Source organism: Rhodococcus sp. NPDC055024, assembly GCF_053608585.1.
This window is the reverse complement of record NZ_JBSGVT010000008.1, coordinates 113,170-169,095: the sequence shown is the minus strand read 5'-3', so window position 1 is coordinate 169,095 and position 55,926 is coordinate 113,170. Positions and strand designations below refer to the sequence as shown.

Annotated in this window: 57 protein-coding genes (2 of these 57 cut by a window edge); 42 read left to right on the top strand and 15 right to left on the bottom strand. The window is 59.7% G+C overall.

Annotation, left to right across the window (positions count from 1 at the left end):
• Positions 1-17: the beginning of a hypothetical protein gene (locus ACWF6P_RS18315; protein WP_378548304.1), read on the bottom strand. Its footprint begins 142 nt before the window's first position; only the first 17 of its 159 coding nucleotides appear in the window; it begins with the start codon at positions 15-17; the stop codon falls past the left edge of the window.
• A 358-nt stretch (positions 18-375) separates the two neighbouring features.
• Between ACWF6P_RS18315 and ACWF6P_RS18310 the strand changes: the two genes are divergently transcribed.
• Positions 376-678 (top strand): MerR family transcriptional regulator, encoded by a 303-nt coding sequence (locus tag ACWF6P_RS18310; protein ID WP_378448631.1) that lies wholly within the window; start codon positions 376-378, stop codon positions 676-678.
• On the opposite strand, the gene ACWF6P_RS18305 is transcribed toward ACWF6P_RS18310, so the two are convergent.
• The 4 genes from ACWF6P_RS18305 to ACWF6P_RS18290 form a co-directional block, all read right to left on the bottom strand.
• Positions 650-1,066 carry a hypothetical protein gene (locus ACWF6P_RS18305; RefSeq protein WP_452621944.1) on the bottom strand — a complete coding sequence of 139 codons (417 nt, stop codon included), beginning with the start codon at positions 1,064-1,066 and terminating at the stop codon, positions 650-652. The genes ACWF6P_RS18310 and ACWF6P_RS18305 overlap by 29 nt on opposite strands.
• Before the next feature lie 137 nt (positions 1,067-1,203).
• Entirely contained in the window at positions 1,204-2,706 is a 1,503-nt protein-coding gene (locus ACWF6P_RS18300) for an alpha,alpha-trehalose-phosphate synthase (UDP-forming) (RefSeq protein WP_378535905.1), read from the bottom strand.
• A complete protein-coding gene (locus tag ACWF6P_RS18295) occupies positions 2,703-3,122 on the bottom strand; it encodes an STAS domain-containing protein (RefSeq protein ID WP_452621943.1) in 420 nt (139 codons plus the stop codon). The genes ACWF6P_RS18300 and ACWF6P_RS18295 overlap by 4 nt, the downstream gene beginning before the upstream one ends.
• A 276-nt stretch (positions 3,123-3,398) precedes the next feature.
• Positions 3,399-3,557, bottom strand: coding sequence for a PI-type proteinase (locus tag ACWF6P_RS18290; RefSeq protein ID WP_452621942.1), 159 nt, complete (start codon positions 3,555-3,557; stop codon positions 3,399-3,401).
• Positions 3,558-3,709: 152 nt separating this feature from the next.
• Here ACWF6P_RS18290 and ACWF6P_RS18285 point away from each other — a divergent pair, with 152 nt between their 5' ends.
• Positions 3,710-3,958: a hypothetical protein gene (locus ACWF6P_RS18285; RefSeq protein ID WP_007726566.1), complete on the top strand. Its 249-nt coding sequence runs from the start codon at positions 3,710-3,712 to the stop codon at positions 3,956-3,958.
• 18 nt (positions 3,959-3,976) lie between these two features.
• Here ACWF6P_RS18285 and ACWF6P_RS18280 read toward each other — a convergent pair whose 3' ends face one another.
• Genes ACWF6P_RS18280 through ACWF6P_RS18270 form a run of 3 tightly spaced genes read right to left on the bottom strand, consistent with a single transcriptional unit; the run spans position 3,977 to position 5,229 of the window.
• Positions 3,977-4,126, bottom strand: a complete 150-nt coding sequence (locus tag ACWF6P_RS18280; protein ID WP_452621941.1) for a hypothetical protein — start codon at positions 4,124-4,126, stop codon at positions 3,977-3,979.
• 36 nt (positions 4,127-4,162) lie between these two features.
• Complete coding sequence (locus ACWF6P_RS18275) at positions 4,163-4,654, bottom strand: hypothetical protein (RefSeq protein ID WP_452621940.1); 492 nt, start codon at positions 4,652-4,654, stop codon at positions 4,163-4,165.
• Complete coding sequence (locus ACWF6P_RS18270; protein ID WP_452621939.1) at positions 4,651-5,229, bottom strand: RNA polymerase sigma factor; 579 nt, start codon at positions 5,227-5,229, stop codon at positions 4,651-4,653. The genes ACWF6P_RS18275 and ACWF6P_RS18270 overlap by 4 nt, the downstream gene beginning before the upstream one ends.
• Before the next feature lie 185 nt (positions 5,230-5,414).
• Between ACWF6P_RS18270 and ACWF6P_RS18265 the strand changes: the two genes are divergently transcribed.
• From ACWF6P_RS18265 to ACWF6P_RS18220, 10 genes are all read left to right on the top strand, one after another.
• Positions 5,415-5,879 (top strand): Asp23/Gls24 family envelope stress response protein, encoded by a 465-nt coding sequence (locus tag ACWF6P_RS18265; RefSeq protein ID WP_378635405.1) that lies wholly within the window; start codon positions 5,415-5,417, stop codon positions 5,877-5,879.
• Positions 5,876-6,160 carry an Asp23/Gls24 family envelope stress response protein gene (locus ACWF6P_RS18260; protein WP_378448622.1) on the top strand — a complete coding sequence of 95 codons (285 nt, stop codon included), beginning with the start codon at positions 5,876-5,878 and terminating at the stop codon, positions 6,158-6,160. The genes ACWF6P_RS18265 and ACWF6P_RS18260 overlap by 4 nt, the downstream gene beginning before the upstream one ends.
• Entirely contained in the window at positions 6,153-6,419 is a 267-nt protein-coding gene (locus ACWF6P_RS18255) for a hypothetical protein (protein WP_452621938.1), read from the top strand. Before ACWF6P_RS18260 ends, ACWF6P_RS18255 begins: the two co-directional genes overlap by 8 nt.
• Positions 6,420-6,457: 38 nt before the next feature.
• Positions 6,458-6,637, top strand: coding sequence for a hypothetical protein (locus ACWF6P_RS18250; RefSeq protein ID WP_230816399.1), 180 nt, complete (start codon positions 6,458-6,460; stop codon positions 6,635-6,637).
• Positions 6,630-7,019 (top strand): Asp23/Gls24 family envelope stress response protein, encoded by a 390-nt coding sequence (locus tag ACWF6P_RS18245; RefSeq protein WP_452621937.1) that lies wholly within the window; start codon positions 6,630-6,632, stop codon positions 7,017-7,019. The genes ACWF6P_RS18250 and ACWF6P_RS18245 overlap by 8 nt, the downstream gene beginning before the upstream one ends.
• Positions 7,016-7,585, top strand: a complete 570-nt coding sequence (locus tag ACWF6P_RS18240) for a DUF6286 domain-containing protein (protein WP_452621936.1) — start codon at positions 7,016-7,018, stop codon at positions 7,583-7,585. Before ACWF6P_RS18245 ends, ACWF6P_RS18240 begins: the two co-directional genes overlap by 4 nt.
• On the top strand, positions 7,582-8,166 hold the full coding sequence (locus tag ACWF6P_RS18235) for a hypothetical protein (protein ID WP_452621935.1): 585 nt from the start codon (positions 7,582-7,584) through the stop codon (positions 8,164-8,166). The genes ACWF6P_RS18240 and ACWF6P_RS18235 overlap by 4 nt, the downstream gene beginning before the upstream one ends.
• Positions 8,167-8,230: 64 nt before the next feature.
• Entirely contained in the window at positions 8,231-8,353 is a 123-nt protein-coding gene (locus tag ACWF6P_RS18230; protein WP_378548328.1) for a hypothetical protein, read from the top strand.
• A gap of 219 nt (positions 8,354-8,572) precedes the next feature.
• Entirely contained in the window at positions 8,573-8,836 is a 264-nt protein-coding gene (locus ACWF6P_RS18225) for a GlsB/YeaQ/YmgE family stress response membrane protein (RefSeq protein ID WP_378448617.1), read from the top strand.
• Between the two features lie 80 nt (positions 8,837-8,916).
• The gene (locus tag ACWF6P_RS18220) at positions 8,917-9,114 is read left to right on the top strand and encodes a CsbD family protein (RefSeq protein WP_378448616.1); all 198 of its coding nucleotides are present in this window, start codon (positions 8,917-8,919) and stop codon (positions 9,112-9,114) included.
• 34 nt (positions 9,115-9,148) lie between these two features.
• Here ACWF6P_RS18220 and ACWF6P_RS18215 read toward each other — a convergent pair whose 3' ends face one another.
• Entirely contained in the window at positions 9,149-9,871 is a 723-nt protein-coding gene (locus ACWF6P_RS18215) for a hypothetical protein (RefSeq protein WP_452621934.1), read from the bottom strand.
• Positions 9,872-10,176: 305 nt separating this feature from the next.
• Here ACWF6P_RS18215 and ACWF6P_RS18210 point away from each other — a divergent pair, with 305 nt between their 5' ends.
• The 4 genes from ACWF6P_RS18210 to ACWF6P_RS18195 all read left to right on the top strand — a co-directional run bounded on the left by ACWF6P_RS18210 (position 10,177) and on the right by ACWF6P_RS18195 (position 16,560).
• Positions 10,177-12,138, top strand: coding sequence for a hypothetical protein (locus ACWF6P_RS18210; protein ID WP_452621933.1), 1,962 nt, complete (start codon positions 10,177-10,179; stop codon positions 12,136-12,138).
• Positions 12,135-13,868, top strand: a complete 1,734-nt coding sequence (locus tag ACWF6P_RS18205) for an ArnT family glycosyltransferase (RefSeq protein WP_452621932.1) — start codon at positions 12,135-12,137, stop codon at positions 13,866-13,868. Before ACWF6P_RS18210 ends, ACWF6P_RS18205 begins: the two co-directional genes overlap by 4 nt.
• A 46-nt stretch (positions 13,869-13,914) precedes the next feature.
• Entirely contained in the window at positions 13,915-15,063 is a 1,149-nt protein-coding gene (locus ACWF6P_RS18200) for a beta-mannosidase (RefSeq protein WP_452621931.1), read from the top strand.
• 573 nt (positions 15,064-15,636) lie between these two features.
• On the top strand, positions 15,637-16,560 hold the full coding sequence (locus ACWF6P_RS18195; protein ID WP_378448611.1) for a UTP--glucose-1-phosphate uridylyltransferase: 924 nt from the start codon (positions 15,637-15,639) through the stop codon (positions 16,558-16,560).
• A 155-nt stretch (positions 16,561-16,715) separates the two neighbouring features.
• Here ACWF6P_RS18195 and ACWF6P_RS18190 read toward each other — a convergent pair whose 3' ends face one another.
• Complete coding sequence (locus tag ACWF6P_RS18190; RefSeq protein ID WP_452621930.1) at positions 16,716-17,123, bottom strand: helix-turn-helix domain-containing protein; 408 nt, start codon at positions 17,121-17,123, stop codon at positions 16,716-16,718.
• Between the two features lie 435 nt (positions 17,124-17,558).
• Between ACWF6P_RS18190 and ACWF6P_RS18185 the strand changes: the two genes are divergently transcribed.
• On the top strand, positions 17,559-18,647 hold the full coding sequence (locus tag ACWF6P_RS18185; RefSeq protein WP_452621929.1) for an O-antigen ligase family protein: 1,089 nt from the start codon (positions 17,559-17,561) through the stop codon (positions 18,645-18,647).
• Positions 18,648-18,649: 2 nt separating this feature from the next.
• Here ACWF6P_RS18185 and ACWF6P_RS18180 read toward each other — a convergent pair whose 3' ends face one another.
• Both ACWF6P_RS18180 and ACWF6P_RS18175 read right to left on the bottom strand, forming a co-directional pair.
• The gene (locus tag ACWF6P_RS18180) at positions 18,650-20,101 is read right to left on the bottom strand and encodes a glycosyltransferase (protein ID WP_452621928.1); all 1,452 of its coding nucleotides are present in this window, start codon (positions 20,099-20,101) and stop codon (positions 18,650-18,652) included.
• On the bottom strand, positions 20,095-21,561 hold the full coding sequence (locus ACWF6P_RS18175) for a hypothetical protein (protein ID WP_378448607.1): 1,467 nt from the start codon (positions 21,559-21,561) through the stop codon (positions 20,095-20,097). Before ACWF6P_RS18175 ends, ACWF6P_RS18180 begins: the two co-directional genes overlap by 7 nt.
• Before the next feature lie 858 nt (positions 21,562-22,419).
• Between ACWF6P_RS18175 and ACWF6P_RS18170 the strand changes: the two genes are divergently transcribed.
• The 11 genes from ACWF6P_RS18170 (at position 22,420) to ACWF6P_RS18120 (ending at position 35,533) form a co-directional block, all read left to right on the top strand.
• A complete protein-coding gene (locus ACWF6P_RS18170; RefSeq protein ID WP_452621927.1) occupies positions 22,420-23,940 on the top strand; it encodes a sugar transferase in 1,521 nt (506 codons plus the stop codon).
• Positions 23,941-24,033: 93 nt separating this feature from the next.
• The gene (locus tag ACWF6P_RS18165; protein ID WP_452621926.1) at positions 24,034-25,209 is read left to right on the top strand and encodes a glycosyltransferase; all 1,176 of its coding nucleotides are present in this window, start codon (positions 24,034-24,036) and stop codon (positions 25,207-25,209) included.
• A complete protein-coding gene (locus ACWF6P_RS18160; RefSeq protein WP_378448604.1) occupies positions 25,182-25,763 on the top strand; it encodes an acyltransferase in 582 nt (193 codons plus the stop codon). The genes ACWF6P_RS18165 and ACWF6P_RS18160 overlap by 28 nt, the downstream gene beginning before the upstream one ends.
• 17 nt (positions 25,764-25,780) lie before the next feature.
• Complete coding sequence (locus ACWF6P_RS18155) at positions 25,781-27,070, top strand: WcaI family glycosyltransferase (protein ID WP_452621925.1); 1,290 nt, start codon at positions 25,781-25,783, stop codon at positions 27,068-27,070.
• Positions 27,067-27,606 carry a DapH/DapD/GlmU-related protein gene (locus tag ACWF6P_RS18150; RefSeq protein ID WP_452621924.1) on the top strand — a complete coding sequence of 180 codons (540 nt, stop codon included), beginning with the start codon at positions 27,067-27,069 and terminating at the stop codon, positions 27,604-27,606. Before ACWF6P_RS18155 ends, ACWF6P_RS18150 begins: the two co-directional genes overlap by 4 nt.
• Before the next feature lie 70 nt (positions 27,607-27,676).
• Positions 27,677-28,888 (top strand): oligosaccharide flippase family protein, encoded by a 1,212-nt coding sequence (locus tag ACWF6P_RS18145; RefSeq protein ID WP_452621923.1) that lies wholly within the window; start codon positions 27,677-27,679, stop codon positions 28,886-28,888.
• On the top strand, positions 28,881-29,945 hold the full coding sequence (locus tag ACWF6P_RS18140) for a polysaccharide pyruvyl transferase family protein (protein WP_452621922.1): 1,065 nt from the start codon (positions 28,881-28,883) through the stop codon (positions 29,943-29,945). The genes ACWF6P_RS18145 and ACWF6P_RS18140 overlap by 8 nt, the downstream gene beginning before the upstream one ends.
• 100 nt (positions 29,946-30,045) lie before the next feature.
• Positions 30,046-31,077 carry a GDP-mannose 4,6-dehydratase gene (gene gmd / locus ACWF6P_RS18135; protein WP_230816379.1) on the top strand — a complete coding sequence of 344 codons (1,032 nt, stop codon included), beginning with the start codon at positions 30,046-30,048 and terminating at the stop codon, positions 31,075-31,077.
• Positions 31,074-32,042, top strand: a complete 969-nt coding sequence (locus tag ACWF6P_RS18130) for a GDP-L-fucose synthase family protein (protein WP_452621921.1) — start codon at positions 31,074-31,076, stop codon at positions 32,040-32,042. Before gmd (ACWF6P_RS18135) ends, ACWF6P_RS18130 begins: the two co-directional genes overlap by 4 nt.
• Before the next feature lie 52 nt (positions 32,043-32,094).
• Positions 32,095-33,420: a UDP-glucose dehydrogenase family protein gene (locus tag ACWF6P_RS18125; protein WP_378448598.1), complete on the top strand. Its 1,326-nt coding sequence runs from the start codon at positions 32,095-32,097 to the stop codon at positions 33,418-33,420.
• Positions 33,421-34,114: 694 nt separating this feature from the next.
• Positions 34,115-35,533 (top strand): polysaccharide biosynthesis tyrosine autokinase, encoded by a 1,419-nt coding sequence (locus tag ACWF6P_RS18120; protein WP_452621920.1) that lies wholly within the window; start codon positions 34,115-34,117, stop codon positions 35,531-35,533.
• Positions 35,534-35,956: 423 nt separating this feature from the next.
• On the opposite strand, the gene ACWF6P_RS18115 is transcribed toward ACWF6P_RS18120, so the two are convergent.
• Positions 35,957-36,460, bottom strand: coding sequence for a hypothetical protein (locus ACWF6P_RS18115; RefSeq protein ID WP_452621919.1), 504 nt, complete (start codon positions 36,458-36,460; stop codon positions 35,957-35,959).
• 975 nt (positions 36,461-37,435) lie between these two features.
• Between ACWF6P_RS18115 and ACWF6P_RS18110 the strand changes: the two genes are divergently transcribed.
• From ACWF6P_RS18110 to ACWF6P_RS18060, 11 genes are all read left to right on the top strand, one after another.
• Positions 37,436-38,959 carry a sugar transferase gene (locus ACWF6P_RS18110; protein ID WP_452621918.1) on the top strand — a complete coding sequence of 508 codons (1,524 nt, stop codon included), beginning with the start codon at positions 37,436-37,438 and terminating at the stop codon, positions 38,957-38,959.
• Positions 38,946-40,271, top strand: coding sequence for an O-antigen ligase family protein (locus ACWF6P_RS18105; protein WP_452621917.1), 1,326 nt, complete (start codon positions 38,946-38,948; stop codon positions 40,269-40,271). The genes ACWF6P_RS18110 and ACWF6P_RS18105 overlap by 14 nt, the downstream gene beginning before the upstream one ends.
• 1 nt (position 40,272) lies before the next feature.
• On the top strand, positions 40,273-41,484 hold the full coding sequence (locus ACWF6P_RS18100) for a glycosyltransferase family 4 protein (protein ID WP_452621916.1): 1,212 nt from the start codon (positions 40,273-40,275) through the stop codon (positions 41,482-41,484).
• A complete protein-coding gene (locus ACWF6P_RS18095) occupies positions 41,481-42,692 on the top strand; it encodes a hypothetical protein (RefSeq protein ID WP_452621915.1) in 1,212 nt (403 codons plus the stop codon). Before ACWF6P_RS18100 ends, ACWF6P_RS18095 begins: the two co-directional genes overlap by 4 nt.
• Entirely contained in the window at positions 42,689-43,585 is an 897-nt protein-coding gene (locus ACWF6P_RS18090; RefSeq protein WP_452621914.1) for a glycosyltransferase family 2 protein, read from the top strand. The genes ACWF6P_RS18095 and ACWF6P_RS18090 overlap by 4 nt, the downstream gene beginning before the upstream one ends.
• Complete coding sequence (locus tag ACWF6P_RS18085; protein ID WP_452621913.1) at positions 43,582-44,748, top strand: glycosyltransferase family 4 protein; 1,167 nt, start codon at positions 43,582-43,584, stop codon at positions 44,746-44,748. The genes ACWF6P_RS18090 and ACWF6P_RS18085 overlap by 4 nt, the downstream gene beginning before the upstream one ends.
• 5 nt (positions 44,749-44,753) lie before the next feature.
• Positions 44,754-45,554 carry a WecB/TagA/CpsF family glycosyltransferase gene (locus tag ACWF6P_RS18080; protein WP_452621912.1) on the top strand — a complete coding sequence of 267 codons (801 nt, stop codon included), beginning with the start codon at positions 44,754-44,756 and terminating at the stop codon, positions 45,552-45,554.
• A 97-nt stretch (positions 45,555-45,651) separates the two neighbouring features.
• Complete coding sequence (gmd, locus tag ACWF6P_RS18075) at positions 45,652-46,683, top strand: GDP-mannose 4,6-dehydratase (protein ID WP_452621911.1); 1,032 nt, start codon at positions 45,652-45,654, stop codon at positions 46,681-46,683.
• On the top strand, positions 46,680-47,648 hold the full coding sequence (locus ACWF6P_RS18070; RefSeq protein ID WP_452621910.1) for a GDP-L-fucose synthase family protein: 969 nt from the start codon (positions 46,680-46,682) through the stop codon (positions 47,646-47,648). The genes gmd (ACWF6P_RS18075) and ACWF6P_RS18070 overlap by 4 nt, the downstream gene beginning before the upstream one ends.
• Positions 47,649-47,701: 53 nt before the next feature.
• A complete protein-coding gene (locus ACWF6P_RS18065) occupies positions 47,702-49,027 on the top strand; it encodes a UDP-glucose dehydrogenase family protein (RefSeq protein WP_452621909.1) in 1,326 nt (441 codons plus the stop codon).
• Positions 49,028-49,157: 130 nt separating this feature from the next.
• On the top strand, positions 49,158-50,582 hold the full coding sequence (locus ACWF6P_RS18060) for a polysaccharide biosynthesis tyrosine autokinase (protein WP_452621908.1): 1,425 nt from the start codon (positions 49,158-49,160) through the stop codon (positions 50,580-50,582).
• Here ACWF6P_RS18060 and ACWF6P_RS18055 read toward each other — a convergent pair.
• Positions 50,554-51,078: an arsenate reductase/protein-tyrosine-phosphatase family protein gene (locus ACWF6P_RS18055; RefSeq protein ID WP_452621907.1), complete on the bottom strand. Its 525-nt coding sequence runs from the start codon at positions 51,076-51,078 to the stop codon at positions 50,554-50,556. The two genes, ACWF6P_RS18060 and ACWF6P_RS18055, sit on opposite strands and share 29 nt — an antisense overlap.
• Positions 51,079-51,186: 108 nt before the next feature.
• Here ACWF6P_RS18055 and ACWF6P_RS18050 point away from each other — a divergent pair, with 108 nt between their 5' ends.
• The 3 genes from ACWF6P_RS18050 (at position 51,187) to ACWF6P_RS18040 (ending at position 55,612) form a co-directional block, all read left to right on the top strand.
• Positions 51,187-52,506 (top strand): UDP-glucose dehydrogenase family protein, encoded by a 1,320-nt coding sequence (locus ACWF6P_RS18050; RefSeq protein WP_452621906.1) that lies wholly within the window; start codon positions 51,187-51,189, stop codon positions 52,504-52,506.
• Between the two features lie 149 nt (positions 52,507-52,655).
• Complete coding sequence (locus ACWF6P_RS18045; RefSeq protein ID WP_452621905.1) at positions 52,656-54,335, top strand: Hsp70 family protein; 1,680 nt, start codon at positions 52,656-52,658, stop codon at positions 54,333-54,335.
• A 443-nt stretch (positions 54,336-54,778) separates the two neighbouring features.
• The gene (locus ACWF6P_RS18040) at positions 54,779-55,612 is read left to right on the top strand and encodes a glycosyltransferase family 2 protein (RefSeq protein WP_452621904.1); all 834 of its coding nucleotides are present in this window, start codon (positions 54,779-54,781) and stop codon (positions 55,610-55,612) included.
• Between the two features lie 18 nt (positions 55,613-55,630).
• On the opposite strand, the gene ACWF6P_RS18035 is transcribed toward ACWF6P_RS18040, so the two are convergent.
• Positions 55,631-55,926, bottom strand: partial view of a DUF998 domain-containing protein gene (locus tag ACWF6P_RS18035; protein WP_452621903.1) — the 3' portion only. It continues 391 nt past the right edge of the window; the window shows 296 of its 687 coding nt (coding positions 392-687); its start codon lies off the right edge, out of view; it ends in the stop codon at positions 55,631-55,633.

Genomic DNA, 55,926 nt, shown 5'->3' with positions numbered 1-55,926 from the left:
ATGTCGATCGTCGTCATCTTGCTCCCGGTGAAGAGTGTGCCGTGAGGGAGTCAGCTGAACCACCAACTCCGACGTCTGGGTGTTCTACAGCTTCGAGTGCCGGTTATGGCGCTTTCAGGTGCTACAAAATCTATATCAGCCGATGTAGATAATTGGCAAGGTAGCGTCGTTCGAACTGTAGAAGCAAGCTGTGTGCCGCTTCCCATCGAAAACGCTCCTCACCTGCGCGTACACACTCTATTTGCTTCTCATTTTTTGCCGCAAGTGGTCCTGGACACCTTTGAATCTATGTCGCCCGCGTCAGATTCACTGCGTGATGGTGCTAAGGTCGGATGACGCCGACGAAGGCAGCCGACACCGAACTAGGAGGTTCCAGTGACGTCGGAATCTCAGACCCGGGCGCTGCGTGGCGTGTACGGGATCTCAGTGATGTCAGAACTGTCCGGAGTAGGACCTCAAACGCTGCGCCTCTACGAGCGAAGGGGCCTGCTCACACCGACGCGAACGGATGGCGGTACGCGCCGGTACAGCGAGGCTGATCTGGATACGCTCGGACGAATCACCGCGCTGATCGACGACGGAGTCAATCTTGTCGGAATCCGTTTGATCTTGTCTCTCGAAGCCGAGAATGCCGTTCTGGCGGCTCGGATCAGTCAGTTGACTGCGGAAGCCGGCTAGCTTCCGTGGGGTGCGACGGTGCGTCGGTGCGGGCAGGGTCGCCGAAATCCGCATCTGCGACGATCTTGTTGCCGGCACGTTCGATCTGCTCCAGCGCTGTATCGAGGGCATCGACCAGCCATTGATGCGACGCCTCTGCGAGCAGTTGATCGGGAGTGTCGGTCAGTTCGGACTGAAAGAATCTCACCAGCCACAAGTCGCCCAGATCAGGCTGATCTGAAAGCCCGGCAACGGTATTGGTGGCGAGCAGGTATCGGTTGTACTCAAGATCAACACGAATCGCATACTCGCCGAACAGATTCACCACATTGGCCGGCCGATGAGTGGCGGCGGCGAGCGCAATGAGAGCGTCGTTGTAGGTCTCGGAGTACTTCATCGTGAGGGGCATGGTCGGCCTGTCTTTCTGGGCCGATGCAGCATTGCACGGCTATGGCGAGGAGATCAGTTCGCAGCCGCTGCTTGACGATGAACTGAAACCAATCCTAGCTCGAGTATCTGCTCACCCTTGACTCAAGCCCGCGATGGTCAGTTGTTGCGCGCGAAGTCGGACTCACGCTCCGTGACGAACTGATCTTCCGGGCGCGGTTCAGTCGGGGCAAGGGCGGTCAGGAACGATTCGGCCCACTGATGCACGTCGTGCGACATGACCTGGCGATGCAGGGCAGCCATGCGGTGACGGCCCTCTTTCGGATCCTGATGAACAGCGGTCAGGATCGTATTCTTCACGCCGTCCAGATCATGCGGGTTGACCAGATATGACTGTCGTAGTTCCATTGCAGCGCCGGTGAACTCGCTGAGAACCAGAGCGCCGCCGAGGTCACCGCGGCACGCTACGTACTCTTTGGCCACGAGATTCATCCCGTCGCGCATCGGCGTCACGAGCATGACGTCGGCAGCGACGAACAGCGCGATCAGTTCTTCTCGGTCGACCGGCTGGTACAGGTAGTGAACGACGGGGCGGCCGATCTGACTGTGGTCGCCGTTGATTCGACCCACCTGTTCCTCGATGACGCTGCGTAGATCGATATAGTGCTGCACGCGTTCACGACTGGGCGTAGCGAGCTGCACCATTGTGTACTTCTCCGGGTCCAAGCGGCCCTCGTCGAGAAGTTCCTTCAGTGCCTGCAGCCGCAGGTCGATGCCTTTGGTGTAGTCGAGGCGATCGACTCCCAGAAGGATCTTCTCGGGATTGCCGAGCTCTTCCTTCAATTCGCGTGCTCGGCGCAACACCGATTCGCTCTTCGACTGGCGCTCGAGCTCGGCGGAATCGACGGAGATGGGAAATGCTCCCACCTTGACGACGCGAGAATCGAAATCGACATGCCCCAGCGCACTTCGCACACCGACGCCCGCTGTTGTCGTCTTCAAGCCGAGTAGTTTGCGGGCCAAGAACAGGAAATTGTTTGCGCCACCGGGTAAGTGGAAGCCGATCAGGTCGGCACCCAGCATCCCCTTGACGATCTCCTTGCGCCACGGAAGCTGCATGAAGAGCTCGACCGGAGGAAAAGGAATGTGAAGGAAGAACCCGATAGTCAGGTCCGGCCGCAGCTCACGCAGCATCGCCGGCACGAGTTGCAATTGGTAGTCCTGCACCCAGACAGTAGCTCCGTCGGCGGCGCAACGCGCGGTTTCCTCGGCGAACCGCTGGTTGACCGCGACGTATGTGTGCCACCACGACCGCTCGAACGTCGGAGCCACCAGAACATCGTGGTAGAGCGGCCACAACGTGTCGTTGGAGAACCCCTCGTAGTACTCGGCGAGGTCCTGAGAGGTCAGTTCGACGGGAAATAGGCGGAGGCCGTCCACAACTATTGGATCGACCTTCTCGTTTGCGACGCCCGGCCAGCCGACCCAAGCGCCGTCTCGCTGCCGCAGGATGGGTTCGAGCGCGGTGACGAGCCCGCCCGGACTTCGCTTCCAGTTCTTGCCACCGTCGTCGTCGGCTGCAGTGTCGTCGATTTCCAGATCGACGGGCAGTCGGTTGGCGACAACGACGAATTCGGAAAGCCTTTCGAGATCGTTACTCACGCCGACATCGGCTCCGCCAGGGTCTCGTCCATGATGGCGGCAGCGGACAGGTACGTGACCGCCTCGGCCACAGAGTCGGTGAACACGATGTCGGCATCCAGCTTCAACAGGGACAGCGGGCGCCTGACAGGGTGCGCTGCGATCAGTGTCCACGGGACGCCGAGCCTTCGAGCCTTGGCCGACAGAGTTTCGATGATGGAAAGACCTCCGACGGAGATGAACTGGACGTCCGAGCAGTCGACTACGAACGGGTGACGCTCGCTGATCAGATCATCGACGCACGCAGCAAAATCAGCTCGGGATTGGATGTCGATCTCGCCGCTGACCACCAGTGACTGAATGTTTTCCGCAGACGTGACGGTGAAAATCGGGGGACTTTCGGCACGCTCATCTGTAGTTCTCGAAAACTCGTTCATCGAAACTCCTGACGGATTGCTCGAAACGGTTCGTTCGAATCGGTCTGGTTCGAAACGGCCTAGTTCGAAACGGTTTCTTGCGAAACCGGGGAAACGGCACGGGAAGCAACACGCGAACCGTGCACGTCTTCAACGGCTGGGTGCTCAACCGTGCTGAGTGCCTACCCTACCGCATCACGAAACCGCAGGTGAAAAGCGTTAGATCCGTGAGGATTTCAAGGTCCCGTGAGCGCGTGCTCACGGGACCTTGGTCCCGATGATTCAGTTCGGGCGAGATCAGTCGGTGTCGGTCGCCGGACCGGTCGTTGTGGCGCCACCCTCGTCGGCCCACGTGCGCTCGCCCGACGGATCGGTCTGAACGTCCTTGTGCGCGGTGCCGGTGGTCTGCGGCTCGTCCGTCTGATCAGTGTGGTCGGTGGGATTCTGTTCGCTCATGGTGTCTGCGTTCCCTTCGGGAAGTAGTTGTTCATGTACTCGTCGTTTCCTGCTCACCCGCGAGGGGTACTCAATAGGAGGTAGTGCGTCAGGTCGAATCGACAACCAGCGAAGTCAGCTGTCACCGAAGCAGGAGATTTCACGTGAACCATATGACCGTGACGACCGAACACCTGCGTGCACTACTTGGCAGCGGCCCCCATTCGGAATTGGTAGCGGTCGGGGGCGAGATCGAGATCTACGTCCCCGATGAAGAAGGGTTCGGCCTCGAGGGTATCTCGCTTGTGACTCGCGAGCAGTTGGCTGAACGCCTGCCTTCCTCGCCCGACAACCCCGACGAAGGCGAACTGCGTATCGCTGCAGAATCGTTGAGCGAGATGATCGCCGAACTCGGCGGCTGAGTTCGGCAGCAGCCCACTTCAGATCTGCGGGATCGGATCCGGGGGATACGGGTTCGGTGGCGTCGGAGTGGGCGGCACGGGCGGCGGATTCAGCGGATCGGGTGGTGTCGGCGCGGGTGAACCCGGGTCGGGAACAGGTCCCGGAGCCGGAGGTGGGTGAGTGGTCATGCGTGCCGGGTTCCCAAACACGTGCTGAACAAACACCTAGTGTTCGGGAAGGCTTTTGGTGTTTCCCCCGGCAGGTAAATATTCCACGATGTCGGTCACGGCGATGTGGACGCTCTCTGCAGAGACCGGTGGTTCCATATTGCCGAGGATCATGTGAACGACATCGACGACCGTGAATCGCACCCGATCCGACAGCTCGGCCAGATCGACTCCGTAGGGCGCAGCCAGTTCGATACGTAGTGAACGTATTTCGTGGCCGTCGACAAAGAATTCGATGATGCTCGGTGAGCAGTGGTGTCGAGAACGTATCTCTGCGGCGAGGTGGGTGCGGAGGACATGATCGCTTACCGACACCGTGCCTAGACGCGGACCCTCGGACGCGTGCGCGTTCAGTGGCCAGCCCGATGCCGAGGTCGATCGGAGCGCCCGGATCACCTTGTCGCTGATTCGATCCCAGCCTGGCTCCGGGGCATTTCGCAGGACCTCGGATGCGTGCGCCATCAATGCGTCGGTTCGTGATTCGATCATCGCCACCTCGTCATTCGTTCACTCAGGTTAGCCCGTGCACGATGGTGATGCCCACGCACCGCATCCGGAGTGAGTCTTAGAATCTTTCCGATTTGAACGAACGTGAGCATCTCCACCTCTCGCAGCGTCCAGGCCGCACGCTGGCGATAAGGCAATTCCCCCAACGCTTCCTCCAGCGCCTCCAGGAAGGCGGAGTTCGAGGTCGAGTCGAATGGACCGGCCTCGGCAGACGGTACAAGAGAGTCGAGCAGTTTGTCGTCGATCGGTTGAGCTCTCTTGATTCGGTAGCTGTCCACGATCTTTCGTGAACAGATCGCGAAAAGCCATGTTCGCATGGATGATTCACCGCGAAACGATTCGAGTTGACGCCATGCGGCCACGAAGGTGTCCTGGACTACCTCGAGAATGTCGCCTTCGTCCGCGAGCATTCGACGTGCATAGCGGTGGAGCGCTGGTCCGTAGTGGTGCACCAGTGACTCGAATGCTTCTCGGTCGCCGAGTATCGCAGCGTCCACTGTCGCGGTGTCCAAGCCGTCAGGCGCTTCCGTGAGCCCCTGTGTGTGCGGTAACGCCACAGTCGCTCCTCTCGCAGAAATGCGGAAACTCGGCTGCGTTCGAAAGTTGTTCGTCCGGCCGGGGCGTTGAATGTTACGGACCGTAACTAATAAACGTCAGTGATGCACGTCACTCGAATCAGACATTCGGTTTTAGCTTCGAGTCACGACTACACAGGTAGATCGATCAACAGGAGGAGATGACAATGGTCAGCACGCAGGTTGCGACAGCATCTACGAAGGATGTTGCATCATCGAACGACTCGGCTCTGGTGAGCTCGCAAGGAAAGACGTCGATCGCCGACACCGTTGTCTCGAAGATTGCCGGAATCGCCACCAGAGAGGTGAGCGGGGTGTACGACGTCGGCGGCGGAGCATCCCGGGTGGTCGGTGCACTGCGCGAGCGGATTCCCGGCGCAAGTGTCAACCACTCCCAGGGCGTCTCGGTCGAGGTCGGCGAAAAGCAAGCAGCGGTGGACATCGACATCGTGGCCGAGTACGGCGTATCTCTTGCAGACCTGGCCACCGGCATTCGCCGCAACGTCATCGCAGCGCTCGAACGGATGACAGGTCTCGAGGTGACCGAGGTGAACATCACGGTTCACGACGTCCACCTCGACGAAGGCAGTGACGACGAAACAGGCGAGCCCAAGACCACACGGGTGCAGTGAGTTCCGAAATCGCTGACACCGTCGCTGAGGCCGTGACGGCTGTACCTGGCGTCGCATCGCTTCATGCCGGAATGTTCGGCGAGGTCGGCACCTACCTTCCCGGTCGTCGCGTCGTCGGCGTGCGGGTGACGGAGTCGTCGACCGACGTCCACGTCTGCATCTTCGCCGACGCCGCCGTTCGTGAGACCGCTTTACGTATCCGCCAAGCCATTTCGGGACTCGTTTCCGGCCCCGTGAACGTGACGGTGGAAGACGTAGTAGGCCGCCCGCACAATGCCTGAGCGTTCTCGTGGTACTAAACCTGATCGCCGTTCTGCACGAAGAGCGGCGATCAGGAAGCACCACCCCGATGCAGGGGGATCAGCCGATGCGCTCAATCGAGCGCTCGAACGCATCGACCGGGACTTCGCATCCCCGATCGATGTGGGTGTCCGTACGACGCTGCGCGGCACGATGCGGCAGATAGTCAAACCCGTTCGGGCCCAGTACAGCCGGGTGCGCGCTCGGCTGCCGGGTGCCAAGACCTATACCGAGATCTGACCCGCACATTTGAACGTCATCCACAACGGAGGATTCACATGACCACCTCGACTGTCGGCCTTCTGGCAGGACTACTTCTCGGAGTCGCAGCTGCTGCAGGCGGTTTCACCGGATTCCTCATCGCGCTGGTCCTCGGCGTGGTCGGTTACCTGGTCGGTGGCCAGCGTGATGGTGAGTTCGACCTCGGTGTGATGCTGAAGGGTCGCGGTCGTGGCTGACACAGCTCTGCCGGAGTCTGTGCTTGGCGAGCCGGGCGAACGCGGAACGCTGACGATTCGAGACAGAGTCGCGCAGAAGCTGGTGCTCGAGGCGACTCGCGGAACGCCGGGGGTGCGTCAGCACGCCGGTGGCATGGACAAACTGACCGGGCGCGAATTGCCGAGGGCACGAGTGCTGGTGTCCGGCAGGCGGGTACGAGCCAAGGTGGACATCGCGATCGAGTGGCCCGGATCCTTGTCGGTCATCGGCACCGCGGTGCGCGACAACGTGAGGGCCCAGTTGGAATCGATCTCGGGACTGGACGTAGACGGTGTGGACGTGTCGATAGTGAGCGTTCTCCCGGCATCGACCAACGGTGATGCGGGAAGGAAAGTGCAGTGACTTCGGACAAGGTCGTACCACCTACCGCCTCGAGGGTTGCGGCTCCGGTTCCATTGGCGACGCCAGGAGCTACGTTCACCGGATTTCTGGTCGCCGCGGCGGTACTGGCGCTCGGCGTGGTCGGGATCCGAGACGTCCTTGTGGACACCGGCGTGATCACGGGGTCGCAGTGGATATCGGGTGCTTTCGAATATGTGGACGGGCTCGCCTTTCAGAGTTGGATGTTGCCGGCCGGAATCGCAGCCGTCGTCATCGGTCTGTGGTTCGTGATCCTCGGACTCAAACCGCGGCGAAAGACAGCCAATGCCTTGGTCGGAGTCGTTGACACGTGGATCGATCCCGCAGATGTCGCGGCGGTAGCGTCGGTACGCGTCGAGTCGTTGACCCACGTTCGCTCCGCTTCGTCACACGCGACTCGGCGCAAGCTCGAAGTGAAGGCCACGGTCACACTCGATGGGGCCGCGACCGCGGAATCGGAAATCCGTGCCGTGCTGGGGGACTTGACCCAGACGCTGTCACCGTCCCCTCGAATCAAGATTCGCATCCAGACGGGGGAAAGATCATGACCCGAACGGCGACGGTGATAGATCGCGTGGCGACGTGCATCGCGGGACTGCTCGCGATAGCGCTGGGAGTCGCAGCGATCCTCTGGAATCTCGACGTGATCAAGGATCTGCCGGCGCAAATCGACATCCCGTGGGTTGAAGATCTCGGCGACCGCTCGTGGTGGCCGTGGGCTGTCGGGGCTGGTGGGGCTCTGCTTGCCCTACTCGCGTTGCGGTGGTTGATTTCTCATGTGCCACTTCGGAGGGTGAAGGAGATCACGGTTCCGGGGTCGAACTCTCACAATTCGATCACCGCGGATCTGGGTGCGGTCGCCGAAGGAGCGAGTGCATCATTGGAAGGCTTCGACGAAGTATCGCGTGTTCGAGGAAAAGTGTTGGTCGACCGCGGAGTTCGAACAGTCGATTTGCGGGTGACCTTGAGACGGAGCGTCGTATCCGGATCGGAAACGCTGCCCGAGTTGGTTTCTCGGGTCGCCAATGCCGGCGATCAAATCCAAGCAGTAGTCGGTGATCCGTCCGTCGCGACCAGAACTCGCATCGCCGTGGAAAGTGCGAAACACGATGAGCCGAGAACTCTCTGATCAATCGAGGTTTGAGCCACCTGACGACCGGGTATTGGTAGACCTCCCCATCGCGCACAGAATCATGGATGTTGCTGTGGCACTGTGCGTCACGGTTCTCGTGGCGACTGCGACATCGATGGTGATCGCAATCGTCGTGACGCTGATCATGTGTGGGTCGGTGAGTGTTGTTCGTCGTATGTGCTGAGTGGCCAGTCGTTTTGGTTCTGTCGTGACCACCTGATAGAAAGGTAAGCAGACAATGTGGCTGCTACCGAGTGCACGATCTCCCGCGTCGTGCGACGGAGAGTCCGGCTGTGTGCAAACACAACCCGCGATCACGGTCTAGTTGCGCGGGCCGATCGCGTGGAACTCTCCCTTCGCCGGCAGTCTCTCATTGCGCCGTCCCTTACCTCAAGGAGTCACAATGCTCTCACTCGGAATCATCGCCTGGATCATTATCGGTGGACTGGCGGGTTGGATCGGCAGTAAGATCATGAAAACCGATGCCCAGCAAGGAATTTTCCTCAACATCGTGGTCGGTGTCATCGGCGGCCTGATCGGTGGCTTCCTGCTACGGGTCTTCGGTTTCGATGTCGAGGGTGCAGGCTGGATCTTCAGCTTCCTCACCTGCCTTCTCGGTGCCGTCATCTTGCTGTTCCTGGTCAAGGCAGTCACCGGAAAACGCTGACCCACATCTATTCCACGCTGTTCGAGTTCGACCGAATCCCACGACCGAATTTCACGGCCGAATCCTAGAAGGAGAAACACATGTCCGACTTCATCGACAAGGCAAAGCACCGCGCTGAGGATCTCATCGGCGAGGCGAAGGAAAAGTTCGGAAATGCCACGGGGAACGATGATCTGGCTGCCGAAGGTGTTGCCGATCAGGGCGAGGCAAAGGTCAAGAAGGCCGGAGACGCTGTCAGTGACAAGGTCTCGGATATCAAGGACAAGTTCACCAACTGAGTGAGCTTCGGGCGCGGTTGATCGGCAAGTCCGGTCAACCGCGCTTTTGTGTGTCTCCTCGGCCGTTGCGGCTACCGCGATACGCGAGCTTCCGCGTTTCCGCGAGCCACTCCGGAAGCATGCGCATGTGGGTCGGCCTGTGCAGAATCGGATCGAAGGACGGCTGGAGGCAATCCGGGTGGTCCGCGACTTCGTCGAGGCAGAGGTGTCCGATCGGAATCAACTGAAGTTGGATTCTCGCAAGGTAGACGGAGAAGTGCAGAGGGGAATGATCGACGGCCGCCTTCAGCGCGGGCAGTGAAGTGCCGGTCGGGTGGACGCCGCGCGGTGTCACGATCAGCCACGCTGCGGCGCCGCCCGCGCGTGAGTACGGAACCAGTGTGCTGTATCTCGCGCCGTTCCATGAGAATGCCGGAGCGGGAAACATTTTCGAGAAGGTAGAAAGTCCTGATGTTGCGAGAAGAATGTCCCACGGGATTTCATCGGCGCCGACATCATGCAACCGAAGAGCCAGGCCGAGTACGTCTGGTAGGTCCCCCGGTGTTCCGAGTGCCTTCGACATTCGAGCGCTGACGGTAATCGTCGACGACTCCGATACCGGCCACCAGGGAGTGGCCGGTTTCAGTGTTCCCTTCAGTTCGAGCCCGTAAGGGTGGAAAGCCCTGGCCCTGCGCAGCGATGATGCGAATTGGAACGGTGCACCGATCAATGTTCCGATCGCGCTCTTGCCGACGGGGATGATCGAATTGATCGTCACGGGATCCTTATCTGAAAACTTTCCGCCTGCGAATCGCCCAGACTGGACGGACGTTCAGGCGTTTTGACGGGCTTTTTGGCGGCTTCTGTCGGCTTCCCAGTGGCGGTGATTACTAATCATGTGACGTGCCGTAACAAAAGTCTCGCCCGTCGGGATAATTAGCCAAACGCACAAATTGGTCGTTATGGTTTGTTTGTCCGTAACGGTGCGATCGGACCTGTGACCGTCGCGAACTGGCGAGATTGCTACTCGTGATTTGTGTTTGGTGATCGCGCGGAAACAAAAGATGTCGAGGAGACACATTGATGGGCCACACTCGAACCTGGCTGACGCGCGCGCTGGCAATGCCGGTGGCTGTCGCGGTTACCTTAGTGCTTCCGCTCGGCACTGTGGCCTCGGCCCAGGATTTCGAGGACGACTCCGACACTTCGGTTGTCGCCCCAGCTGTTAGCCCGATCTCCTTCACCGAACTCGGGCGGGGAACAGACATCGTGTTCTCCTCCGACGACGCGCCCGTATTGGTGACCGTGCCGGTGCCGGACGGACTGACCGCAACTGCTGTGACCGGCATCCTGACTGCCCCGACCGACTTCAGTCGGGGGTGGCTCGAAGTGACTGCCGACGGACGTCTGGTAAGCCGCGTCGATTTCGACGCAGGGCAAGCCGGAACCGGTCTACCCATTTCGGTTCCGTTGCAAGGGCTCGAAGTGGTCGACCGCAGCGTGACCGTGTCGATGATCGCTCACCTCGTTCCCGTCGACAACCGCTGCTACGACAGAACGAGATACCAGCCCCTCGCGCTCCGGGATGCTTTCGTCGCCTACGACGGGACCGAGCAGCAGCCGACAACTGTCGCAACGTTCTTTCCTCCGATTTTGAGGAAGACAACCATCTACGTCACGGACGGCTCGTCGGGGTCGCAGCAGAGCGCGGCTTTGCAACTGAGTGCAGCAATTGTCAACAAATACGGAAGTCAGCCCGATGCCGTGGTGGTGGAGCAACTGCCGAACAGCCAGAGCCTACCGTCTGCCGAGCCGGGACTCTTCGAGCGCGCTGTTGTGCTCGGCAACAGCGGGGACGCCGGCATTGATCTTGCGGCGACTCCGAATGGTTCACCTGTGCTGCGGATTTCGGGGGACGACAAGACCCTCGTTCCTCAGGTCAGTCTCTTGGCGGCGAACTTCGACGGCTACTGGGCAGCCAGCAGAGCGCTTGCATCGCCGGACAACACAGTCGCCCAGATCTCCCAGGACGCGATCACCGTCGGCCAACTGAAGCTCGGAACATTGACGGCTTCCGGTCTCAATCACATCGAGGTCGACGTCCCGTTCAGTCAGTCGCAGCTGGGGCGTCCGATGAAGGACGTGTCGGTAAGAATGATCGGTTCCTATGTGCCGTTGCCGAATTCGCGCAACGGAGAGCTTTCGATTTCGCTCGGGGATACGAGACTTGCTTCGCAAACGGTGAACGAGACCGGGCGCTTCGACATCGGGGTCGATGTTCCGAACGAACTCCTGCGGCGCGATTTGACGTTCGAGGTCTCGATGGACGTGACCGGTGACTTCCAGTGCGGCACAAGTAGTCCTTCGTCCCTCACCGTCGACCCGGCCAGCACCATCACCTCCTCTACCGGATTTCCGCCGACGCCTGGAGGATTCCAGGCCTTGCCGCAGTCGATGCTGCCCACGCTCGACGTCGGTTTGAGCCGAGGTGATTTTGCCGATCTCATCCGAGCTCAGCGCCTAGTTGTCGCGATGCAGCGGTTGAGCTATCTGCCGATGCAACCGCGTGTGCTTCCGTTCGGCGAAGCCGCGACCAGTTCTCTGCCGGCGTTGTTGATCGCGGCGGACGGAACCCTGCCCGCTCCGGTTGCTCTACCGATGGACACTGCAGATCAAGGACTTCTGCGCTTGCAAGGCCTGGAATTCGGTGGGCAATACGGCGCCTTGCAGGTGGTTTCAGGTTCACACAACCAAGTGGTAGCGCTGACGTCGAAGAGTAATGCGGCCGATGCCGACGGTCTGCTCAACTGGTTGGAGGGCGGGAAGGACAGATTCGCAGAACTGACGGGCGATCTACTGGTGGCGCCTGTGGGCGGCGAGCCGTTCGATATCGGCGTCAACGTCGCACCGTTGGGCACTGCGACACCCGCCGAAGAAGAGACCGGCCTGAGCGCGGTCACGATCGGCTGGATCGGATTCGGGACCGTGGTTCTGATCGCTGTGGCCGTCGGCGGTGTGCTCGTGACGAGGCGTCGAGGACAGTGACCGTCACCGATCGCCCGGCCACGTCCGTCGCGGTCCACGACCTGCCGGGCCGCAAGCCCTGGCGGATGTTTGTTGTTCTCTTCGCGATCTACACCGCGTTGGGTGTGTGGATGAACGCCGGCATCGGCTTCATCTTCACCGACTCGCTCAGCCGTGTTGCCGCGGTGTCGGCGATGCTGCTCAGCCGTGATCCGCACTTCGCGGCGATCGGATTCGTGTTCACGCCGTTGACGGCGGCCGTCCAGATTCCGATGGGTCTGTTGGGCCACTGGTGGCCGGATCTGCTGCGGTGGAACATCACTGCGGTCGTGATGTCTGCGGCGTTCATGGCTGGTGCGGTGATTCAGATACGCGGGATCAGTCGCGACCGCGGGTGTGCGCGATGGGTCACCGTCGTCCTTACGGTGTTGTTCGCCGTCAATCCGATGATCGTCATGTACGCGGCGAGCGGAATGAGCGAAGCCCCGTTCCTCTTCTTCGTTCTGTGGGCGACCCGTCGTCTGATTCGGTGGATGCGCAGCGACGACGTGCACGACCTCATCGGTGCCGGCCTCGCATTTGCACTGGCGTACCTCACTCGATACGACGCATTGGCACCGCTGTTCGTCGCAGTGGTGCTGGTGACTGTGGTGAGTTGGCGTCGTTTTCAACCGACCGCGGAGGAGCGGGGCGAGGGCGCGGGACCTGGCTTGCGGCTCTGGGCAGCGGCACTCGACGGTGCCGTCGTGATGATCCCGGGGTTCCTGGCGTTCGTCTTGTGGTCGTTTGCCAGCTGGCTTATCACGGGCCAAGCGTTCCAACAGTTCTCGTCGGTGTACGGGAACAGTTCCATCCTCGAGCAGGCTGGGGCCGGAACCGACTCACCGATTACACGCCTTACCTTCTCGATTACCGAAATGGCCGTACTCGGGCCGGCGCTCCCGGTGTTCGCGGTCCTGGCAATCGTCTACGCACTCCGGCGGCGGGACACCGAAGTGGTCGTGCCTCTTGTGCTGTTCGGCGCGATCCTCGGCGCTCAGACGCTTCTGTACGTGATGGGCTCGACGTTTCCCCTTCTGCGCTTCTACATTTCGATAATTCCGCTGTGCTTCGTGTTGGTCGTACTGATCGCTCCACGCGGCATTCCGGTCGTCACGCGTCGGCCGGGGGCTGCTGCGTCACGCTCGGTGACGACGTACCCCGAACAGTCGGGACCTTCTCTGCCCCTTGTGATCTCTCTGTGCCTGCTGGTGGGCTCGACGTTGGTCACGTTTGTCGCGATGGGTAATGCCCGGCTCGCAGTGCTCGAGCATTCCATTGCCAGCGCGATCATTCCGGGCCGGCAGAATCTCGAGGAGCAGACGAATCTCCGCACGTTTGCGGCGGAGCGTCGCATCGCCAAGTATCTGGACGACTTGCATCTGCCGGAGGGCTCGGTTCTGCTCGACACCGTGGAGAGTTACGCCGTCGTGGCGTCCTCGAACAACCCTCGGCAGTTTGTCGTGCCCTCCGATGCGGACTTCGTGCGCGTACTGAACAACCCCGCCGAACATCACGTCGAGTACATCCTGTCGGTTCCGAATACCGGTCGTGGCGTTTCGGACGCCGTCAATCGGCGCTATCCGACGATGTACGACACCGGTGCAGGCGGGGTCGGTGCACTGATGCTCGAAGTACCCAACGACGGCGGCATGGACCCGTCGGCCTGGCGTTTGTACCGCATCACCGGTGAACGCCAAACGGGTCGATGAGGCAATTCGTGTGGGAGGATTGTCCGTATGACGTGGATGGTTGCAGATGTCTTCTGAAGAAGTGCGTCCGCGTGAGCGTGGCGCAGTCCGGCGCCGTGTCGCTTCCGCTGTAGCCGCCGTTGTGACCGTCGCTGCGGTCGTGGGCGTGTTCACGATGCCCGCAGGCGCCGATTCTCCCAAGCAAATTCGGGTCGGAGCGTCGTCGAACGGACTGACGCTCGACGGCCAGCCGTGGTGGCCTACCGGGCTCAATGCCTATCAGCTGGCCACTGATTGGTCGGTGAACTTCGGCTGCGGCGCCATGGTCGATCTCGACGCGTACTTCGGTTCGCTGCCACCCAACTCCATCACACGCTTCAACGCCTTCCAGGCGCTTGCGGTGAACAAATTCTCCGGAGAGATGGATTTCGGCCCGATGGACGCGGTGTTCGATGCTGCGGCGCGACACAACCAGTTCACGATTCCGGTGCTCTCACCCCAGGACAGTGGGTGTGATGACGGGCAATTCAAGTCCAGGGATTGGTACACCGACGACTGGAAGGTCGCGAACCTGATCCCGGGTCGAGCCACCATGAGCTTCCAGGACTGGATGCACACCGCCGTCGACCGCTGGAAGAACGAACCTTCCGTCGCGGCGTGGGAATTGGTGGGGGAGCCGGAGCCAAGTCTGTGTACCGACGCGGCCTGCAATTGGTGGACGAGAACGTGCCCGTCTGATTCCGCGCAGGTGTTGCGGGAGTTCTTCGACACGGCAGGCGCCGAGCTTCGCGCGATTGATCCGAACACTCTGATCACGGCGGGATACGTCGGGGGCGGTCAGTGCGGCACTGCTGGTGACGACTACCAATACGTGAGCGAGTCCGACTTCGTCGACGTTCTGCAGTATCACGACTACGGAGCGGACGGAGTACCGCTTCCAGGCGATCAGTGGAACGGACTGGCCCGTCGCATCGAACAGGCGGCGACCGTCGGGAAGCCGTTGTTGGTCGCCGAGACAGGCGAATTGGCGGGCAGTTGTGAATCACTGGCGACCAGAGCCACGAATATCGAGACGAAGCTGACGGGGCAGAAGGCGGCCGGCACGGCGGGAGCCCTCCTGTGGGCCTTTGTTCCGGATCCACGTCCGAACGAGTGCACGATGGACATCGGGCCTGACGATCCACTCTTCGACGTGATCACTTCACTGGCAGGTTAGCGCGGTCTCCGGCCGACCCCTCTTTTATTCGCGCAGCGGATATTTGATCACGATTTGATAACGACCTGAACGTGTCTTTGTGATGTGATGATCGTATTTCGTTTGTATTCAATGGCATTCAGTGGCATTCACCTGCGGATAACCGAACTTGAAAGCCGGCGCGACGGGGCGGGACCATCGACGCGGCGCCCGCAGGACCTACGTCCGGTCGCACGAGGACGGTCCGATCGGACCGCTGCGGTCGGAAGTTGTGCTGTACCTGCCCCTTTGGTTGACAGGGCGGTCCCGTTCTGATTGACGTCGAAATGCGGGCACGACCGTTCGCCGTGGTAACGGGTAGTGAGCGGAGTTCGGTGCGACCCTCGTGGGAGTGACAATGCGGGGCGGTGTGTAGCTCTCGCGCGCAACGAATTCCGAGTTCGAGTCAACTTGCGACAGCATCGGTCGCCCGGTAGACCTTGTGCGCAGGCTGTACATGCGATGTGAGCTTTCGGTCGTCGGAAATGAGGGGACGACCGCTGCATGCGCGTAACGGTAAGTGTGTGGAGCATCGCGTGAGCGGAGAGGTGAACGATGACTGGATACTCTGAACGGCCTTTCAAGACTGCGGTGGTACCTGCTGCCGGGATGGGGACCCGCTTCCTTCCGGCCACCAAGACGATCCCGAAAGAGCTACTCCCTGTCGTGGATACGCCCGGGATAGAACTGGTTGCCAGCGAAGCGGCTCAGGCCGGCGCGGAACGATTGGTGATTGTGACCGCGCCCGGAAAGGCGTCGGTGATCGGGCACTTCGTCGAGGATCTGGTGCTCGAGGGCAAGCTTGCCGCGAGTGGAAAGCACCATCTACTCGAGCGCGTGCGTCGAGCGCCGGGCCTTATATCCGTGAAGCCTGTCGTACAGGAATCCCCACTCGGCTTGGGGCACGCTGTCGGTCTTGTCGAGTCAGTGTTGGATGCCGACGAGGACTCGTTCGCGGTGCTGCTTCCCGACGACCTGGTTCACCCCTGCGGCGTTCTCGACGCGATGGCGAAAGTGCGTGCCGAGCGTGGTGGTTCCGTGCTGTGCGCGTTCGACGTCGCGCCGGATCGTGTTGGTGCCTACGGAGTGTTCGACGTGCAAGCGCCCGTGGAGGGCGACGATCCCGATGTGCTTGCCGTCGTCGGCATGGTGGAGAAGCCGGACCCGGCGGATGCTCCGTCCACTCTCGCCGCAGCCGGACGCTACCTTCTCGATCGCGCCGTGTTCGATGCGCTCCGGCGAATCTCGCCAGGGCAAGGTGGCGAGCTGCAACTGACGGATGCGATAGCGCTGTTGATTGCGGAGGGGCATCCGGTTCACGTCGTCGTCCATCACGGCACCCGCCACGATCTGGGTAACCCGGGCGGCTTTCTGCGAGCTTCTCTCGACCATGCGCTCAGCCGCACCGAGTACGGACCGGAATTGAGAGTCTGGCTCAAGGAACGATTGGATCAGCCCGATCCGCAGCTGACCTACTGAAGAATCCCGCCCATGACACCAGAGGTCGAAATATGTTTTGGTGCAAGAGAATCCGCACCATTTCTACGTGCGCACATGTGAACGTCGGTAGCCAAGGCTCATTCGGGTACGACCGCGATCAATTCCTGCTCCAAGCTAGATGCGATTCCGGCAGCTCAGTGTTGATCGATACCGCTGTGTTGGTCGATACCGCTGTGCTGATCGATACCGCTGTGCTGATCGATACCGCTGTGTTGGTCGATACCGCTGTGTTGGTCGATACCGCGGCGGGCGAGTTCGTCCACCAGGGCTTGCGTCGCGATCGAATTCAGAACCGACGGTGGGGTCGTTCCCGGCCGCGCTTCTTCAGGAGTCAGATAACCGGCGGCTACGAGCACCTCTGTAATCGGAGCGTCGAAGACCTGACATGCCGTCCGCATCGTGTCCTGGGTGGGAGGGCGCTTGGCCGAAAGCCATCGACTCAGTTCGGAAGGTCGAATCTTCAGCGCACGCGCAGCTTCCTGGATGTCGCTGAACGAGCGAAGTTCCAGTTGATGCTCGACCCATGCGGAGAAACCACTCATAGCGGTCATATTGCCTGAGCCGAGAGGTATATGCCACTTCCTTTCGGCTACAAGTCGAGGACATTTGGATATCTGCCATGCCGTGGCAAAGTTTTTCGCCGACGATTCGCTTATTTGCAGTTACGCGACGTCGCTGACGGGGACTGACTTCTTCTCTGAGCGGGGATTATTCAGTCGGTCGCTGGTGAAGGGTGAAATTGAGGGTGAAATGCAAAAAATTCGATTGTCGGAAGCGGGAACTCAATGACAACGCCGAGTCAACTCAGACTTGAAGGCCTTCGTGATGGTGTCGCTCCGACGGCAAGGCGAACAGCCAGAATTCCATTTTCGCCGACCACCGCCATTTGGATGGCGATTGCGATCGTAGTTCCGATATACCGCTCGTTGCCCGGCACCGTCACACAGTTATGGGCGATGGCGGTGCTTGTGGTTATCGTGACCTCAGTAGCGCTGGGACGAGTCGCTCGGCCGCAGTTTGTCAGCATCTGGTTGTTGGCCGGCTACGCAGCCCTCGTCGCGACGGTGACGGCGACGCGTGGCAGTGATGTCACCGGAAATCTCTACGTTGGAGTCCAACTTTTCATTGTTCTCGGGCTCGGGATATTTGTGATGGTCGCCAATGTCCAGCGTGATCCGGCTTTTGTCAGGCGTGTCTGTATTGCGTTCATCGCAAGCCAATCGGTTTCTGCTCTGGTCGCCGCCATCCAACTGGCTGGTTCATCCGTCTTCGGTTTCGGTGTTGTGAACGGTCGTGCTCCAGGTCTCGCAGGTCATCCGAACGTTCTGGGCATCATGTCCTCACTTGCACTGATTCTCTGCCTGGGGGCTGCGGTGCGAAAGGCGGAGAATCGGCTCGTTCTGGTGCTGATCTCGATCGTGAACGCGGTGGGACTGCTGGCGACCGGTAGTTTGAGTTCGTTGTCGGCCTGCGCGATCGGACTGATCGTCGTGGCGATTTCTTCGCGAGTGAAGATCACCACCATCGCCAAGAGTTTTGTCGGTGCCGCCATTCTCTTCTGGATCGCAATCACATATACCGAGTTCGGCAAGCACCTGGAGACGCCGGCCGATCGATACCTCCAGGTCACCGGCCAGACCAAAGCTGTCAGCACGCTCGAGATCCGTAACGACACTTACGGATTCGCGTGGGACGCGATTCGTGCGCATCCGCTGTCCGGCATCGGTTTGAACTCGGCGAATGCTGCCTCGTTCGACAACGTCACCGTCGTTCACAATGTGTTCCTACGATCCTGGTACCAAGGCGGGGTGGTTCTCGCCCTTGCCGTGGCACTGATCATCTGCGCGACGGCACTGGTCGCGTTCAGATCGATGAAGTCCGGCAAGAACGCTGCTGCGGCCGGCGTGCTGGTCTCGATGATGACATTCGCTCTGACATCGGCGTTCTTCGAGCAGGCCTACTACTGGCTACCAGTCGTACTCGCCTTTGCATGTTTGTCGACGGAGAGTGATCGGACCGCAAGCTCCAAAGCTCAACCCGCGCAACAAGCGTTGATCGGGAATTGAGACTACGTGTTCAAGCCGTGGAAGGTCTTCTCCCAGTAAGACGGGTTGCGTATCAACTGATATGTGCCTTTGATGGCCGCGATACTCATCAATACCCAGTAAAGCGGAGCGGTCAGGCAAGCTATCAGCAGCATAGGATTTCGGGTCTCTCGGCATGCCACCAAGTTCATGTAAAGGACTGCAGCGTTACCGAACACGAGTGACACGAGGGCAGGAAAATAGACGTAATTGGGAAACACGTCGTGGATGACCTCGGGCTGGCCGAGAATCCAACCCAGACTGATCAGCCAGAACGCCATGTTCAGTGTCGCCACAATGGGTGTCCCCGCCATCAAGATGGTGAAGCGTAAGAATCCGACCGTGCCGAGTCCGCGCCACAGTTTCAACGGTTGACGCATATGAACCAACCAAGTCTGCAGGTAACCCTTGTACCAGCGTGAGCGTTGGCGGATCCAGTTGATCGTGTCGCTGTTGGCCTCTTCGAGCGTCGTCGAGTTCAGAACTGCGGTCCGGTAACCGCTCTCGGCGATGCGGACTCCGAGGTCTGCATCCTCGGTGACATTGAAGGGATCCCAGGCGCCGATCTCGTCGAGCACACTTCGGCGAAGATGATTGGACGTGCCTCCCAGGGGGATTGGTGATTGGCTGCGCATCAGTCCGGGGAGGATGAAATTGAACCAGAGGGCGTAATCGGCCGTGAACCATGCAGTCAACAGATTCTGAGTTCCGTTGTGAAACGCGAGTTTGGCCTGCACACACGCAGTATTCGCTGGAAGCTTCGCGAAAGTCGCTACTACGCGGCGTAACTGAAGAGGATCCGGAGAGTCTTCGGCGTCATAGATGGTGATTATCTCGCCGGTCGAGAAGTGCAAACCGTAGTTGCAGGCTTTGGGTTTGGTACGTGGATCTGCAGCGGGGACCTTCAAGATGCTCACCACTTCATCGACTCCGGCGGCAGTTGCAGCGTCGATCGTGACAGCGTCATCCTCTTCGAGGAGCAACAGCACTTGCAATTTGTCCGAGGGGTAGTCGATTGCACGCATGGCGGAAATCAGGTCCCCGACTACTTCCGGTTCGTTGTACGCCGGAACAAGGATTGTGTAGTGCGGGAGATCTTCATCCGAAAGTGCGCTTGCCTCTTGATCGCTGATCGTCACGATCGAGGAAGCATCCAAACCGCGTGTGAACAACACAAGTCGATCCACCATCGCCCATACGTACCCGAGCGTGCACACCAATGTGAGAACGATGAGCGTGGGAGTCAGGAAGAAGACAAGACAGGCGATTGTGATCGCGAGAATCACGAGCAGGATGTTGCGCTGCCAAGGATAGAACGCAATTGATGCCGATGAAATCGGTTTGCGTTCACGCAGCCCGTTCACAGCGTCGTGGAGTGCGGCTCGTTTGAATTCCTCGGAGCTTTCGTCCTCAACAGAGAGATTGGGAATTACCACTTCTGTGCCTCCACGACAAGCCTTCCGAGTGACTGGAGCATACCTAGGTCCTTGTACTGAGATTCACTGTCCACCGTCGATATCCGGCCTCTGAGTAGAACGGCCAAGGTGTTGCTTCCATTCGACGCCATCGATGGTTTCGGTTCGGGGAACAAGGCATTCGGTTCATGATTGTCCACTGTCAAGAGGGTGACGCGCTGTGCGGCGCCGTCGCCACGTGTCCACACGAAATTGAGGTTGCTCCAGGTGAGGAGGAGGGAGTCGTCGACAACGGTGTACATTTCTGCGACCACCCCACGGCTCAACTCAACTCGTACCGTTGGGCTGACACGTGCATTCTGGAGATCATAGGTTGTGTTGCTCGGATAGACAGCCAAAGTGGATGGGCGACGCACTTGAACAACGTCCATTTGGACGGTGCGTGGGCGCATCTGGCTGTCCCATGCAGGGTTGGGTGTGTCAGCACGAATCGTCTGGCGAGTGAGTGCCGAAGTGGAACCGAAGTACTTTCTCGGCCAGTCGTATTCGTTGGTCGAGATTTCACGCCAACCAGCGGGGACGACGAGTCGTGGATCGGATGTCGCCGGCGGCCCTACCGAGACCGGAACGTTCTGTGCGGTGGGCACTGGCGTAAAGAACATCACAATCGCTGCGGCGAACACCACCAGGATCGTCCAGTTGCTGGTTGACGTAGAAGGATTCCGGAGCGGACGCTCGAACGGCTTCCAGGACTTTCCGCGTCGCTCGTACAAGTAGAAGAACCCGCCTACCAGCAATGCGCTACCTAATGCCGGTAGCAGTTGGATGCTGAACAACGGCGCAGTCGGGTACTGACGGGAGAGGTAGTAGACCAAGCCTGCACCCAAGACGGACGAGCCGACGAACCCGGCGAATCCTCTCTTCCACGTTCGACTGACGGCGATCGTCGTGGCGGCCGAAGCGACCAACACCATGATGATGCTGTAGTCGAAGCGTGTGCCGCCGAGTTCAGTCGCCAACGTGCGGTAGATGAGCGGAGCCAGAAGGATCGGAACAACCCATATTGCCCAGTAACGATTCACTGGACGTAACCCGAACATGAGAACCGCTGCGCTCCAGACAAATACCCAAGCCGCGATTACATCGATATGCATCAATTCGTAGTTCTCGGCAAAACGTGGCATAAGGAGTGCCTGCAACCCCAGCGAGACCAGTAGGCCGATACCGCCGACAATCTTGTCCGTCTCACGATCATGGATCGGGAGGTCCGGGCCTCGTCGTAAATCTGTTCCGACGGCAGCTATCAGGCACAGCAGGGGGAGGACGAAAACGTATCCGATGGCGGTGCCACTCGCTGTGCTCCTCCACAAATTGGTCCACGTAGGCCAGAAAGCAAAGATTGTCGCGGCTGCAATCATCAGCCAACGGACGGTGAGGCGGGGGATAATTCCCGACTGCGTGCGTAGGTCGCGAATCTTCAAGATATGTAGTCCTATTCGAACTGGTCGTCTACTCGGGCTGTGCCGGCCGTGTCGGCTGGCGTGAGCTTGTGTCAACGAACCCGACTTTTGTCGACCTTACGTGATCGGTCACAAGGTGCGAATCCGAACACCCACCGATGCGGAACGGCTGAAGCCGGGTAGAAATCTCACATAGTGAGACGCATAGAAAATTCATTTCAGCGGTCGGTTTGTCGCGAACTGGACAAGCGACCTGATCTTGTTTCAAGGGTGCTACCTGTATCAGCAAGGGCTGTACGGCTATTCGCCTTCGAATTGCACATCGAATCGGCAGTAGGGACCAAGATCCCTGCCGGGGACGTAGGTCCCCAACGGCGCAGGCACCTTCTGTCGGCGAAAGTCATTGCGTCGGTTACCGATGGAAATGATCCTCTATTCAGGCGGTATCGGTAATGCGATGCGCTGTGGCAACCGCCTACTGACGAGTAAGGTCCTTCTGTTTGCTGCACTTTCGACGAAGTAACGCGAAAGTTGCTTCTGAATCGATCTTTCGCCCCGCTGTTCCGGTCGAGCTGCGTTCGGAGGGCAAGTCGCAAAGCAGTTGCGCTGCGGTCAGATTGGAATGAGCGGGAGCGTGCGCGGCTACGGGCCTGAACTGGGGCGACTTTGCGTTTGATCCTGCGCGCGGACAGTGCTGAAATGTAATCCACTCGGAGCGTGAGAGCGTTCCGATTCTCGAGGAATTGCACTTTTCGGATCGAAGCGAGCGATTTGCTGTTCCAGCGTATTGCTCGATCTGACGAATCACGCTCAACACCTGTCAACGACGTACGAATTCAATGACGCACGGATTCCACGAATGAGGAAGGGACTGATCACGTGACGGCGCTCGACGTGTCCACGCTGGGCAAGAACAAGCACACGCTTCCCCGTGCAGTGCCCGACCTCCGCCGCGGATCGACTTCACGGCGGGAATGGGAAACGGCATACCGCAGGAGACTGTTCCTGGGCGACTCGGCGATCATCGTGGGGACAGTTTTCCTGGCTCAGTGGCTACGGTTCGGCGGAGACGGCCGTGCGGTGAGCACCGGCATCCTCGGGCAACTGAGTTACACCGGTGTGTCAATTGCGTTGGCGGCAATGTGGTTATCGTCTCTGGGCATCTTCCGCACTCGATCGATCCGGGTGATCGGCAGCGGCCCCGAAGAGTACAGGCGAATTTTCGTAGCGACAGTGCGCCTCTTCGGACTCATTGCGATTGTCAGTCTTCTGCTGCAGTTGGACATCGCGCGACTCTATCTGGCCTTTGCATTCCCGGTTGGTCTGACGGCGCTGATGGCAAGCCGCTGGATCTGGCGAAAGGTCATCGCGCGGAAGCGGTCTCGGGGCGACTTCCAGACATCCGTGTTGGTTGTAGGAAGCCCCGTTGCAGTCAAGAAGCTGGCCCAAACCTTCGAACGAGCTCCCGGCGACGGTTATCGGGTAGTGGGCGTTTGCCAACCTAGTCAACTAGGTCGTCGGGACAGAGTCATAGTCGTCGACGGCATCGAAATACCGGTCCTCGGGGACGAGCACGACGTGACCGACGCGCTCGACTTGGTCGGTGCCGATGCAGTGGCGGTCACTGCGACGGAACACCTCGGATACGACGGTATGCGGAAGCTGGCCTGGGATCTGGAGTGCAAGGACGTTGATCTTGTTGTGGCGCCTGGAATCCTGGACGTTTCCGGTCCCCGGCTTTCGATGCGGCCGGTGGCCGGTCTTCCGCTGATTCACGTCGAACGTCCCCGCTACCACGGTGCGCAACGGTTCGCCAAGACAGCATTCGACGTCGTCTTCGCGTCTGTCATTCTCATCCTGGTCAGCCCGGTGTTGATCGCGACGGCGTTGGCAGTGAAGTTCACCAGTCGGGGTCCTGTGCTCTATCGGTCAGAGCGAATGGGATTGGACGGGGTTCCTTTCCCGATGCTGAAGTTCCGATCGATGGTTCAAAACGCCGACACACAGGTCGACAGTCTCCTGTCGGACAACGAGGGCGCCGGCGTTCTGTTCAAGATGCGTGACGATCCTCGGGTTACCAAGGTAGGGCGCGTCATTCGAAAGTTTTCGATAGATGAGTTGCCCCAGTTCGTCAACGTGCTCCGTCGCGAGATGAGTGTGGTTGGTCCCCGGCCGCCGTTGAGGCGTGAGGTAGAGGCGTACGACGGGGCCGTGAAAAGGCGACTGCTTGTCAAACCAGGGATCACCGGTTTGTGGCAGGTGAGTGGGCGTTCGGATCTTTCGTGGGAAGAAACCGTGCGACTGGACCTGTCCTATGTCGACAACTGGTCGATGGTTGGGGACGTCATGATCGTCGTGAAAACGCTCAAAGCCGTAATGGCAAGTGACGGCGCTTACTGATCGGTTCTGTCATTCTTTCGTATTCAAATCGCGAATCCGATTCGCTGTTCCCGGTGAATACTGCCTGGGATCCGAAGTAGAGGGAATTGCGCAATGCACACTGACCAGTCGATCATACTCGATGAGAACTTTGGGGGAACCGTTTCGATGTCATCGTCGAAATATTCGATGTACTTGGCGGTAATTCCAACATATCGGAATCCGTGTATCGAAGTGTTGCGCGAGATGGAGAACGGCAATCTCCGCATTCTTGCCTCGGACTACGGACTGGATCCTACAGTTCGAACTGGTATCGACAAGGATTTCTATGAGCGAGTTCGACGGATAGGAATCTTCGGTGACAAGGTTCTTCTTCAGGTTGGCTCCTGGAGAAATCCGCTTTCTGCTTCCGTGACCATCCTTGATTTGAACCCTCGGAGTCTCACGGCGTGGGGTATTTTAGCCCTTCGACGAATTACGCGTCGACGTACTTTGGTTTGGGGTCACCTTCATCCCAGAGAAGGGTCTTCATCGAAGACGGCTTTTCTTCGACGGACGATGCGGCGGTTGTCTCAGGGAACTATTCTTTACGGATACGCCAGCGTAGTCCCGGCCAGGCGTGAGATACCGCACCAGCCAGTGTGGGTAGCACCGAATTCTCTGTACAAGCGCGCGCATATCAACGCCGATAACACCACTGAATCGCGTAAATCAATAGTCTATGTCGGTCGATTGGTTGCCGAGAAGAACGTGGATCAATTGGTTCCGGCTTTCCATCGATCGGGCCTCAAAGACAAGGGTGCCGTCTTGGAAATCGTAGGTTTCGGAAATGCTTCGGAAACTATAGAGAGGCAAATTTCAGATCTCGGTCTCGAAGGATCCGTTGTTCTGCACGGACGTGTCGAAAGCCCCGTCGAGCTTGCTGAAATCTATGCGCGCTCAATCATGTCGGTCTCTCCGGGATACGTCGGATTGAGTGTCACTCAGAGCCTGGGATTCGGAGTTCCGATGCTGTATCCCGAGGATGCCCCGCACGCCCCTGAGATCGAGCTTGCCGTAGTCGGTCCGATGCAGAGTTACTCGCCGACAACCGAGGAATCGCTGGCCGTGGCACTACGCGATTACTTTCTGTATCTGGACTCCAATCCCGTGTCGGCAGGGGAAATATCAACGAAGGTTGGAGAACTCTATTCCGCTGAGTCGATGGCATCGGGTATCTCTGCCGCGTTGAGAGGGCAGGTCGTTGAATTCGACAAAGACGGATGGCCCAAGGAGATGGTCGCACGATGAGTAACCGATCCCGCCTCCCGTCAGGGGTTAGGCGAGCCCTTCGAGGAATCATGAACGGGCTGGCAATATCGAACGGCAACGTTTCAGTAGGACGCGACTTCAACGCGGGCCGCGGGGCAATCATCAGTGCGCCTCACGGATTGAATATCGGCGATAATGTCAGCGTCGGGCCTCGGACGGTTATCCAGGTAGACGGTTCGATCGGATCCCACGTCATGATCGGAATGAATGTCTACATCGTAGGGCGTGAAGACCACGCGATCGACGAAGTGGGTATTCCGATGCTCGCGTCGACATGGGTGGGGGACCGAGAGCCTGGCGCTCGTGATTCTGTCGAAATTGGAACAGATGTATGGATAGGCGCTTGTTCGGTGATATTGAGCGGTGTGACGATAGGCGACGGTGCCGTGATCGGAGCCGGTTCGGTCGTGACGAGTGACGTCGAGAGTTTCTCTGTGAATGTCGGAGTTCCTGCACGGAAAGTCGGCGAAAGATTCGAGAGTGATACGCAGAGAAGTGCACACCTGCAAGCTGTGCACGGACTGTCGTCCTGAGTGAGCTGAAAAGGGAAATGAGCACGATGGAAAATCGGGGAAACAAAATCCTGATCGTGGGAATCAACTATTCCCCTGAGCCAACCGGTATCGCTCCTTACACTGAGGGCTTGGTAAATGCGATAGCGGATGCTGGTGCTGACGTCAGGATGGTGACGGGGTATCCACACTATCCATTCTGGAAAAAGATGGATGGTTTCTCAGGACTGTCTTCGGTCGAGAAGTCAGAGAATCTGACAGTGCACAGACTCCGTCACTACATCCCTCGGAACCCCAGTTTCCTGCGAAGAATCCTGATGGAGGCAAGCTTCGCCCTGAGGGCATCCTGGGCGACTCTTTTCCACCGAGCGGACCTCGTTCTGTGTGTAAGCCCAACACTTTTGTCCTCAGCGGCATTTGTCATCAGGACCAGGCTCTTTCGGTCGAGCACACCCGTGGTGCTGTGGGTGCAAGACTTCTACGGACTGGGCGCTTCCGAGACCGGCCAGCTGAGCGGTGGATTGTCGTCTCTCGTCGATCGAGTCGAATCTTGGATCCTGCGAAAGTCCGATCACGTTGTCGTGATCCATCCGCGGTTTGCGAAGCATGCCCAGGAGAACCTCGGCGTCGATTCGAGCAGCATCACGGTTATCAGGAACTGGACCCACCTCGACCTCTCCCAGTCTTCTTGCGCCCGAGAGGATTCGCGAAGACGATTGGGATGGGGGCCGGAACAGCAGATAGTTCTGCACGCCGGAAACATGGGTGCGAAGCAAGGGCTCGAAAACGTGGTGGACGCCGCGCGTTTGCTCGATGCACGGCAGTCCGACATCAAATTCGTGCTGATGGGGGACGGGAATCAGCGAGCCCATCTTGAAGAGTTGTCCAAGGGATGCGAGGGGATCGAATTCATGGATCCTGTTGACAGCGAGGACTTTACCGACGTGCTACGTGCAGCGGATGCGCTGCTTCTCAACGAGTTGGCCGATCTTCGCAGCATGGCTGTTCCGAGCAAACTCACATCGTATTTCGCCTCAGGGGTGCCAGTCGTGGCGGCTACGTCTGCGGACAGCGCGTCGGGCGAAGAGATCGCGCTGTCAGGGGCGGGAGTACGCGTTGACGCCGGCAATCCGGAGGCGTTGGTTCGTGAAATAGAGATGTTGGTGGCTGACCCCGCCCGTTCTGAGCAATTCGCGCGAAACGGAAGGGAGTACGTGCACGAAGTTTTGTCTCCCGATTCTGCCACTATCGCGTTCGGCGAACTGCTCGACGGACTTGTCAACCGAGCGAGTTCGCCGACTCGATTGACGGAAGCCCGAGCGCGATGACCCACCCACAGCTCTCCCTCGGCGAGTTCACCGGGGCAGGATATGACAAGGGGCGTCCGGCGCCAGTGCAGATCGCCTGGCTCGCGGTAGCACCAGTGTTCCGGGCCTGGTTCGTGCCGGCACGCATGCGGGTCGCCATTCTCAGACTGTTCGGCGCTCAGATCGGTGAAGCAGTCCTGATACGGCACAACGTGAAGATCCATTGGCCGTGGAAGCTGTCGATCGGCGATAACACCTGGGTGGGTGAGGGAGCGTGGATCCTCAATCTCGAACCAGTGAGCATCGGGTCGAACAGTTGCGTCTCGCAGGATGTTTTCCTGTGCGCGGGCAGTCACAGCAGAAAATCACGGACTTTCGAGTTCGACAACGGTCCGATCGTCGTCGGTGATGGCGTATGGATTGCGGCGAGATCCACCGTCCTCCGTGGTACGTCGATCGGTGACCACGCTGTGATCGGCGCGAATTGCCTTGTCATATCGGATGTTCCGGCGAGTGCAATTGTTCGTGCCCCGGTCTCGGAGATCGGACGAGCATGAGAAGCACACGGCCGAATTGCGCTGGAGTCGTACAGTCGTTCCGCCGCCTGGTTGGTGCCACGTGAAGGTGATGACAAACCCCCTGGTGGTGCAGTTCACCGGAATCGCCGGCGGACGTCTTGTCGGTGCGTTGATTCAGGCACTGAGCATGGTTCTCCTTGCTCGCATCTCCGGTCCGTCCGGCTTTGGAATCTTCGCTGCTGCTTATGGCGTCGGACTGGTCCTTCAAACCGTTCTGAACTTCGGGTTCACTCCGTTTCTGGTTCGTATCCGTGCGTTGGGTGACCAGGAACCGCTCATCGCTTCGACTTTGGAGTTCTCGCGCCGCGCCAATCTGGCCGTTGGGGCCTTGCTTGCAATGATCGCGACTGTGGCCTCGGTCTTCGAACCGAGGCTTTGGTTCGTGGTGCCATTGGCAGCGTGGGTTGTCCTGGACAATTACGTCGAGACGTTGCTTTCGCTACCACTCGCTGACGGGAATACCTGGCAGAACGCCGTATCGTTGCTCCTTCGTCGAGCACTTGCCCTCGTCTTTGTCGCGGCCGCTTGGCTCTCGGGTGTCGATGCAGTGTTCTGGTATTCAGTGGGCCTCGCGTTCTCCTCGATGATCGCTGTCTTCGTGGCCATTCGGCTCGGACCGGCAATCACTCGGATCAGATCGAGGCGATCGTATAAGTCGATTCTTCGCAAGTCATCGCACTTCTGGTTGAATTCCGTTGCCACTCAAACGCGTAACTTCGACGTACTGCTGGTTGGACTCGTGACATCCCCGGCCGTCTCCGGAATCTACGGCGTGACGAGTCGTATCACTACTCCACTGCGGCTGATTCCCACTTCATTTGCGGCAGTTCTCATGCCGGCAGCGGCGCGCTCGACGACTGGGCGAATCACCCAGAGCATTCTGCGACCCGCGATGTATGTGTGTTTTGCCAGCGCGGTGATCTTCGGCGTGATCGCGGCAGTCATACCTGCAGTGGTTCCACCGGTTTTGGGCGCTGCATATGTAGACGCGGTACCGGTAATGCAGGTCGTCTGCTTCAGTTTGATCTTCGCAGCGATCTCGTCGCAGTTGAACGCCATTCTGCAAGGTACGGGCAGAGTTGAAGTTGTCTCCTACATAACTGTTTTGAGCACGTTGATTTGCCTGGTCGGAATCCTGGTGGCGGCTCCCCGCTACGGGGCGCTCGGAGCGGGATGGTCACTCTCGCTCAGCTACGTACTTCAAACCGTATTCCTGACCTGTGTCGTTGTCGTTGCAATGAGGAGGGATCCCCATGCGTAGGTTCTTCATGAGTATTGCGGCAGCCCAGGGAAATCTGGGAGACATCGAGATACGCCGAACAGCAGTCGATTACATGCGCGACCTGGGATTGAGTCCCGTAGTCTTTTCGGGCCGTATGAGCGCGGAGTACGTCGATGCCTTCGATTGGGAACCAACCGACGAGGTCATGAATTCGGGCTTTCGATTCTGGCGAGCGGTTTTGGCCGATACGGTGCGCCGCAAGCGGGCAGTGATCGTCATGGCTCCTGGGCCTGCAGTTCTGGGAGCTTCGGTCGCGAGCGTCGTCAAACACTCGTTACTTGTGGCCGTCTTTGCGGTGCTTCGCATTTTCGGTGCACGAATCCTCGTTTTGGGGCGATCGATCGAGGTGCGAAGCTCCTTCGCGGCGGTACCCGAGAAGATCCTCGTCGGCATAGCCGACGTCTACGCAGCACGTGACAAGCGGACGTGCGAGTATCTGCGAGGTAAGAGCCGGTTCTATCCCGATCTCGCTTTTCGGGGCAGCACTTCTGACGTGGCGAAGTCGGCGGGCCAAGGATCTGCGGCCCGAGAAATAGCTTTGCTTTCGCTTCGACATGACCGACCGGTGAACTACGCGACCCTTCGGTCGATCCACGATCAGGTCTCGGCAAAGGGTTTGGATCTGATGGCCTGTTGCCAGGTTGTCGAGGACGACAACCACAACCGTGAAGTTGCTGCGACGCTCGGAATTCCCTACGTGGGATGGGACGATGACGTGACCCATCGGCAACAGGAGTTCGCTCTCCGTACCCTGTACGAGCGCGCGGCCGTGACCATCAGCGACCGACTCCATGTTTTGATCCTGAGCGCGCGAGGTGGATCGATACCGGTGATGTCGGGCAGCAGTTCGGTACCGAAGCTGAGGGATTCGCTGGAACCGGTACTCGCGCCGCAGGCATCGTGGATGGACGACTCGGCGGGTGGCAGCTTGAATCTCGGGCACGACGAATCTGCCCGAATCTTCCACGGAATGGATTCCGCTGCCGCGGAACTGGAGGATTTGAGATCGCGGATCAAGGGGGCAGTAATGCCGTGAGCGTTTCTCAGTTCTGGTTGTGGGGTCGGTACTCCCACACAACACAATTCGGCCGATGACTATCCGCAGACAAGTATCTGCTTCGAGGACGGGGTTTCAAGTGAAACGCGCACTGATTACCGGAATTACAGGCCAAGACGGTTCATACCTGGCCGAGCTGTTGTTGAGCAAGGGATACGAGGTCCACGGACTTATTCGTAGGTCGTCCACGTTCAATACAGCTCGGATCGATCATATGTATGTAGATCCCCACACCCCCGATGCAAAGCTGTTCCTCCATTACGGAGATCTCAGCGACGGGGCGCGTTTGGTCACCCTTCTCGCACAGATACGTCCGGACGAGGTCTACAACCTCGCGGCGCAGTCCCACGTGCGGGTGAGCTTCGACGAGCCTGAACATACCGGCGACACGACGGGAATCGGGTCGATCAGGTTGCTCGAAGCGGTTCGAATGGCAGGGCTCGAATGCAGGTTCTACCAGGCGTCCAGTTCCGAGATGTTCGGTGCGACACCACCTCCGCAGGACGAGCAGACCCCCTTCTATCCGCGGTCGCCGTACGGCGCTGCGAAGGTCTATTCGTATTGGATCACGAAGAACTATCGTGAGGCATACGGGATCTTCGCGGTGAATGGGATTCTGTTCAACCACGAATCCCCCCGCCGTGGTGAGACGTTCGTGACCCGCAAGATCACGCGAGCAGTCGCTCGAATCAAAGCAGGCCTTGAAAGTAACTTGTACATGGGCAATCTCGATGCAATTCGTGACTGGGGTTATGCGCCGGAGTACGTAGAGGGAATGTGGAGGATGCTTCAGGCTGACGAACCGGACGATTATGTTCTCGCGACTGGCGGTAACTATTCGGTCAAGGACTTCCTGACGGTGGCCTTCGAGCATGCAGGACTGAACTGGGAAGATCACGTGCGCTTCGACGAGCGCTATCTCCGTCCGACGGAGGTCGATGCGTTGATCGGGGACGCTGGAAAGGCCGAGCAGAAGCTCGGTTGGAAGGCGACAGTGCATACCCCCGAACTGGCTCGAATCATGGTCGACGCGGACATCGAGGCGTTGACATGTGAGGGCAAGCCTTGGATCGATCGTCCGAACCTGGTGGATTGGGAGCACGCTCGATGACAGGGGAGAACGTGCAGCGGCCGCTCGATCGGAGCGAGCGTGTGTTCGTCGCGGGCCATCGTGGGCTCGTAGGTTCAGCGATTTTGCGTCGGTTGGAAGCCGATGGTTTCAATTGCCTTGTCGGACGCACGTCCGCCGAGCTCGATCTTCGCGACCGCGGTGCAGTGTTCGAATTCTTCGCCGAGGAGAGGCCGAAGAACGTGGTTCTCGCGGCAGCCAGAGTGGGCGGGATCTTGGCGAACAGCACACTGCCGGTGGACTTCATCTCCGACAACCTTCGCATCCAGGTGAACGTGATGGATGCGGCGGCAGAGTTCGATGTCGAGCGCCTGCTATTCCTCGGGTCATCCTGCATCTACCCGAAGTTCGCTCCTCAACCGATTCGCGAAGAGTATCTGCTGACCGGTCACTTGGAGCCGACCAACGATGCGTATGCGATCGCAAAGATCGCCGGAATCCTGCAGGTGCAGGCTGTTCGCAAGCAGTTCGGGCGTCCGTGGATTTCCGCGATGCCGACCAATCTCTACGGCCCTGGTGACAACTTCTCTACCAAGGGCTCTCATGTGCTGCCGGCACTCATCAGGCGCTTCGACGACGCGCGTCGTGAGGGAGCGGCGTCAGTTGTGAACTGGGGTAGCGGGACTCCACGGCGTGAGTTTCTCCATGTCGACGACATGGCGGATGCCTGTCTTCATCTGCTCGACCACTATGACGGAGTTGAGCACGTCAACGTGGGTACAGGTGAGGACCAGAGCATCGCGGAGATCTCCGCGATCGTGGCGGACGAGGTCGGGTTCGGCGGCGAGATCGAATGGGACCGCACGAAACCTGACGGAACGCCGCGGAAGCTGCTCGACATCGGGAAGCTTCGAGATTTGGGTTGGCAGCCCAGGATCGACTTGCGTGAGGGGATCGCATCGACCGTGGAGTGGTATCGACAGAACGTCGATTCGATCAGGACATGAAGTACTACAGCATTATTCGACGTAAACCCGACTTCGACAGGCAGACATCGTTATGACTTCTCGTATTGCGGTATTCGGCACCGGCTACCTCGGGGCGACACACGCAGCATGCATGGCCGAGTTGGGTCACGAGGTTCTCGGGGTCGATGTCGATCCGAACAAGCTCGCTATGCTCGAAGCTGGGGAGGTTCCTTTCTACGAGCCAGGGCTAGAGGAAGTGTTGCGCCGCAACATAGCCGCGGGACGTCTTCGGTTCACGGCTTCCTACGAGGAGGCCGCAGAGTTCGCGGACATCCATTTCCTCGGCGTCGGTACGCCTCAGAAGAAGGGGGAGTTCGCGGCCGACATGCGTTTTGTCGATTCGGTGATCGAGACCCTCGCACCTCTGTTGACCAGGCCGGCTGTCATTTTCGGGAAATCGACTGTGCCAGTGGGTACCGCCGAGCGATTGGGTGCACGTGCGCGTGAGCTGGCGCCTGCAGGGCGAGATGTCGAGGTGGCGTGGAACCCGGAGTTCCTCCGGGAAGGCTATGCGGTGAAGGACACGCTTCACCCGGACCGGCTTGTACTAGGGGTAGACCGCAATCGACCTGGACGTGCAGAATCGGTTGCGCGTGAAGTGTACGAGCAGCTCTTGAACGAAGGCATTCCCTTTGTTGTTACCGACCTTGCCACTTCGGAGTTGGTCAAAGCATCAGCCAATGCCTTTCTGGCGACGAAGATCTCGTTTATCAATGCGATCTCGGAGGTGTGCGAGGCCTCGGGTGCAGATGTCACGGTACTTGCCGATGCCATCGGCCACGACGAGAGAATAGGCAGGCGATTCCTCAATGCGGGAATCGGTTTCGGTGGTGGCTGCTTACCGAAGGACATCCGTGCTTTCATGGCACGCGCGGGTGAACTCGGAGCAGATCAAGCACTCACCTTCCTGCGTGAAGTCGACAATATCAACATGCGCCGTCGTACACGGATGGTCGAGCTGGCTCGAGAAGCGTGTGGCTCGCTGCTCGGAGCCCGTGTGGCGGTTCTCGGTGCCGCGTTCAAACCTGATTCCGACGACGTTCGTGACTCGCCGGCATTGAACGTCGCTGGTCAGATACAGCTGCAAGGCGCTGCCGTCAATGTCTACGACCCGAAGGCAATGGGAAACTCGAAGGCTTTGTTCCCAACTCTCACCTATACGTCGAGCGCACTTGAAGCGTGCGCAGGCGCTGATGTCGTCCTGGTCCTGACCGAGTGGACCGAATTTCGAAAATTGCTGCCGTCGGACCTCGAAGCAATCGTGCGCAAGAAGGTGATCATTGACGGGCGAAATTGCCTGGAACCGAGCACCTGGCGCGACGCCGGGTGGACCTATCGAGGGCTCGGAAGGCCGTAATCTTTGAAACCAGCCGTAAATCGTCGCAACCGTCAGTGGCCTGCGACTGGTGCGAATCCGCCTTCGGGTGGATTCGCCAAAGCTCGGGACCAAGGTCCGTCGATGGATTCGCTGTGGCGGCGCGGCACTGCGGTTGCGTCCGGCCAATGGTGTCGCGGTGTGGAATAGTGCCTTGTTCTACTGGTGTGCAGTAGCTTTCGGCCTAGTGGTCCGCGGATGCACTTGCGTGGACTTTGGTCCTCGCCGTCCGGTGGCCGTGGGCGATCCTCGCTCGGACGGCGAGAACGAATGTAGCTGCACAGCTGCGCCGAATTGCTGTTGCGGTGGTGAAAAGGTTAATGACACAGTAGAGTTCAGCCCAGCTGTCGGTAGTGTTTGCTCCCAACTCGGACTGAATGCATGCGCTGGGTCGCCGCAATGCGGTCTCGGCAAGCAAGGCTGGTACAGGAGACGTGGGAGAGGGCCCTGATGTCCACTCCCTCGAGCCCGTCGCTACGCCTTCACGTATCGGCTGCATCGTGACGTGCCATGTAGGAACGCGAACCTGCTCGTTCCGGACACAAAATCACACTATGTGTGTGCGATAGAAGATTGGCTGCCTCGTTCAGCCTGGATTGAGTGCAGCGGCTCGACAAGCGGCTGTCGATTACTACTCGAAGACGTGATTCGTGTTCGAGCCGAAGGAGATTCGACGATGGATGTACGGGACTACCTGAAGATTCTGCAGGCACGGTGGAAGATAGTCGCTGTCGTTACTGTAGTCGTGATCTTGGGTGCGTTGGGCGCCTCGTTGATTGCCACACCGATCTACCAGGCTTCCACGCGCCTGTTCGTGTCGACCTCTACCGGAACAACCGTGAACGAGGCTTACCAAGGCAACCAGCTCTCGCAGCAGTTGGTCACTTCTTACGCCAAGCTGCTTACCGGCGAGACACTGGCACAGAGGACGATCGACTCGGTCGGGCCGGATCGGCTCGGCGGGCTTTCCGCTGCAGAGATTTCGTCGAAGGTGACCGCCACCTCGGCACCGGAGACAGTACTTCTCGACTTGAGCGTGCAAGATGCTTCGCCTGAACTGGCTCGAGAAATTGCAAATGCGCTGTCGGACGAATTTGTCGTCATGGTCAAAGATCTGGGTACACCCGCCAACGGCGGAACGGCGCCGGCGCGCGTCGTTGTGGAGCAGCGAGCACAAACTCCCGCGGAACCGGTCTCGCCGAAGACGTCGCGGAACGTGGCACTTGGTGCCGCGATCGGGCTTCTGTTGGGGATCGGGTTAGCGGTGGTGCGTGACCGCTTGGACAACACTGTCAAAGAACGAAAGACAGTCGAGGACATCGTTGGTGCGGCGATGGTGGGAACTATTCCGTTCGACAAGGAACGTGAAGTTCATCAAGCGATCAACTTCCACGAGGGCAACTCCGCCAGTGCCGAGGCATACCGTGAACTGCGAACCAATTTGCAGTTCCTGGCAGTGGATCGCCCCCCGAGTGTCATCGTCGTCACGAGTTCGCTTCCCTCGGAGGGTAAGACCACGACCGCCGTCAACATCGCACTCGTGCTGGCCGAGGCGGGCAAGACCGTATGTCTCGTTGAAGGTGACCTTCGTAAGCCGCGTGTGTCGAAGTACCTCGGACTGATCGGAAGCGTCGGGCTCAGTTCGGTCCTGGCCGGGCAAGCAGATCTGGACGACGTACTTCAGGTGACGAGCAATGCAGACCTGACGGTTCTGGCCTCGGGTCCGATTCCTCCGAACCCGAGCGAATTGCTGGGGACTGACACTGCGCATGCAGTTTTTGCCGATCTCCGCAGAAGGTTCGACTACGTCATCATCGATGCCTCGCCGTTGCTTCCGGTTACGGATGCTGCAGTTCTGTCTGCTCTGGCTGACGGCGCACTCGTCATTGCTCGTCATGGTTCGACGAAGAGGGAACAGTTGAGCAGGGCGGTGGGCAACCTCCACAGCGTGGGTGCGACGATTCTCGGCACTGTCATAACGATGACCCCGCTGAACGGTCGCGGGGTTTACGAGTACAAGTACTACTACGACTCCGATCCTGTGGTGAGTGTTGACCAGGTGAAAGAGCCGCAGTCGGCGATCTTGGTGAGCTGAAGCTACGCAGCATTTTCTGGCGAGTCCGCCCGTGACGCGATCACTGCACTGATCGCCGAGCGGGCGGACTCGTCTGCGTCTGGCCACCTGATCGCGAACCGGGCATCGTCGCCGCTGCGATCGTGCCCAGCTTGCCTGGCTAGGCTCGTGCCTATATCGAGAGCGTCCTCGAGATTCGTTACCCAGCCATGCTGTCGACCTCGCGTTGCAGGTTATCGAGATAGACCTCGTCATCCCTGCCGGCATCCGAAGCAACCCGGCATCGGTAGCAACTTCGATGCGTTCTTCGACCGACTGACCAAGATCGGTGCTGGCGACGTAGATCGCATTCGCGCTTGACTGAACAGGTCAAATCTTCGGTCGGTTTGTGAGGGTGACTCTACCGACGAACCTATTCAGCGGACCTGATTGCCACAGTTGGCCCTACGCCACGAATATTTGCGGCACCTGACAAAGCGCACCGAAAGCACTGATGCCGAGACCTACTGCCGCAATCCTCAACTCAACGACGGCACGTTGACTCTCCTCAAAGGCGGCCTTCGCAAAGGTGTCTTCGATTGCCTTCTCGATCCGTCTGTCTTCCGCCTCGAACCTGGAAGCCTGTTGACTCAGCTCCGAGTTGAGCTTGAACATCTCTCGCCGGATCGCATTCAGGTTTGATTCGAGAGCCGCCACGCGCGGCCCCATGGGTTGGCTTGGATCTATATCCACCTCAACGAGCGCCGACGAACCGATCACAACGGATGTAGCAGTGCGGACGTGGACGGTCGCACTACGACTACGCCGGAACGGATACAGCCTGCGAATCGACTCGGACCAGAACGGCACACCCGCTGCAGAATGGCGCCAAGCCTTGATCAGACCGATCGCGGCAATGGCTAGCCCTGCAATCTCGAGGAACTTGCCAACAATCGAGAGAATCCACATCCGGGTAAGCGCCTTCCAGTCAAAGGAGTGTCGCCTGATCGGCCCCTGACTCCGATCAGGCTAGGCGCAACCTTAGGGCTCGGCAATGCAGTTGATCCGCCAAAGTCGCTGTATTCCATCGGCGGAAACTACTGGCGCAACGCCAGTGGTTGCTTATGGACCTGTACCGGTGCTCAATCGGTTAACCTCCGTGCTTTGCAGCGTAGAGGTCGGTGGACTGTCAACTCTTGCGAGTGATGTTGTACTGCAATCATTTCCGATGCGTGAACTAGTCGCTCGGTACGTGTGGCCACATTCGTCGAAGATTTTGTCTTCACGTATCGCGGTGGCGCACTCAGTGGCGAAGTGTCGGACGATTGTTCAGAATTGCCGTGCGGCCGGACTGGCGATGGTTCGATTTGCAGAGCGTTTACCGACCGCGTGCGGGTTTCCGTCCAAACGTGGAGTCCAATTGATCGCGGCAATGAAAACTATAGGTACGCAATGCCAATGGTGAAGCATGCGCGCACTTGCCCGCCTGGAGGTTGGATAACTGATCTCAATGCTGGCGACTGGAAGAAGTTAGGAAAGTGCTATTGCCACACTGTCCGGAATGTGGCAAACTCCTCACTGGTACTGACCAGCTAGCCAAGTAATTGCCAAGATGCAAGTTGCGGCAATATCGAGGCCGGCGACGTCAGCGGGCGACGAGAAATCGCCGATCGCCTCGTGTTTGGGTCGTTAATGGGCTCTGCTTCAATCATGGGGTGTGAGCTGCGGCAATGCCGCAATAATTCGACAGTCGGGCCGAGGCCTGGCCATAGTCGCCGGTTGAACTACAAGGCGCACGTAATGCGACCATTCGCACTGAACGCAGTAATGCGGAGCAGTTGCTTCGCCGTCGAAGTATCTGGATTCGGCAAGGCGGTCCGATGGACCTCGGCCGGCGAACAGCTTCGCGCCGAGTTCTGTGCGTGGGGAAAGGTTTCTGAATACATGACGGTTCTCGAGATGGCCGCGCCCACCGAAGAACGGCCACAACAACACCGACGAGAAGCTCCGAAGAGGGCTGGTGGAGTATCCGCACGCAGGAAATGGCAATCTGCCTACCTTCGACGTTTGGCGATCACCGACACGATCATCGTTGCGTCAGTTGTGTTTCTGGCTCAGTGGTGGCGGTTCGGTGGCGACTCCGATGTCCTCGACGGAGAAGCACTCGGCCATTTGAGCTACAGCGCACTGTCTTTCGCCCTGATTATCGGGTGGGTGGCTGTGCTGAGAGTATTTCGCACCAGATCCCCCCGTGTGATCGGAAGCGGCCCTGAAGAGTACCGATTGATCGCTGTCGGAACGCTCCGGCTGTTCGGACTGATTGCGATCGCCAGCCTTCTCCTTCACCTCGAGATCGCGCGCCTGTATCTTGCCGTGGCGTTTCCGGTGGGATTGACGGCCTTGATCGCAAGTCGTTGGATCTGGCGACGAGTGATTGCCCGCGAGCGAGCCCGAGGTGAATTTCGAACTGCGGTACTCGTGGTCGGTGTGCGAGGGGCGGTTGTCGACCTTGCCCGTAACTTCGAGCGAGACGATGCCCATGGATACCGAGTCGTCGGAGTCTGCGTACCCGGCTACGGAGGAGGAGCGGGCGAAGTTGTCACAGTGAACGGTCGAGACATTCCGGTGCTCGGAGACGAACACAGTGTCACCGACGCACTCGAACAGGTCGGTGCCGACACGGTGGCAGTGACGGCGTCGGAGCGACTCGGACCGGAAGGGCTGCGCAAGCTGGCGTGGGATCTCGAGCGCGATCATGTGGACCTTGTTGTTGCACCGGGGATTCTGGATGTGTCCGGGCCGAGGCTCTCGATGCGTCCGGTCGCGGGATTTCCGCTGATACATGTCGAGCGTCCGCGCTATCACGGCGCACAAAGGTTCTCGAAGACGACCTTCGACATCGTTTTCGCGTCGCTGGTACTCACCGTGATCAGTCCGGTGCTTCTGGCGGCTGCGATCGCCGTCAAGCTCACGAGCAAGGGTCCGGTTCTGTACAAGTCGGAGCGGATGGGGTTGGACGGTCAGCCGTTCCCCATGCTCAAGTTCCGCTCGATGGTCCAGAATGCGGATTCACAGGTCACGGCACTGATGAAGGAGAACGAAGGCGCGGGAGTGCTTTTCAAGATGCGAGACGATCCGCGAGTGACGACGGTAGGTCGTTTCATGCGTCGGTACTCGATCGATGAATTACCCCAGTTCGTCAACGTCCTCCGGCGCGAGATGAGCGTTGTAGGACCGCGGCCACCGCTTCGGCGCGAGGTCGAGATGTACGACGGTGCGGTCAGTCGGCGGCTACTGGTCAAGCCCGGTGTCACCGGACTGTGGCAGGTCAGCGGACGTTCGGATCTTTCGTGGGAAGACACTGTCCGCCTGGATCTTTCCTACGTCGACAACTGGTCGATGATGGGTGACGTCATGATCGTCGCGAAGACGCTCAAGGCGGTGGTGGGAAGTGATGGCGCCTACTGACAAGAAGGCGGCACCGGCGCCTTGCGAGAACAAGGCTCCGAACAATCCGCTGATCTTGCGAACGGCATTGGTGATCGCGGTCGTCGGCGCGAGCGGAGCCTTTCAGGCGTACACGCAGAAGACAGCGCTCGGATCGTTGCTCGTGCACGGTTCGGCAGTTCTCGCGGCGACACTGGCGTTGGTCTACTTCCTCGATCGGCGATACTCACGCAACGCGATCTGGCCGGTCTTCGCGCTTCTGGTCGCGGCCGGCGTTCCGGCAACCAGCTGGTACTGGTCGACACTGCCCCGGAACTCCGCCGTCGCCGGCATCGTCATCGTGTGCCTGGCGATCACGGGAATCATCGTCGCCCGTGAGTTGACCTTCGCGGTGCGAGTGCGGACTGTTGCCCTCACCTTGCTGGTACTACTCGTGCTGTCGCTGATGGTCGTGTTCCTCGATCCTTCGACTGGCATCGACATGGACACCCGCGCTGTCACGTATCGCGGAATCTTCACACACAAGAACACTTTGGGCCGAATGGCTGCGATCGAAGTTGTACTCGTTGCTGTCATGCTCATGCTTCCCGGCGTCAAGCGGATACCGTGGTTGGCGGCGCTGGCTGTCGCCGGCATCGTGTTGTTCGAAGCCCGGAGCCAGACCAGTCTCGTCGCTGTAGGGATTGCGCTGGCGACGGTGCTTGCTCTGAAGTGCTTTCGACGGACACCGAACGCCCACCTCGCCTCGACTGTGATCATCGGCCTGTACCTCGGGGTGTCCGGCGCGATGAAGGTCCTCGGACCCGAAGTCGCAGAATTACTCTCGCGAGACGTCACGTTGACCGGGCGGCTTCACCTCTGGACCGTTTCGAACTACTACGCCGAACAGCGGCCCCTGCTCGGATGGGGCTTCGGCTCGGTGTGGGCGCCGGACAGTGCAGTGGGGCAGCTGATCCGGTCCAAGCTGTCCTTTTCGGCGACCAGTGCACACAACGGAATGCTCGACATTCGGCTGCAGATCGGTTGGATCGGATTCCTGCTGCTGTTGGCCGGCTACTACCTGCTCCTGAATACGGCTCTCTCGCGAGCTCACAGCAGAACCGAGTACATCGCCATCGTCGCGTTGACGGTTCTCGTCTTCTCGATGGACTTGACGGAGTCGACGCTCTTCTTCGGCGCTATGTGGTTGATCGTGTGGGTCTTCCTGGCTCCGCACGGACCCTCCACACCCCGTTCAGACGGTCCCCGCAGCGCTGAGCTGTCTATCCGCGGGGGCCGTATCGACAAGAACAACGCCAACAAATCCGTTCCGGCGCGAAGAGGAGGCGAGTGAGGTGTACAAGTCATTCGATGTAACCCGCACGGAGACCGATGTGAGCCCGACGCCCGACGTTCGATCGGCGGCACCGAAAGCGCTGATGTTCCATGCGATCTATCGAAATCCGGGTGGTGAGGAACAGAGCTTCGCAAATGAGTCCAGGCTCCTCGAATCGATCGGATACGAGACGGTTCGGTGCACCACCGAAAACTCCAAGATCTCTCGTGGACCGTGGGCGGGCGCCGCAGCAGTGTTCAGTCCTCGGGTACTCGTCGATGCGTTGCGAATCATCCGCTTGGAGCGACCGGACATCGTCTACGTCAACAACCTCTGGCCGGCGTTCTCGGCTTCGTTGCTCGTGGCCGCAAGAGCCGCCGGAATTCCTACACTGCAGGCGGTCCGGAACTATCGTCTGGTCACACCGTCAGCCAAGTTACGCGCCGATGGCACGTGCACCGAATGCGGTTCCACCAACTACTTCACGAGTTGTGTCCGCAACGGATGCTACGGAAACAGCCGACTGCAAAGCCTTGTCTGCTACCTGAGTGCTGCGGCAGTCAAGCTCAGCGTCTTGGGGTGGAAGCAACACAGGTTCGTTGCAACGAGCGCGATGACAGCACGTCTGGTCGAGGGACGACTGATCGAATCCGACCGCGTCGTGGTTCGTCCGAACTTCGGATTCGAAGAAAATGAACCCGAATTCCGGAGCAACGATTCGGTGGTGTGCGTCAGCCGACTCACACCCGAGAAGGGCGTCCTTGACCTGGTGCGCAACTGGCCGCAGGGCGCCGGAAGTCCCTCGCTCACAGTTCTCGGTGACGGACCGCAGCACGGCGAGATCTCCAGCTTGAGTACAGCTCGCGACAACGTGACGATGGCCGGATTCACGTCACACGAAGATGTGATCGAGACACTCCGCCACAGTGCGGCGTCCGTGGTCCCGTCTCAATGGGCAGAGCCGTTCGGACGCGTCGCGATCGAATCGATGTCGGTTGGCACCCCGGTCATCTACGCAACCAGCGGTGCACTCGCGGACATCGTCGGACCGGGCGGAACGCCGCTTCATTCCCTGGAAGAATCGTCGATCCGGGAGGCCCTCGCACGGATCTTCGGCGTGGACGACCGATCCGCGATACGCAAATCCGCATATCGTCACTACGCGAGTCGCTTCACCTCGCGCAAGGCGGCGACGTCGATGCGTGAGCTCATCAACGAGGTGAGCTCGTGAACGATCGCACTCGGCATATGACATTCATGGCGGATCAAGGGATTTCGAGCATCCTCACTTTTGTCGTTCTCACCTCGGTGGCACGACTCGGTGGTCCGATCGAAGTCGGCCAGGTTGCCGTGATTCAATCGGCGGGTCTGTTGGCACTGGCGCTGGGGCGAGCGATCGGCGTCGACGTCTGGCTCTCGCGAGGAGCGAAGTCGGACGAGCGTCGGCCGGCTTTGGCCCCCACGATCGTGCTGGCGGCAGTATCGGTGACATCGGTGTGGGCACTGTTCCTGATCGCGGGGTCGGACTCGATGAATCTCACGGTATATGCCTTGGCCGCAGTGGGTTTCGTGATCTTCGACGTGATACGCACGATGTTGATGCACGACGGTGCGAGTTGGATCTCTGCGTCGATACAGATCGTGACACTCTCGTTCGTTCTCATTGCAGCTTTCCTGGTCGAGAATCTGACACTTGCTCTCGTGACCTACACGGTCGGTGTCTTCGTTGCGCTCGCTCTCGGTCACGCATCCATGCGTCTGGTGCCGCCGGTGCCGTCGATCAGGTACTCCCGCACTCACCGTTACAGATCCGTGCCGTTCGCGATCGAGATATTGATGGGATCAGCTGCGCAGCAGGCAATGTTCTTGATACTCAGCGTGGTGGCGTCGATCTCGATGATCGGTGAGATCAGAACTGCGCAGACACTGCTCGGCCCACTGTCCTTGATGTTCGCGGGCATCTCACCGATCCTGATGCGCGAGTTCGGAAGTGGCGTCGAATCGATGAGCCCGAGCGAGTGCATGGCACTCGGTCGCCGAGTGGGATTGCGGATCTTCTTCGTTTCGATCGTCTGCGTTTCGCTGATCTGTCTCTTGCTCGAGATTCGGCTCTCTGGAGTTCGATTGATGGATCACCTGGTCGGGCCGCACTTCCCGAAGTTGATGCCGGTCCTTCTGTTGTGCGGACTGGCAGTGGCGTTCAACGGAATTCTTCTGGGCGTAGGCACTTCGATTCGAGTCGTGGACAAGACCGGAATGCTCAACACATTTCGCGCATTGCTGCTGCCGCTGCAGTTTCTGATCGTTCTCGGAGCGGGATTGTCCGACGATGCCGTCTATGTCGCAGGAGCATTGGCGGTATCGGCTGGTGTCAGTGCGAGCGTCGTGCTCCTGGTATCGATGAACGACGTCTCTCGGCCGAAGGTTGGTCTCTCATGAAGAACCTGACCGGCGTCATGGTCGCGATTTTGACGTACCGTCGCGAATCGGCACTTGCGCACTGTGTTGACAGCGTCAGGGCGTCGATCGAGGCTGCCGGCGTTGCGGCGGAGATCGTGGTGGGCGACAACGATCCGGAGTCCACCACACCGACATACGTCGTCGACGGGATCGAGCGACTGCATCTCGGGTTCGGCGGGGTATCGGCAGCGCGACGTGCACTCGTCGATCTCGCCAACGCGCGAGAACGTCGATACATCGTGTTCGTCGACGACGACGAATATGTCGAAGTCGACTGGCTGTCGAATCTCCTCACCTGCGCCGCAGATTTCAACGCGGGTGCTGTGGCCGGTCCTGTGATTCCGGTGGGTCTGCCTGCTTCAGAACTTCCATTGCACGCGCGTGTTCGCCACACCACCGGCACTCCGGTTGCGTCGGCAGGCGCTGGAAACCTGTTGTTGGACCTGAAGGCTTTGAACGGCTTGAACTTCAGTGACGATTGGGATCTACCTGGCGGCGAGGACACCGAGTTCACACTCCGGATGTGCGCCGGCGGTGTCCGGTTGCTGTGGTGCGACGAGGCAATTGCGTACGAACCCGTCGACGCGGATCGGCGTCGGGATTCCTGGCTCTTCGCACGATACGTCAACAACGGCCGGATCCTGGCGCTCTGTCAGGGACAACTCACCGCGCCGCAGTTGACGGCTCAGCTCGTCGAGCGAGCTGCTCTCGTACTCGCAGCGGCCGTGGCGATACCTGCTGCCGTGTTCAGTCCGCGTGTCAAACGCGTCATTCTCGATCACGGTGCACGCAACATCGGTTGGTTCTCACAGCAATTCGATCGCCGCGGTTCTCGGATGCCACGCGCACAGAGGCTGGAGGTAGCGCGATGACACGGTTGTTGATGACGGCATACGCCTGCGATCCGAATCAGGGGAGTGAATCCGGGGCGGGTTGGGCGCTTCTCTCGGCGGCTTCCGAACTGTGTGAGTCGATCACGGTGGTGACTCGCTCCGGTGAGGCTCCTACGTTGGAATCCGCGTGTGAACAACTCGGTTGCGAAGTTCGAGTCGTGCGGATAGCGACGTTGACCGCAGAAGAAGCCGGATCGTACAGTCGATACCTCCGATGGCTCTGGCACACTTCACTGTTCGTTCGGCGTGAAGCGGCACACTTCGACGTCCTGCACCACGCAACGTTCGCCTCCGACTGGCTGCCCCCACCGGTGCTGTTCGGTGGAGTCGGTGGCAAACGACTCGTGTGGGGGCCTGCCGGCGGAAACACCTACCCGCCGATGTCACTCGCCAGGAGTGTCGGTGTGCGATACCTGGCCACCACTGCTGTTCGCACCTGCTCGACGAAAGTCGTACGGGCACTGACCCACATCTTCGTGTCCGGACGCGTCGACACCTTCATCGCGATGAATTCCGACAGCGGCCGCGGGGCCCCGCGAGCCTGCGACGTCGTCGTCCAGCCCAATTGCGTTCTGGACTACGACGGAATCGAAGTTCAATCGGTGCCCAGACCGAAACGAAAACTGCTTTTTGTGGGAAGGCTGTTGCAGTACAAGGGGATCGACCTGATACTCGACGCGCTCGAGCATCTCGGTACCGATTGGTCCATGACCTTTGTCGGGGAAGGGCCCGCTCGAGCGCGAATCGAGAAGTCGCTGCCCTACCGGCGCGGTCAGATCACGCTTCACGGGTGGCGCGACAGATCGGAAGTGATGAGGGAGATGGGGGCCTCCTCGGCCTTGCTCTTCCCGAGCATGCACGATTCCGGCGGTTGGGTGGCCGCCGAAGCGGCCGCGGTGGGCCTCCCGGTGGTCTGTTTGGATCTCGGCGGTGTACCGACTCTGGCCGGTCGGAACGCCGTGGCGATTCCGGTTGCGCCGGCATCCACACTTCCCTCGCGTATTGCTCGATCGATTGTCGAGACCGAGCTTTCTCTCTTTGAACCGCAACGTGATTGGACTCGATCCCGGTTGGAATCGATCTTGTCGCGCAGCTACGGCCAGTGCAATGAACGTCAACAAACGAACTCGGAAAAGTGGTGAGACAGATGAGCAGTCCGTTCGAGGTCATCGAGGTCGGTGGCATTCCGTTTGCCGCGACCAATCTCGAGGGAGCTACCGATTGGGTAGTCAACGAAAGGCGGGAGGGGGTGGGAACCGGAGTCTCCGTGCGGTTGTCGAATTCCTACTGCGTGTCGGCGGCACACAACGATCGCGACTACTCCGCAGTGCTGAAAGGCCCCGGGGTGAACTTCGCAGACGGAACCCCGGTCAGCTGGGTCATGCGGTTGACAGGTGGCGGTGCCATTTCCGATCAGATCGGTGTGCGACCAGTTCGCGGTCCGTCGTTCTTCGAGGCCACCCTGGACAAGGGACGCCGCTACGGCCTTCGTCACCATTTTGTCGGCACGACAGAAGCGACGTTGAGTCTCTTGAAGGATCGAGTAGAGGAGTTGTACCCGGGCATCGAGGTGGCCGGCACTTATGCCCCACCGTTTGCCGCGTTCAGCAAGGAGTTCGTCGACGACATCATCACGAAGGTCGGTCCGTCGTCACCGGACATCGTGTGGGTCGGTCTGGGCGCACCCAAGCAGGATTTTGTCACGAAGGCGATAGCAGATCGAACCGACTACGTGGCTGTCGGCGTGGGTGCCGCCTTTGATTTCCTGGCGGGAACTGTTTCCGAAGCACCAACTTTCGTCCAGAACTCAGGTTTCGAGTGGCTGTATCGACTTGTGTCGGAACCCAAACGTCTGTGGCGACGCTACCTGTTCGGAAACTCGACTTTCCTCCGACTGGCATCACGTGACATTCGAAAAGTACTCGGCCGGTTTGGGGGACGCACATGAGCGAGATCAAGACTGCCGAGCGATTCGGAGGAATACGGACCACAACCGTGGTTTCGCAACTATCAGGCGGGCTGTCCCGCAACGGAAGGAACGCAGGATGAAACGCGCACTGATTACCGGAATCACGGGGCAGGACGGCTCTTACCTCGCCGAGTTGCTGCTCTCCAAAGGCTATGAGGTTCACGGACTGATCCGTAGATCTTCGACGTTCAACACTTCGAGGATCAACCACATCTACGTGGACCCGCACCATGCGGATGCTCGACTCTTTCTTCACTACGGTGACCTCAGTGACGGAGCGCGTCTGGTGACGCTGCTTGCGCAGATCAAGCCGGACGAGGTGTACAACCTCGCTGCGCAGTCTCACGTCAGAGTGAGCTTCGACGAACCCGAACACACCGGGAACACCACCGGCGTCGGGTCGATCCGATTGCTCGAAGCGGTTCGGATGGCCGGACTCGACTGCCGGTTCTACCAGGCGTCGAGCTCCGAGATGTTCGGTGCGACACCACCACCGCAGAACGAGGAGACACCGTTCTACCCTCGCTCGCCCTACGGTGCGGCGAAGGTGTACTCGTACTGGATCACCAAGAACTATCGTGAGGCGTACGGGATCTTCGCCGTCAACGGAATTCTGTTCAATCACGAGTCCCCCAGGCGTGGTGAGACATTCGTGACACGGAAGATCACGCGCGCAGTCGCACGTATCAAGGCGGGTATCGAGGATCACCTGTACATGGGCAATCTCGATGCGATTCGCGACTGGGGATACGCGCCGGAGTACGTGGAGGGAATGTGGCGCATGCTGCAGGTCGACGAGCCTGAGGATTTTGTGCTCGCCACCGGTGGCAACTACTCGGTGCGCGACTTCCTCACCGTCGCTTTCGAACATGCAGGTCTGAACTGGGAAAACCACGTTCGATTCGACGAACGGTATCTTCGTCCGACCGAGGTGGACGCACTGATCGGGGATCCGAGTCATGCTGAGCGCAAACTCGGTTGGAAGGCCGGCGTCCACACACCCGAACTGGCCCGGATCATGGTCGACGCAGACATCGAAGCGCTCGAGCACGAAGGGCGACCGTGGATCGACACTCCGGCACTTCCCGACTGGTTGGCGACGCGATGAGTGATTCGTTCGCGCCGCGACCCCTCGATCGAGACGCACCGTTCTACGTGGCTGGACACCGAGGTTTGGTCGGCTCTTCGGTGTGGCGACACCTGGAATCTGTCGGCTTCTCCAGGTTGCTCGGAAAGACGTCGGCCGAACTCGATCTACGTGACCGGGAAGCTGTTTTCGATTTCTTCGCCCGCGAAAAGCCGACCAACGTGATCCTCGCAGCGGCAAAAGTTGGTGGGATTGCGGCGAACAGCACCTTCCTCGTCGACTTCCTGTCGGAGAATCTGCGCATCCAGGTAAACGTGCTCGACGCCGCCCTCGCGCATGGCGTCGAGCGTCTCCTGTTCCTCGGATCATCGTGCATTTACCCGAAATTGGCGCCGCAACCGATCAAGGAGGAGTACCTCCTCACCGGTCATCTCGAGCCGACCAACGACGCCTATGCAATTGCAAAGATCGCGGGAATACTCCACGTTCAAGCTGCCAGGCGGCAGCACGGTCGCCCCTGGATCTCGGCTATGCCCACCAACCTGTACGGCCCGGGAGACAATTTTTCGCCACGCGGATCGCACGTACTTCCCGCACTCGTTCGGCGTTACGACGAGGCGCAGTCGTCCGCAGTCCAGTCGGTTGTCAACTGGGGGAGTGGCAATCCACGCCGTGAGTTCCTGCATGTCGACGACCTGGCGTCGGCGTGTCTGCATCTGCTTGAAAACTACGACGGTGCATCGCATGTCAACGTCGGAACCGGCGAGGATCACACAATTCGTGAGATCGCTTCGATAGTCGCCGAAGAGGTCGGATACACCGGAGAGACGCGGTGGGACACCTCGAAGCCGGACGGAACGATGCAGAAACTTCTGGACGTGAGCATGATTCGTGAACTCGGGTGGCGGCCCACGATCGGATTACGCGAAGGTATTGCGTCGACAGTCTCGTGGTACCGAGACAACATCGGTGCCGTACGCACCTGAATGGCTTTTCCCGTCAACACTTCACACAATCTCGAGAAAGTGGATCGAGCAACATGAGCACTCGCATAGCAGTCTTCGGCACGGGATACCTGGGCGCGACGCACGCGGCCTGTATGGCTGAACTCGGTCACGAGGTCCTCGGAGTGGATGTCGATGCGGCGAAGCTGGAGAAACTGGGAGCAGGTGAAGTTCCCTTCTACGAGCCAGGGTTGGGCGAGGTCCTGAGAAGAAACATCGATCGAGGGCGGCTGAGGTTCACGTCGTCGTACGAGGAAGCCGCAGAATTTGCGGACGTGTTCTTCCTCGGCGTCGGTACGCCGCAGAAAAAGGGCGAGTTCGCCGCGGACATGATATACGTGGACGCGGTGATCGAGACTTTGGCACCGCTGCTCACCAAACCCTCGGTCATCTTCGGCAAGTCCACGGTGCCGGTGGGAACCGCGGAACGGCTCGGTAAGCGCGCGCGGGACCTGGCGCCGATCGGCGACGGCGTCGAAGTCGCGTGGAATCCCGAGTTTCTCCGTGAAGGATTTGCCGTCCAGGACACGTTGCACCCGGACCGGCTTGTGCTCGGGGTCGACCGAAATCTGCGCGGTCGGGGGGAATCTGTTGCGCGCGAAGTTTATGCAGAGCTCATCGATGAGGGGATTCCCTTTCTCGTCACGGACCTCGCGACGGCGGAGTTGGTCAAAGCGTCGGCGAACGCATTTCTGGCGACGAAGATCTCGTTCATCAACGCCATCTCCGAAGTGTGCGAGGCCGCGGGCGCCGACGTCACGGTGCTCGCCGACGCGATCGGACACGACGTTCGGATCGGACGTCGCTTCCTCAACGCGGGAATTGGTTTCGGCGGAGGGTGTTTGCCGAAGGACATCCGTGCCTTCATGGCCCGCGCCGGTGAACTCGGTGCCGACCAAGCACTGACGTTCCTGCGTGAAGTCGACAACATCAACATGCGCAGACGTACCCGCATGGTCGAATTGGCGCGAGAGGCATGTGGGTCGCTACTCGGCGCGAGGGTCGCAGTTCTGGGTGCCGCATTCAAGCCGGACTCGGACGACGTTCGTGACTCGCCCGCGCTCAATGTCGCGGGTCAGATTCAGCTCCAAGGTGCTGCGGTGAACGTGTACGACCCGAAGGCCATGGACAACTCGCGCGCGCTGTTCCCGACGCTGACCTACTCGGCAAATGCTTTGGAGGCCTGCGAAGGTGCCGATGTTGTCCTGGTTTTGACCGAGTGGCCCGAATTCTTGAAACTGCGGCCGTCCGATCTCGACTCGGTGGTTCGCAAAAAGGTGATCGTCGACGGGCGTAACTGCCTGTCCCCAGCCGACTGGCGGGGCGCGGGTTGGACATACCGCGGCTTGGGACGTCCGTGAGCACAGGGCATCTTGCCCGCTGCAGTTGATCGATATCGAAGTTGAGAAAGCCCGGTTCGCCCTCGCGGCCTGACCGGCAACGACCGCTCAGACCCGCAGTGGACATGCGTGAGCCGAAGGAGACATCAAGATGGAAATAGTCGACTACCTCAAGATATTGCAAGCCAGGTGGCGGACAGTCGCGGTCGTAACCGTGCTGGGAATCCTGGGAGCTCTTGGTGCGTCCCTTCTTTCGACACCGATCTACCAAGCCTCGACTCGGTTGTTCGTGTCGACGTCGGCGGGAACCTCGGTCAACGAGGCACTTCAAGGTAGCCAGTTGTCGCAACAGCGAGTTCTGTCGTATACAAAACTCCTGACGGGTCGAACGCTCGCACAGCGGACGATCGACGAACTGGGGCCGAGAGTGGTCGGCGGGATGTCGGCTGACGAGTTGGCCTCCAAGGTCACCGCGACGTCGGCGCCCGACACTGTTCTGATCGACCTCGCAGTCAAGGACGCGTCACCGGAACTCGCACGCGAGATCGCGAACACTCTCTCGTCCGAATTCGTCGCCTTGGCAAAGGAACTGGAGACACCCGAGATTGGCGGAACACCGCCTGCGCGAGTGGTTGTCGAGCAGCAAGCTCAAGAGCCGACTGTTCCCGTGTCACCCAAGACTTCGCGCAACCTCGCGCTCGGAGCAGTGGCGGGACTGCTGTTGGGGATCGCGCTTGCGCTGATTCGTGATCGGCTCGACAACACGGTGAAGGATCGTCGAACGGTGGAAGAGATCGCGGGTTCGGCGATGGTGGGCACGATCCCGTTCGACAAGGACGTCGAAGTCAACCACGCGATTGCTTTCAGTGAAGGTAATTCCGTGAGTGCCGAAGCTTTCCGCGAATTGCGCACCAACCTTCAATTCCTCGAAGTCGATCACCCGCCTCGCGCGATTGTCGTCACGAGTTCGCTTCCCTCCGAGGGTAAGACAACCACAGCAGTGAACATCGCACTGGTCTTGGCGGAGGCAGGAAAATCGGTCTGTCTGATGGAGGGTGATCTCCGGAAGCCGCGGGTATCGAAGTACCTGGGATTGATCGGGAGCGTCGGTGTCAGTTCGGTACTCTCTGGTCAAGCGAACCTTGACGATGTGCTGCAGCCGACCGAATTCGCCGGGCTGACCGTGCTGGCCTCGGGGCCGATCCCGCCGAACCCGAGCGAACTGCTCGGCACGGACACGGCCAAACATGTTCTCGAGGAACTGCGGGCGCGATACGACTACGTCATCATCGACGCCTCCCCGTTGCTACCCGTCACGGACGCTGCAGTTCTGGCAGCCATGTCGGACGGCGCTCTGGTGATCGCCCGGCACGGCTCCACGAAGCGTGATCAACTTGCGCGCGCCGTCGGAAACCTGCAGAGCGCGGGAGCGCACGTCCTGGGCACTGTCATCACGATGACGCCGTCTCGCGGTCGTAATGCGTACGAGTACAGCTACTCCTACGAGTCGGACAAGTCGCTACCGCAGTTGACCGCGGTGACGTCGCTCAGCTCTCACCGAAGCGAAGTCGGCTGAGCAACGGGCCCACGAGGTCGGCGATCTGAAGTCCGATCTCGTGAAAGAGCTTCTCTTCCTTACCCATCGGATCCGTGACGTCCTCGGGTTCGGTGGCACGAAAACGCGGTCTGGCGGCGGCGAGATCGTCGACACTGCCGGCGTCGGCGAGCGTGGCCAACCGTGCGGCCTCTCGAAGGGTGAAGGTGCGCTTCAGTCGGGTTGGAGCAATCGACAGGACTTTGTCCCGGTGACTTTCGGTCATCGTGAGAATGAGATCTGCATCCGCAGCCAGCGCCGTCGTCAGACGTCGGGCTTGAAACTCTCCGGGGTCGCCGCCGAGACCCGCGAGAACCCGTGCCGCAGTCGGCTCGATCGGGTGTCCGACCATCGCCCGGGTGCCGGCGCTCGAAGCGGTGAATCCGGTGGCCCCGGCTTCGGCGGCGTAGGCACGCGCGAGGCGTTCACCGGTAGGTGATCGGCAGATGTTTCCCGTACAGACAAAGAGAACGTGCATGGCAGAAGCATAGGTCGCAGCCGCGACGCACTCGTCGTACGCCCGATGTTGGTTTCGCGCCCACCTGGCGTACGCGTGTCGGAAAGTTCGGGCGCATACCAACAACACATGAAAATGACCGTGTTCGGAACGGGATACCTGGGGGCGACCCACGCAGTGTGTATGGCCGAACTGGGTCACGACGTGCTGGGAGTCGACATCGACCAGTCCAAGGTCGACAAGTTGTCTCGGGGGGAGGTCCCGTTCTTCGAGCCGGGTCTGACCGAAATGCTCGAGAAGAATCTGGAGTCGGGTCGGCTCCGGTTCACGACGTCCTATGCCGACGCCGCGGATTTTGCAGACATCCACTTTGTCGGGGTGGGGACTCCGCAGAAGAAGGGGGAGTACGCCGCGGATCTGAGTCACGTTCATTCGGTGATCGACATGTTGGCGCCGTTCCTTCGGCGGCCTTCGCTGATCGTCGGCAAGTCGACCGTTCCGGTGGGCACGGCTGCGGTTCTCGGCGAACGACTCCGGTCCACTGCGCCCGCGGGTGACGCCGTCGAGGTGGCCTGGAATCCGGAGTTTCTGCGTGAGGGGCACGCCATCGCGGACACCCTGAGCCCTGATCGGTTGGTTCTCGGGGTTGATCGTGATCGACCGGGAAATGCCGAAGGTGTACTTCGTGAGGTGTACGCCGAGATGTTAGGTGCGGGGGTGCCGTTCCTCGTGACCGATCTGGCGACATCCGAGTTGGTCAAGGGATCCGCGAATGCGTTCCTCGCGACCAAGGTGTCCTTCATCAACGCGATTGCGGAGGTGTGTGAGGCCACCGGCGCCGATGTCACGATCTTGGCCGACGCTCTCGGATACGACGCTCGGATCGGCAGGCGGTTTTTGAATGCGGGGTTGGGGTTCGGCGGTGGTTGCCTGCCGAAGGACATTCGGGCTTTCATGGCGCGCGCCGGAGAGTTGGGTGTAGATCAAGCGCTGTACTTCCTTCGTGAGGTCGACAGCATCAATATGCGTCGACGCACAAAAGCAGTGGAACTGGTGACGGCAGCCTGCGAAGGCGGTTTGCTGGGAGCTAACGTGTCGGTGCTCGGGGCCGCATTCAAGCCTGAATCCGACGATGTTCGCGATTCGCCTGCACTCAACGTCGCGGGAATGATGCAGCTGCACGGGGCGGCAGTAACCGTCTTCGATCCGAAGGCGATGGATAATTCTCGCCGATTGTTTCCCACCCTGCACTACGCAACCTCCACGTCAGACGCCTGCAAGAATGCCGATGTCGTTTTGATCGCGACCGAATGGGACGAGTTCGCCTCATTGAAGCCTGGCGATCTGGAACCACTCGTTCGTCGACGCGTGATCGTCGACGCCAGAAATTGCCTCGATCCCGAAGTCTGGCGTGCGGCCGGTTGGAACTATCGCGGCTTGGGGCGGTAGGTCAAACGTCCAGGTAGCGAAAAAGTAGCTGCGATTGGGCGTTGGATGCGATGCGCGAACCTCGCAGCCCGTCCCTAATGGGTAGACTTCCGGCCGGGGAATGACGGGGTCTGCTGACAGGACCCGTCCACGGTCGACGAAGGTGGATCATGAACTTGGTTTTGGGCGTGACGGTGGGAGCCAGCGCTGTGCGTTTGGCGCGCCCGGGGACGCCCGACCACAGCGGTCCGGTGTTTCGATCGAGATCGGTTGATCGGGGGCGGGACGTCCCGGAGGACATCGCTGCAGAAGCGACCCGAGTGGCGTTGTCCGAGAACGCCGAACTCAGCAGCCATACGGTCGTCGTCTACCGCGATCAAGCGCAAGCCGGTGCACTCCAGTTCGCCTTCGAACAGAAAGGCATCGACAACTTCGAGCTGGTGCCCGAAGTATCGGCGACGCTCCGGATGCTCGAGGAACCCGGTGCACTGACCGATCAGAGCACGCTCGTCGTCGTCGACATGGGTAGTTCGGGATCGACGATCAGCGTTGTGGACAGGCATACGAGATCTACCGTGGTGACCGCTCGGTCGACTCGGATCAGTGGAGACCACTTCGATGACCTCGTCTACTCCGACCAAACGGTGCGTCGTCGAATTGCGACGCCGGCCGACCCGGGCGGCGACTCCGAACTGCAGGCGCGATGCCGACTTGCCAAGGAACAGCTGTCCACACGGAGCGCCGTGTGCCTGCCCGGCCCTGGTGGGCTTCTCTTACTGTCGCGGGAAGTTTTCGATTCCCTGGTCATCACGTCGGTGGAGGCATTTGCGCGAGAAATACGCGAGGTCATCGCTACGTCCGGCCGCAACCCGGACGCGATTGTCCTCATCGGCGGCGGCGCGCGCGTCCCTATCGTGCGGGCGACTCTCGCGGCGTGGCTCGATTGCCCCGTCATCGCGCCCGAGCAGCCTGAACTGGTGACCGCGCAAGGTGCTGCGCTGATCGCGGAGTTGTCCATGGCGCCGTCGTCACGCCCGGTCGCCGCGCCGGTTCAGGTCCCGTCGATGGCGCCGATCTTCGCGCCTTATCCGATTCACACACCAGCAGAGGTGCCCGTCCCGGTACAGGCGTTCAGCCATGGAGGAGTCGCGACGCTTCCCGAATCGGAGCGACCGAAAGCCGTGCCGGAGGTTGCTGCCGAGGCGAACTCTGTTCCGCGGGAACAGATCTCGAGCCCGTACGCTGCGGAACTGCCGCAGCCACGACCGAACCGACACGAGCAACGATTCGACCAGAACGCAGATTTTGTCGTCGCTGACAGTGAACCGGCCACGGACGGGTTCGGGCCCGAACGGGACGCCGATACCGAGGCCGTGATGGTTGACGCCCAGGCGTACTCGGCAGTGCGCGAAGACGAGGGAGTCGGAGCAGGAACCGCACACCCATCGTGGCTCTCCGGAACCCAGGCTGTGGAAACCACGTCCACCGAGTCGAGGAATCCACTGCGTTTTGCAGGCCTCGGGGCCGGTGTGATCGCGGCAGTCGTCATCGTCGGGTTGGGGTTGGGCTATGGAGGAAAGGTCTTCGGAGACTCCGAGCAAGCTGGACCTGTGGCAACCGAGGTGACTACCCCGGCCCCGACGACCACGACTACTCCGCCGCCGCCGTCCACAACGACTCCGCCTCCGACCACGACCGAGGAAGTCCCACCCGTCGTCGAGGCCCCGCCGGTTGTGCAGGACACCTACGTGCCGCCGGCGCCCGCACCTGCGCCTCCGCCGCCCGCGATCTACATTCCCGGACTGCCGCCGATTCTGTTGCCGGTCCTCCCGCCGATTCCTGGACTCTGAGCAGTCGATTCCTGGACGCTGAGTCCCCGATTCTTGGACTCGGAGGCCGGTTGGGCTTGCTCCTGTCGGGCGGCGCGGCCTTCGTAAAGCAGGGCCGGTGATCGATTTCACAGGGTTTTCAAGAGCCAAGAGAGCTATTAATTGGCTACTTTACTTTGATGTCGAGTTTCTTTGCTTTCGTGTTCAAATAACCGGGTTGTTGGTCTCTTTTCGCCCAAAATTTCAGGCATTTCCCCCGTTAGGCAACAACTATTCGCCTTGCGAACAGTATCTTGCGACGATTTGGCTTATATCAACGAGGTCATGGTTTGCGCTCGGGCGGATGACTATCCCGTGCATTCGCCGCAGATTCGTGTAGGTTTCGATTTGCTGATCGGTAGCGATTTGATGAATCTGTATCGATCGAGCATGACTGCGAGGCACACGACCGAAGGAAGCACATCATGGACAACGACGCCCCTGCGACAGACGAGCGTATGCGTTCGGAGACGATGCGCCCCCGTGTCACGGTGATCGTGCCGGCGATGAACGAGGCGAAGAATCTGCCTCACGTGGCTGCTCAGATGCCGAAGGGGATCGACGAGATCGTGTTCGTCGACGGCAACTCGGTCGACGACACCGTCGAGGTCGCCACGATGTTGTGGCCCGACGCCACGGTGATCACACAAACGCGCAAAGGAAAAGGAAACGCCCTCGCGTGCGGGTTCGAGGCGGCGACCGGCGACATAATTGTCATGATCGATGCCGACGGGTCCACCAACCCCGGCGAGATTCCGCTCTTCGTGCAGGCCCTCGTGGATGGGGCCGACTTCGCCAAGGGTTCGCGATTTATCGCAGGGGGTGGAAGTTCGGACATCACAAAGTTGCGGCGGCTAGGCAACTACGGCCTGAATTCCCTGGTGAACATCCTCTTTCGCACGCAGTTCACTGACCTTTGCTATGGGTACAACGCGTTCTGGCGCAACGCACTTGACGTCATGCAGCTTCCGGATACGGGCATTGCTGCAGCTCAGTGGGGAGACGGATTCGAGATCGAGACGTTGATCAATGTTCGTGTAGCCGCCGCCGGATTGGGAATCGCGGAAGTCGGGAGCTTCGAGGCCGATCGAATTCACGGTGTCAGCAACCTCAATGCCTTCTCTGACGGAATGCGCGTACTGCGTATCATCGGGATGGAGTGGCGTCGCCTACGCAGCGCGCGCAATGGCGTCACCTCGCGTCGTTCCCGCCCTCTCGACCCGCAAGAATTGACGTTGCCTGAGTCGATCGTCAGCTGAAGCAGGTTGGAGCGCACACTAAATCGGTTCCTGTTCGCGTCTGGTCGTCGGTTCGGTACCCAAGATCGTCGCCAACGCGATCAGGCCGATCAGTGACGGGTACACCGTGAACCTTTGGATCGTGCCCTGCCCGAGCATGCCGAGACCGCCGACTGTGTGGATGAAGTAGGCGCTCAGTCCGAGTACTCCTGCTGCGAGGGCGACCCATTTTGCTGGGGACGGTCTGCGGAGCGCCCGAGACGAGGTCGCGATCATGATCACGGCGGTGTTGGCCAAGACGAAATACATGTTTGCGCCGATTCCATGGAGGATCG

What these genes read in the sequence shown, in the direction of transcription:
- ACWF6P_RS18305 (WP_452621944.1), bottom strand. Translation starts at nt 1,066, where the DNA reads ATGCCCCTCACGATGAAGTACTCCGAGACCTACAACGACGCTCTCATT.
- ACWF6P_RS18295 (WP_452621943.1), bottom strand. Translation starts at nt 3,122, where the DNA reads ATGAACGAGTTTTCGAGAACTACAGATGAGCGTGCCGAAAGTCCCCCG.
- ACWF6P_RS18290 (WP_452621942.1), bottom strand. Translation starts at nt 3,557, where the DNA reads ATGAGCGAACAGAATCCCACCGACCACACTGATCAGACGGACGAGCCG.
- ACWF6P_RS18285 (WP_007726566.1), top strand. Translation starts at nt 3,710, where the DNA reads ATGACCGTGACGACCGAACACCTGCGTGCACTACTTGGCAGCGGCCCC.
- ACWF6P_RS18280 (WP_452621941.1), bottom strand. Translation starts at nt 4,126, where the DNA reads ATGACCACTCACCCACCTCCGGCTCCGGGACCTGTTCCCGACCCGGGT.
- ACWF6P_RS18275 (WP_452621940.1), bottom strand. Translation starts at nt 4,654, where the DNA reads ATGATCGAATCACGAACCGACGCATTGATGGCGCACGCATCCGAGGTC.
- ACWF6P_RS18265 (WP_378635405.1), top strand. Translation starts at nt 5,415, where the DNA reads ATGGTCAGCACGCAGGTTGCGACAGCATCTACGAAGGATGTTGCATCA.
- ACWF6P_RS18255 (WP_452621938.1), top strand. Translation starts at nt 6,153, where the DNA reads ATGCCTGAGCGTTCTCGTGGTACTAAACCTGATCGCCGTTCTGCACGA.
- ACWF6P_RS18250 (WP_230816399.1), top strand. Translation starts at nt 6,458, where the DNA reads ATGACCACCTCGACTGTCGGCCTTCTGGCAGGACTACTTCTCGGAGTC.
- ACWF6P_RS18235 (WP_452621935.1), top strand. Translation starts at nt 7,582, where the DNA reads ATGACCCGAACGGCGACGGTGATAGATCGCGTGGCGACGTGCATCGCG.
- ACWF6P_RS18230 (WP_378548328.1), top strand. Translation starts at nt 8,231, where the DNA reads ATGGATGTTGCTGTGGCACTGTGCGTCACGGTTCTCGTGGCGACTGCG.
- ACWF6P_RS18225 (WP_378448617.1), top strand. Translation starts at nt 8,573, where the DNA reads ATGCTCTCACTCGGAATCATCGCCTGGATCATTATCGGTGGACTGGCG.
- ACWF6P_RS18220 (WP_378448616.1), top strand. Translation starts at nt 8,917, where the DNA reads ATGTCCGACTTCATCGACAAGGCAAAGCACCGCGCTGAGGATCTCATC.
- ACWF6P_RS18210 (WP_452621933.1), top strand. Translation starts at nt 10,177, where the DNA reads ATGGGCCACACTCGAACCTGGCTGACGCGCGCGCTGGCAATGCCGGTG.
- ACWF6P_RS18200 (WP_452621931.1), top strand. Translation starts at nt 13,915, where the DNA reads ATGTCTTCTGAAGAAGTGCGTCCGCGTGAGCGTGGCGCAGTCCGGCGC.
- ACWF6P_RS18195 (WP_378448611.1), top strand. Translation starts at nt 15,637, where the DNA reads ATGACTGGATACTCTGAACGGCCTTTCAAGACTGCGGTGGTACCTGCT.
- ACWF6P_RS18190 (WP_452621930.1), bottom strand. Translation starts at nt 17,123, where the DNA reads ATGAGTGGTTTCTCCGCATGGGTCGAGCATCAACTGGAACTTCGCTCG.
- ACWF6P_RS18165 (WP_452621926.1), top strand. Translation starts at nt 24,034, where the DNA reads ATGCACACTGACCAGTCGATCATACTCGATGAGAACTTTGGGGGAACC.
- ACWF6P_RS18160 (WP_378448604.1), top strand. Translation starts at nt 25,182, where the DNA reads ATGGCCCAAGGAGATGGTCGCACGATGAGTAACCGATCCCGCCTCCCG.
- ACWF6P_RS18155 (WP_452621925.1), top strand. Translation starts at nt 25,781, where the DNA reads ATGAGCACGATGGAAAATCGGGGAAACAAAATCCTGATCGTGGGAATC.
- ACWF6P_RS18150 (WP_452621924.1), top strand. Translation starts at nt 27,067, where the DNA reads ATGACCCACCCACAGCTCTCCCTCGGCGAGTTCACCGGGGCAGGATAT.
- ACWF6P_RS18145 (WP_452621923.1), top strand. Translation starts at nt 27,677, where the DNA reads ATGACAAACCCCCTGGTGGTGCAGTTCACCGGAATCGCCGGCGGACGT.
- ACWF6P_RS18140 (WP_452621922.1), top strand. Translation starts at nt 28,881, where the DNA reads ATGCGTAGGTTCTTCATGAGTATTGCGGCAGCCCAGGGAAATCTGGGA.
- ACWF6P_RS18130 (WP_452621921.1), top strand. Translation starts at nt 31,074, where the DNA reads ATGACAGGGGAGAACGTGCAGCGGCCGCTCGATCGGAGCGAGCGTGTG.
- ACWF6P_RS18125 (WP_378448598.1), top strand. Translation starts at nt 32,095, where the DNA reads ATGACTTCTCGTATTGCGGTATTCGGCACCGGCTACCTCGGGGCGACA.
- ACWF6P_RS18120 (WP_452621920.1), top strand. Translation starts at nt 34,115, where the DNA reads ATGGATGTACGGGACTACCTGAAGATTCTGCAGGCACGGTGGAAGATA.
- ACWF6P_RS18115 (WP_452621919.1), bottom strand. Translation starts at nt 36,460, where the DNA reads ATGTGGATTCTCTCGATTGTTGGCAAGTTCCTCGAGATTGCAGGGCTA.
- ACWF6P_RS18110 (WP_452621918.1), top strand. Translation starts at nt 37,436, where the DNA reads ATGACGGTTCTCGAGATGGCCGCGCCCACCGAAGAACGGCCACAACAA.
- ACWF6P_RS18105 (WP_452621917.1), top strand. Translation starts at nt 38,946, where the DNA reads ATGGCGCCTACTGACAAGAAGGCGGCACCGGCGCCTTGCGAGAACAAG.
- ACWF6P_RS18090 (WP_452621914.1), top strand. Translation starts at nt 42,689, where the DNA reads ATGAAGAACCTGACCGGCGTCATGGTCGCGATTTTGACGTACCGTCGC.
- ACWF6P_RS18085 (WP_452621913.1), top strand. Translation starts at nt 43,582, where the DNA reads ATGACACGGTTGTTGATGACGGCATACGCCTGCGATCCGAATCAGGGG.
- ACWF6P_RS18080 (WP_452621912.1), top strand. Translation starts at nt 44,754, where the DNA reads ATGAGCAGTCCGTTCGAGGTCATCGAGGTCGGTGGCATTCCGTTTGCC.
- gmd (WP_452621911.1), top strand. Translation starts at nt 45,652, where the DNA reads ATGAAACGCGCACTGATTACCGGAATCACGGGGCAGGACGGCTCTTAC.
- ACWF6P_RS18070 (WP_452621910.1), top strand. Translation starts at nt 46,680, where the DNA reads ATGAGTGATTCGTTCGCGCCGCGACCCCTCGATCGAGACGCACCGTTC.
- ACWF6P_RS18065 (WP_452621909.1), top strand. Translation starts at nt 47,702, where the DNA reads ATGAGCACTCGCATAGCAGTCTTCGGCACGGGATACCTGGGCGCGACG.
- ACWF6P_RS18060 (WP_452621908.1), top strand. Translation starts at nt 49,158, where the DNA reads ATGGAAATAGTCGACTACCTCAAGATATTGCAAGCCAGGTGGCGGACA.
- ACWF6P_RS18055 (WP_452621907.1), bottom strand. Translation starts at nt 51,078, where the DNA reads ATGCACGTTCTCTTTGTCTGTACGGGAAACATCTGCCGATCACCTACC.
- ACWF6P_RS18050 (WP_452621906.1), top strand. Translation starts at nt 51,187, where the DNA reads ATGAAAATGACCGTGTTCGGAACGGGATACCTGGGGGCGACCCACGCA.
- ACWF6P_RS18045 (WP_452621905.1), top strand. Translation starts at nt 52,656, where the DNA reads ATGAACTTGGTTTTGGGCGTGACGGTGGGAGCCAGCGCTGTGCGTTTG.
- ACWF6P_RS18040 (WP_452621904.1), top strand. Translation starts at nt 54,779, where the DNA reads ATGGACAACGACGCCCCTGCGACAGACGAGCGTATGCGTTCGGAGACG.